Raw genomic sequence first — 44,830 nt, forward strand, 5'->3', positions numbered from 1 at the left:
CTCCCCCGCGACCCGCACCGTGTTGAAAATCCCCGACGCCATGCCCGCCCGCTCGCGCGGCACCACGCTCACGGCCAGGCCGTCCATCAGCCCCCAGGGCAGGCCGATGCCCGCGCCGATCAGCAGCAGCGGGCCCACGAGGCCGTGCAAGGGCGTGCCCGGCGCGCAGCGGGCGAGCCACACGAGCCCCGCCGCGCACACCAGCAGCCCCACGGCCGAGATCACGCCCGCAGAGAACCGGTGCGCGAGCCACGCCGCCAGCGTCGGCACGATGAGGATCGGCCCCGACAGCGCGAACATGAAACCGCCCGCCTCCAGCGCGCTGCGCCCTTCGAGCCCGATGAAGCGGATCGGCAACAGCACCAGCAGCACGACAAAGCCGTAGGCCGGCGCCGCGGCCAGCAGCTGCACGCCGACGAAGCGCGGAAAGCGGAACAGCGACAGGTCGAGCATCGGATGCGCCACGCGCTGCTCGATGGCGATGAAGGCCGCACCCATGGCCAGCGCGCCGGCCAGCGCCGCGAGCACCCACGGGCTGGCCCAACCGCTGTCGGGCGCCTGCAGCACGCCCAGCGTGAGCAGGCTCAGCGCGGCCGTGAAGCTGAGCGTGCCCGGCACGTCCAGCCCCATCGCCTGCGGGTTGCGCGACTCGCGCATGCGCGGCGCGGCCAGGCCCAGCGCGACGAGGCTCACGGCGCCGGGGCTCAGCATCACGGCGTGCCAGCCGACGGTGTCGGCCAGCCAGCCCGAGAGGATCGACCCGCACGACAGCCCCACGCCGAACGAGGTGCCGATGAGGCTGAACGCCCGCAGCCGCGCCGGCCCGTCGAACACCTGCGCCAGCGCGGCCGTGCCCGCCGCGAAGGCCGCCGCCGAGCCCAGCCCCTGCACGGCGCGCGCGAGGTCGAAGGCGACGATGCCCGGCGCCAGCGTCAGCAGCGCGCTGCTCAGCGCCACCACCGCCAGGCCCAGCAAAAAGACGCGCTTGCGCCCGTAGGCATCGGCCAGCGCGCCGGCCGCCATCAGCGTGGCGCCGAAGCTCAGCATGAAGGCGTTGGTGACCCAGTTGAGCTGCACCGGCGTGCCGCCCAGCGCGTCGCGGATCGCGGGCAGCACCACGGCCGGGCCGGTGAAGCTCAGCGGCATGCCGAGCGCGGCCAGGCAGACGGCGGCGAGCAGCCAGGCCTTGTTGGAATCGGGGGAAGACATCGGGAGGGCTTTCACGCGGGAGAAGGAAAAGGGAAATGCGTGAAGCGAAGATAAAAAGGATTCAATGAAACGAAAATGGGCCCTCAGCTCCTCACACTGCCAACCCCAGGTTGCCAATCAAGCCCATGGACAGCTTCAGCGGACTCGAATCCTTCGTGCGGGCGGCCGACCTGCAGAGCTTTGCGCGGGCGGGCCGCGACCTGGGCATCTCGGCCTCGGCCGTGGGCAAGAACGTCGCGCGGCTCGAGGCGCAGATGGGCGTGCGCCTGTTCCACCGCACCACGCGGCAGGTGCGGCTCACGGCCGAGGGCGCGATGTTCCACGAGCGCTGCCGCCGCATCCTCGACGAACTCGGCGATGCGCGCGCCATGCTGCAGGACGCCGTCGCCACGCCGCGCGGCCGCCTGCGCGTGAGCCTGCCGACCATCGGCTACCGCTTTCTGCTGCCGATCCTGCCGGCGTTCAAGGCGCGCTTCCCCGAGATCGAACTCGACCTCGACTTCAACGACCGGCTGGTCGACGTGGTGGCCGAGGGTGTCGACGTGGCCATCCGCAGCGGCGAGCTGGTCGACTCACAGCTCGTGGCGCGCCGCCTCGGCCCGTTCAGCTTCGTGCTCGCCGCCTCGCCGGCCTACCTGGCGCAACACGGCGTGCCGCAGGTGCCGACCGACCTCGCCCGCCACAGTTGCCTGCGCTACAAGTTCGTGACCGGCGGAAAGATCGAAGACTGGGACCTGCCCGGCCTGCCGCCCCAGTTGCCGCCGGGCCTGGTCTGCAACAACATGGAAGCCATGCTGGGCGCCGCCGTCGCGGGCCTGGGCATTGCGTACATGCCCGACTTCCTGGCGCGCGACGCACTGCGCCGCGGCGAGCTGCAGCGCGTGCTGGCCGCGCACCTTGTGCGGCAGGGACAGTTCTCGGCGCTGTGGCCGTCGAGCCGGCAGCTGTCGCCGAAGGTGCGGGCGTTTGTCGACTTTGCGGGTGAGCACATGTTCAGGAACGATGGCTCGGAAACATCGAAAGACTGAATTCAGACCATAATCAGTCCGATCGACAACCGCAGGTGAACCCCATGAATTTCTCCACGCAGGTCAAACCCATCAGCTATCTCAAGAGCCATGCCGCGGACATCGTGAAGACCCTCTCGGACACCCGCGAGCCTCTGGTCATCACACAGAACGGCGAGGCCAAGCTCGTGGTGATGGATGTCCGCTCCTTCGAAGAGCAGGAAGCGACCCTCGCGCTGCTGAAAGTGCTGGCACTCGGCAACCGCGAAATCGAACAGGGCCAATTCCGGTCCGCGGACGATGTGTTCGCCGATCTGGACCAAGAAGACGCCCCATGAAGGTGGTGTTCCTGCGGTCCGCCGAAGCCGACCTGAAGGACCTGAGGCGCTACCTGCTCAAGAACTTCGGCGCGGACACCTGGGCGGCGAGCTACGCAAAGATCAAGCAATCCGTCGCGATGATCGCAGCCCATCCCCAGGCAGGCCGGATTCCCGAGGAACTGGAAGACCTGAACGCGGCCCAGTACCGGCAGGTCATCTCGGGCATGAACCGCATCATCTACGAGGTGCGACTGGACACCGCCTACATCCACGTCGTCTGCGACACGCGCAGGGACCTGAAGGGCCTGCTCATGCGGCGCCTCGTGGGCGCCGTGTGAGCCCGATGCAGTACGCGGCCTGAGACGTCCGGCGTACGCCTACGCCGCCGCTTCCACCAGCTGACGCTCCGCCTGTTCGCCGACAGTCACGGCGGGTGCCTCGACAGGCGCCACGGGCTTCGCCTGGCTCAGCGCCAGCGCCACCTGCAACGGATACAGCGTGCGCACATCGCCCTCGGCCTTGTTGCTCACCGTCGTACCGGCGGCCTCGCTCATGCGGGCCGTGCGCACCGCGTCGAGCCGGTGGGTCGGCACCATGAACGGCGAGTGCGTCGTGTAGAGGATCTGGTTGGCGAAGTCGTGCTCCAGGTGCGCCAGCAGATCGGCCTGCGAATGCGCGTGCAGGTGCAGGCCGGGCTCGTCCAGCAGCAGGATCGCATCGGCCGCGCCCTTCGTGTCCGCGAAGAACGCGACGTAGAACGAGAAGAACCACTGGAAGCCGCGGCTGCGTTCGTCGAGGTTCACTTCCACCTCGTAGGCGGCGTTGGGGTCGGACACCAGCGTCTCCAGGTGCTGCCCGTCGAGGTTGAAGCGGACCTTGAGTTCGCGGTCCTTCCACACGCGGCGGATTTCCGACGTGACGACCGAGCCCGCCCGGTTCACCAACTGATTGCGCGTCGCCAGGTCGTTCTTCGCCAGCAGGTCCTGCAGCTGCTGCGGGTCGAGCCCCGCCACCTGGCACAGCTTCTCGAAATTGCGCTCGCCCGCCGTGCGCTCGCCCCAGCCCTTGCGCGTGAGGTATTCGGCGATGTTCTGGCGGCCGGGCAGCGAGGCGTAGTCCTCGACGTAGATGAAGCGCGGCAGTTTCTCCAGCACCCAGGCGCGGGCGCGGGCCAGCGCGGGCTGGTCGTTGTCGATCGTGCGGGCCAGCTCCTCGAGCTCGGTCAGCATCTGCGCCTGCTTGTCGGCGATCTCGGCGCCGGCGGTGGCCAGCGCCTGGCGCAGTGCCTGCAGTGCCAGCAGCGCACCGGCCGACCACTTGACGAAGTCGGGGCTCGGGATCATGGCAGCGTCGAAGGCGTCGGCCTCCTGTTCGAGCGGCGCCTTCAACTCGTCGGCGACCTTCTCGGCCGCGGCCTTCACGGCGGGCACGATCTTGCGCACCTTGGCCTTGATGTCGCTCACGTCGATCGACAGCGGGCCCAGGCCCTCGAAGCCGGTCGTGCGCGTGGCGCCGTAGCCGCGCCCGGCCGTGACCTGGCGCACGCCGGCCGCGCGCGGCAGGATGGCGGCGAGCGCCAGCTGTTCGGAGGCGTCGAGGTCCCAGCGCGTGTGCACCACCGGGGTGTCGTCGGTGCATTCGTCGAGGCGGCGGTGCCGCGGAAAGTCCTTGATGGGGCTGAGTGCCGTGAGCCCGTCGGTCGGGTTCAGGCTGTGCAACGCGCGCAGCAGGTTCGACTTGCCGCTGTCATTTCGGCCGAGGATCGCTGTGATCTGGGAGGAATCGATGGAGCCGCTGTCGTGGATCGAGCGATAGTTGGTGATCTGGAATGACGCCAAGCGCATGCAGGAATTTCTCTTCTGAATTGAATACGGGGCCGGGGAATGTATTGCATCCCCGGCCCCGTCCTGCCGATCGCGGAAGAAAAAAACTGTACGGGCCTGCGCAGCCCTACTCGGCCGCGCGGCGCAGCGTGTCGACCACCGGCCGGCGCAGCACATCGCGCAGGCCCCACCACCCCGCCGCCAGCGCCAGCACCGCGCCGGCCAGCGCGCCGGCCACCGGCACGAGCGGCGAGGCGGTCCAGGTGAACTCGAACACGTAGCGCGCGAGCCCCCAGCCGATCACCGAGGCCACGATGCTCGCCAGGAAGCCCGCGAGCAGGCCGACGCCGACCAGCTCGGCGCGCTGCACCTGCCGCAGCAGGCTGGCGCGTGCGCCCACGGCGCGCATCACGGCGAACTCGCGCGCACGCTCCTCGCGCGTGGCGGTGACGGCGGCGAACAGCACCACGAGCCCGGCTGCCAGCGTGAAGCCGAACAGGAATTCGACCGCGCGCACCACCTGGTCGAGCACGCGCTGCACCTGGTTGATGGTGGCGCTCATGTCGACGTTGGTCACATTGGGGAAGCTGCGCACCAGCGCGTTGTCGAAGCCGCGCGTCTCGGGCGCGCGGAAGGCGCCCATGTAGGTCACGGGCACGTCGGCCAGCGAGGCCACGGTGTACATCACGAAGAAGTTGGCGTGCAGCGAGCCCCAGTCGACCTTGCGCAGCGAGGTGATGCGCGCGTCGTTCTGCATGCCGCCGATGTCGAAGCGCAAGGTGTCGCCCAGCTTCAGGCCCAGCGTCTCGGCCAGGCCTTCTTCCACGCTCACCTCGTTCTTCGCCTCGGGCGTCCAGGCGCCGGCCGTGACGCTGTTGTGCGCGGGCGCCTCGGTGCTGTTGCTCAGGTTGAACTCGCGGTCCACCAGGCGCTTGGCGCGGTCCTCGGTGTAGTCGTCGGGCGTCACGGGCTTGTCGTTGATCGCCACCAGCCGGCCGCGGATCATCGGGTACCAGTCGAACTTGGCGACGCCCGCGTCGCGCAGCGTCTTCTGGAACGCCTCGCTCTGCTCGGGCATCACGTTGATGACGAAGCGGTTGGGCGCATCGGGCGGCGTGGCCTTGCGCCAGCTCGCCACGAGGTCGGTGCGCAGCAGCACGAGCAGCACCAGCGCCAGCAGGCCCACGGCCAGTGCGCTGACCTGCACCACGGCGTAGGCCGGGCGCGCCGAGATCTGCCGCGTGGCCAGCACCAGCCAGCGCGGCGCGGTGGTCTCGCTGACGCTGCGGCGCAGCACCTTCACGGCGAGCCAGCTCAGCAGCGCGAACACGGCCACGGCACCGGCAAAGCCGCCGACCGCAATGAGGCCCAGCTTGAGGTCGCTGCTGGCCGCCATCAGCAGCGCCGCGAAGCCCGCCACGCCGATGCCGAGCACGGCGAGCGATGCGGGCTTGAGCCCGCCCACGTCGCGCCGGATCACGCGCAGCGGCGGCACGCGCGCCAGTTGCAGCACCGGCGGCAGGCCGAAGGCGAACAGCAGCGTGAGCCCCATGCCCAGGCCGAAGGCCACGGGCCACAGCGTGGCGGCGGGCAAGGCGGTCTCGACCAGCCCGGCCAGCAGCAGCACGAAGACATAGTGCACGGCGAAGCCGATGGCCACGCCGATCGCGCTGGCCACGGTGCCGATCACGGCGAACTCGAAGGCATAGGCCGCGGCGATGGTGCGCTGGCTCTGGCCCAGCACGCGCAGCATGGCGCAGTCGTCCAGGTGGCTGGCCGCGAAGCCGCGCGCGGCCAGCGCCACGGCCACGGCCGACAGCAGCGCCGCGAGCAGCGCGACCAGGCTCAGGAATTTCTCGGCGCGGTCGAGTGTCTGACGCATCTCGGGCCGGCCGCCCTCGAAGGAGTCGAGCCGCACGCCGCGCAGCTCGCCCTTCTTGATGGTGGCGTCGGCCCATTCGGTGAAGCGCTTCACGGCGGCGTCGTCGCCCGCCACGGCGTAGCGGTAGCCCACGCGGCTGGCCGGCTGCACGAGGCCGGTGCGCGCCACGTCGGCCTGGTTGAGCATCACGCGCGGCGAAAAACTCATGAAGCCCGCGCCCCGGTCGGGCTCCAGCGTGATCACCCGGCCCACGCGCAGGCCGGTGTCGCCCAGCAGCAGCGTGTCGCCGACCTTCAGGCCCAGCGAGTCGAGCAGCGAGGCATCGACCCAGACCTCGCCCGCCGCCGGCACGTCGCGCGTCACCGCGCCCGCGCCCTCGGCCGTGGTCGCCGTCTGCAGGTTGCCGCGCAGCGGGTAGCCCGGCGTCACGGCCTTCAGGGCCACGAGCTTGCTGGCGCCGCCCTGGGCATCCTCGGCCCGCGCCATGGTGGGAAAGCCGAAGGTGCCGGTGCCCGCAAGGCCCAGCGACTTCGCCTGTGCGATGAAAGTTTCGGGCGTCGGGTTGTCGCTCACGACCACCGCGTCGCCGCCCAGCAGCTGGCGCGCGTCGCGCTGCAGCCCGCCCTGCAATCGGTCGGCGAAGAAGCCGACCGCCGTGAGCGCGGCCACGGCCAGCACCACGGCCACGATCAAGAGGCGCAGCTCGCCGGCGCGCAGGTCGCGCCAGAGCGTGCGCCAGCCAAGGCGAAGGGAAGCGTTCATGGCGCGAACGATAGCCGACGCCTACCGGCACCGGCGGACTCAAGGGTTATTGGAAAGGGCCGCGTGGTGTTGCCCGCTGCGCGGACCTGTCGCACGATACGAAAAAGAAACGAAGGAGCGCTTGTCGATGACGACCCCACCCGCCCGGCGGCGCCCCGGCTCAGGGCAGCACGACGAGACCCGGCGCACCAGCTTCCACGCGGCCGATGACCGCCGCCTGCCCGAAGCCTTCGTTGCGGAAGATCTCCAGCACCGCCTCGACCGCCTCGGGCGCGCAGCTCACGAGCAGGCCGCCCGAGGTCTGCGGGTCGGTCATGAGCGCCTGCGCGGTGGCCGGCAGGCCCTCGTGCAGTTGCACATCAGCGCCGTAACCCGCCCAGTTGCGGCCCGACGCGCCGGTGACCAGCCCGCCGCCGGCCATGGCGATCACGTTGTCGAGCAGCGGCACGCGCGACCATTCGACCACCGCCGCGAGCCCCGCGCCGCGCGCGAGCTCGAGCGCGTGGCCGGCCAGGCCGAAGCCGGTGACGTCGGTCAGCGCATGCACGCCGTCGAGCGCCGACAGCGCGATGCCAGGCGTGTTGAGCTTGGTCGTGTTCTCGATCAGCTGGCGGTAGCCGGCCTCGGACAGCTGCTGCTTCTTGAGCGCCGCCGACAGCACGCCCACGCCCAGCGGCTTGCCCAGCACCAGCACGTCGCCGGCCTGCGCATCGGCGTTGCGCCGCACGCGCTTGGGGTGCACCAGCCCCATCGCGACCAGCCCGTAGATCGGCTCGACCGAATCGATGGTGTGGCCGCCCGCAATGGGAATGCCGGCCGCGCGGCACACGTCCTGCCCGCCGCGCACGATCTCGGCGATGACTTCCACCGGCAGCTGGTTGATCGGCATGGCGACCAGCGCCAGCGCCATGATCGGGCGCCCGCCCATCGCGTAGACGTCGCTGATCGCGTTGGTCGCGGCGATGCGGCCGAACTCGTAGGGGTCGTCCACGATGGGCATGAAGAAATCGGTGGTGGCGATCAGCGCCTGCTCGTCGTTGAGCCGGTAGACTGCCGCGTCGTCGGCGGTCTCGATGCCGACCATGAGCTCGGGCGGAATCAGCCCGCCCGCATGGTTCTTGAGGATCTGCGACAGCACGCCCGGCGCGATCTTGCAGCCGCAGCCGCCCCCATGCGAGAAGCTGGTGAGCCGCAGCGGCGCCAACGGATTCAGGAGCTTGGAAGGTGCGGCTTCGATCATGGCAGCGGGTCGGTCGAATGGAACAAGCCGCGATTATCGAAGCCTGCACCGCCGTCTGCCCACGTGCCCCGACACACCCTTTTCTTTTTCCACTGAACGCGTCATCACACCATGCAAACGAAACAAACCGTGTCCCGGCTCGCCCTCGCGCTGGCCCTGTCCCTCACCGCCGTGGGCGCCTTCGCCCAGGGCGTGCTGCGCGTGTCGGCCATTCCCGACGAGGCGCCCACCGAGCTGCAGCGCAAGTTCACGCCGCTGGGCGACTACCTGAAGAAGGAAACCGGCATGGACGTGCAGTTCACGCCCGTGACCGACTACGCCGCCGTGGTCGAGGGCCTGGCGACGAACAAGATCGACCTGGCGTGGCTGGGCGGCTTCACCTTCGTGCAGGCGCGCATCCGCACCAACGGCGGCGCGGTGCCGATCGTGCAGCGCGCGGAAGACGAGGTGTTCACCAGCAAGTTCATCGTGCCGATCGACAGCCCCGCCAAGACCCTGGCCGACCTGAAGGGCAAGACCTTCGCCTTCGGCGCGCCCTCGTCCACCTCGGGCAGCCTGATGCCGCGCTACTTCCTGCTGCAGGCCGGCATCAACCCCGAGAAGGACTTCAAGACGGTCGCGTTCTCGGGCGCGCACGACGCCACCGTGGCCTTCGTGGCGGCCTCGCGCGCCGAAGCGGGCGTGCTCAACGCCTCGGTGTGGGACAAGCTGGTCGAGGCCAAGAACCCCAACGCCGCCAAGGTGCGCGTGCTGGCCACCACGCCGACCTACTACGACTACAACTGGACCGTGCGCCCGGGCCTGGACGCCGCCGTGACGAAGAAGCTGACCGACGCCTTCCTGAAGCTGGACCCGGCCAACCCGGCGCACAAGGAGATCATGGCGCTGCAGCGCGCGAGCAAGTTCATTCCCACCAAGTCGTCGAACTACGACGGCATCGAGACGGCGGGCAAGTCGGCCGGCCTCATCAAGTGAGCGGAATGCGCGGATGAGTTTTTCGCTCGACAGCGCGGGCGTGGTGCACCCCAACGGCCAGCGCGCGCTGGCCGGCGTGACGCTGGCCGCGCGCGACGGCGAGCGCATCGCCGTCATCGGGCCCTCGGGCGCGGGCAAGACCACGCTGCTGCGCGTGCTCGGCGCGGCGCTGCGGCCCGGCGAAGGCCAGGTGCAGGCGCTGGGCCAGCACCCGTGGCGGCTGCCGGCGCGTGCGCTCAAGCCGCTGCGCGCGCGCATCGGCACCGTGCACCAGGCGCCGCCGATCGCGCCGCGCCTGCGCGTGGTCACGGCCGTGCTCGCGGGCCGGCTCGGCCAGTGGTCGACGGCGCGTGCGCTGGGCTCGCTTTTCTATCCGTCCGACATCGCGGGCGCGCACGCGGCGCTCGCCCGGCTCGCGCTCGAAGACCGGCTGTTCGACCGCTGCGACCGCCTCTCGGGCGGCCAGCTGCAGCGCGTGGGCATCGCGCGCGTGCTGTACCAGCGCCCCGCGCTGCTGCTGGCGGACGAGCCGGTGTCGGCGCTCGACCCCACGCTGGCGCACGCGGCCGTGGGCCAGCTGGTGGCGCAGAGCGAATCGACCGGCGCCACGCTGGTCGCGTCGCTGCACGCGGTCGACCTGGCGCTGCGCTGGTTTCCGCGCATCGTGGGCATGCGCGACGGGCAGGTCGCCTTCGACCTGCCGGCCGCCGAGGTGACGCCGGCGCTGCTCGAGGCGCTCTATGCGAGCGAAGGCGGTGTGGCGACGCAAGGGCCGCTGCCGGTCGCACCGGTGGCCGGCACCGCCGAGCCAGCCTTCAATCGGCCGGACTGCCCGTGACGGCAACACTCGCCCGCCCCGCCCTGCGCGATCCGCACGCGGGCCGCCGGCTGGCCGGCTGGCTCGCGGCGCTGGTCATCGCGTGGCCGGTGCTCGCGCTCTCCGAATTCAAGCCCTGGGCGCTGTTCGGCAGCGGCAACCTCGCGGTCATCGGCGGCTTTCTTGCGGGCTTCTTTCCGCCCGACAGCTCGCCCGCCTTTCTCGCGCTGCTCGCCAAGGCCACGCTCGAGACGCTGGCCATGGCCACGGCCGGCACGGCCATGGCGCTGCTGATCGGCGCGCCGCTGGGCTTCGTGACCACGCGCGCGCTCTCCATCTCCCGCATCGGGCCCGGCCCCGGCCGCGTGCAGGCCGGCATCGTCCGGCAGGCGGCGCGCTGGCTGCTGATGGTGCTGCGCGCCATCCCCGAGATCGTGTGGGCGCTGCTGTTCGTGCGCGCGCTCGGGCTCGGCCCGGCGGCCGGCGTGCTGGCGCTGGCCATCACCTACGGCGGCATGCTCGGCAAGGTCTACGCCGAGATCCTCGAATCGACCGACACGCGCCCCGCGCGCGCCCTGCTCGAAAGCGGCAGCGGCCGGCTCGCGGCGCTGTGCTACGGCCTGCTGCCGCACACGGCGCAGGAGCTGGCCTCGTACACCGTGTACCGCTGGGAATGCGCGGTGCGCGCCTCGGTGGTGATGGGCTTCGTGGGCGCGGGCGGCCTCGGGCAGCTGATGGACCAGTCGATGAAGATGCTCAACGGCGGCGAGGCCAGCAGCATCCTGCTGGTGTTCCTCGCGCTCGTGCTGCTGGCCGACATGCTGAGCAACGCGCTGCGAAAGCTCCTGGCATGACGACGCTGCCGCCGCGCCCTCCTTTGTGCCTGCGCTGCTGGCTCGCCGTGGCGCTGATCGCCGCGGCCGTGGTCGCGAGCTTCGTCTACCTGGGCATCGACTACGGCGCGCTGGGCTCGGCCGAATCGCTCCGGCTCATGGGCAAGTTCATCGCCGAGTTCTTCCCGCCCGACGTGTCGCCCGAGTTCCTCGCCAAGGTCGGCCACGGCGCGCTGCAGACGCTGGCCGTGTCGGCGCTGGGCACCGTGCTGGCCGCCGTGGCGGGCGCCGTGCTCGCGCTGCCGGCGTCGGGGCGCATCGGCGGGCCGCTGCGCCATGGCGCGCGCTTCGTGCTCAACTTCCTGCGCAGCGTGCCCGAGCTGGTCTGGGCCGCGCTGATGGTGCTGGCCGCCGGCATCGGGCCGTTCGCGGGTGCGCTGGCGCTGTCGCTGCACACGACCGGCGTGCTCGGCCGTCTCTTTGCCGAAGCGCTGGAGAACGCACCACGCGAGCCCGAGCAGGCGCTGGCGCTCTCGGGCGCCGGTCCGGTCACCGCCTTCAGCTACGCCAGCCTGCCGATCGTGCTGCCGCAGTGGGTGGCCTACACGCTCTACCGCTGGGAAATGAACATCCGCATGGCGGCCGTGCTGGGCTTCGTGGGCGGCGGCGGGCTGGGGCAGCTGCTGTACTTCCACCTGTCGATCTTCCAGCAGCAGCAGGCGATGACGGTGCTGATCGCGATGTTCGTGCTGGTCACCTTTGTCGACTTGGCGAGCGCTCGCTTGCGAAAAGGCCTAGGTCCCGCCTACGCCTGAGTGGCCGACAATGGCGGCATGAGGTCCCTTCAGCCATGAGTCATCGCCAGCCCGTCCGGGTGGCGGACCGCCACGCCTTCGATTCGATCATCGACGCCCGCTCGCCCGCCGAGTTCGCGCTCGACCACATCCCCGGCGCCATCAACTGCCCCGTGCTCAACGACGAAGAGCGCCACATCGTCGGCACGGTCTACGTGCAGACCGGCGCCTTCGAGGCCCGCCGCATCGGCGGTGCGATGGTGGCGGCCAACATCGCGACGCACCTGCGCGACACGCTGGCCGACCGGCCCGAGAAGTGGAAGCCGCTGGTCTACTGCTGGCGCGGTGGCATGCGCAGCGGCTCGATGGTCACGTGGCTGCGGCTCGTGGGCTGGGACGCGCAGCAGCTCGCGGGCGGCTACAAGAGCTTTCGCCGGCACGTGATCTCGCAGCTCGACGCGCTGACGCCGCAACTCGACCTGCGCGTGGTCTGCGGCGCCACCGGCAGCGCCAAGACGCGCGTGCTGCTCGCGCTGGCCGAACGCGGCGCGCAGGTGCTCGACCTGGAGGCCTTCGCCAACCACAAGGGCTCGCTGCTCGGCGCGCTGCCGGGCGTGGCGCAGCCTTCGCAAAAACACTTCGAGACGCGCATCGCGACCGTGCTCGAAGCCATCGACCTCTCGCGCCCGCTGTATGTCGAGGGCGAGAGCGTGCGCATCGGGCGGCTGTCGCTGCCGCTGTCGCTCGTGGCGCAGATGCGCGCCGCGCCGTGCATCGAGGTGGAGGCCACGCCCGAGGCGCGGCTGGCCTACCTGCTGCGCGACTACGCCTACCTGGGCGACGACCGCGCGGCGCTCGCCGAGAAGATGGGCGTGCTCAAGGAACTGCAGGGCAAGGAAACGGTGACGCGCTGGCAGCAGTGGGCCCACGAGGCCGACCTGCCGCATCTGTTCGCCGAACTCATGTCCTTGCACTACGACCCGCACTACCAGAAGTCGCAGGAGACGCACTTTCGCGCGTGGGCAAAACGCCAGCGCGTGGGCGCGACCGACCTCTCGGATCAGGGCATCGAGGCCGTGGCCGACGCGGTGCTGGCGCTCGGCGCACCGAGCCCGTCGGCGTAAAGCACGCCGCGCGGCGCGCGGCACAGCCCCCAGAAGCGCAGGCCGCTGAGCTCGGCCATGCGCACGCCCATCGCGGTCGGCGCCGAGATGGTCGCCATCGCCGCAATGCCCAGGCGCGCGCACTTGCGCACCAGCTCGTGGCTGCCGCGGCTGGACATCAGCACGAAGCCGGGCTCCTGCAGCCGATTCGCACGCGCCAGCGCGCCGAGCAGCTTGTCGAGCGCGTTGTGGCGACCCACGTCTTCCATCAGGTCGGTGAGTTCGCCGTCCACCGTGGCCCAGGCCGCTGCGTGGATCGCACCGGCTTCGGCGTTGAGCACCTGGCGCGGCGGCATGGCGGCGAAGGCGCGCAGCACGGTGGCGAGGTCGATGCGTTCGATCCAGTCGCGCGGCGGCACGCGCTGCGGCGACAGGTCGAGCCCCGCGAAGCTTTCGACGCCGCACACGCCGCAGCCGGTGCGGCCCGCGAGGCTGCGGCGCCGGTCCTTCAGGCGTTCGAAGCTGCGCGTGGACACTTCGAGCTGCACCTCGATGCCGGGCATGCCCTCGGGCAGGCCCGCATCGAGGGCCTCGACCGTTCGCACGTCGATGCCGCGGCAATCGGCGGCGCTGTCGAGGATGCCTTCGCTGAGCGCAAAGCCCAGCGCGAAGGCTTCGAGGTCTTGCGGCGTGGCCATCATCACCGCGTGCGAGACGCCGTTGAACACCAGCGCCACCGGCACCTCGGCGGCCAGCGTGTCGTCGCGCACCACGCCTTCGGGCGCGAGGCCGCGCTCGCCGAAGACGTGCACGGCATGCCGTGCGAGGGGCGGCAGGGCGTCGGGTTCGGGGGTGTCTGTCATGGCCGCGGCCATTGTCCGCTCAGCCGCGGTTTTCGTCAGCCGGCAGGCTGTCGACCACCGCACGTCCGGCGTCCGTGAGGTGCGCGACCCAGCGATCGTCCAGCTGCACCACGCGCACCCAGCCCGGTCCGCGCACGCCGCCCAGCGCGGCATCGCCCATCAGCGTGAGCTGGCGCATGACCACGCTCGCGCCCTGCCCCAGCCGCTTGCCCAGGCGCGGCAGCGACATGCCGCCCTCGCCCGGGGCTTCGGCGAGCGCGCGCAGGATCGCAATGGAGAAAGCGTCGGCGTCGAACCCGGAATCGCTCATGCCGCCACGGCGTCGGCCTCCGCCGCGACCGGCGCCACATGCAGCGACAGCACCACGGGGATCGACTTGGAGGTCGGCGTGCCCGCGTTCTCGGCCACCGACGACAGCGGCACCAACGGGTTCGTCTCGGGGTAGTAGGCCGCGAGGTTGCCGCGCGGGATGTCGTAGGCCACCAGCTTGAAGCGATCCGCACGCCGCTCCTGCCCGTCGCTCCACACCGTCTGGATGTCGACCCAGTCGCCGTCCTTCATGCCGAGCTGGCGGATGTCGTCGGTGTGGATGAACACCACGCGGCGCTGGCCGAACACGCCGCGGTAGCGGTCGTCCATGCCGTAGATGGTGGTGTTGTACTGGTCGTGCGAACGCGTGGTGAGCAGCGTGAACACCAGCGTGTCGCGCTGCGACGCAAAGCGCGCGCGGGCCCGATGCGCGTGCGTGTCCAGCGGCACGGCGTGCGTGAAGAACACGGCCTTCTTCGACGCGGTGGCCCACACGCGCTCGCTCGCCGTGTTGCGCAGGCGGAAGCCACCCGGATGCGCCACGCGCGCATTGAAGTCCTTGAAGTCGTCGAACACGGCTTCGATCTTGTCGCGGATGCGGGCGTAGTCTTCGACAAGCCAGAGCCACGGCGTCTTGCTGCGCGCGCCGATGGTGGCTGCAGCCAGGCGCGCCACGATGGCCGGCTCGGACAACAAGAGTTCCGACGCGGGCGGGTTGATGCCCATCGAGATGTGGACCATGCTCATCGAGTCTTCGACCGTCACGCCCTGCGGGCCGTTCGCCTGCATGTCGATCTCGGTGCGGCCCAGGCACGGCAGGATGAGCGCCTCGCGCCCGTGGATGATGTGGCTGCGGTTGAGCTTGGTGGTCACGTGCACCGTGAGGTCGCACTGCTGCAGCGCCTTCCAGGTCTGGTAGGTGTCGGGCGTGGCGGCCGCGAAGTTGCCGCCCAGCGCGAAGAACACCTTGCCCTTGCCGTCGAGCATGAGCTGGATCGCCTCGACCGTGTCCACGCCGTTCTGGCGCGGCGGCTCGAAGCCGAACACCTGCTGCAGCCGGTCGAGCAGCGCGGCCGGCGGCTTTTCCCAGATGCCCATGGTGCGGTCGCCCTGCACGTTGCTGTGGCCGCGCACCGGGCAGGCGCCCGCGCCTTCGCGGCCCATGTGGCCGCACAGCATGAGCCAGTTGCCGATCATCTGGATCGTGGCCACCGAATGCTGGTGCTGCGTGATGCCCATGCCCCAGCAGGCGATGACGCGCTTCGCGCCCAGGTACACGTCGGCCGCCGCGCGCATCTGCGCTTCGCTCAGGCCCGACTCCTGCGCCAGCAGCGGCCACGATTCGGCGCGCAGGTCACCGGCCAGCGCCTCGAAACCCTGGGTGTGCTCGGCGATGAATGCGTGGTCGAGCACCGGAGGCTCGCCGCGCGCCACCGCCGCGTCTTCGCGTTCGATGACGTGCTTCATCATCCCCTTCACCGCCGCGAAGTCGCCGCCCACGCGCAGCTGGAAGTAGTGCGTGCTGATCGGCGTGGAGCCCAGCGTGGCCATCTCCAGCTTGTCCTGCGGATCGGCAAAGCGCTCCAGCCCGCGCTCGCGCAGCGGGTTGAAGCTCACGATGCGCGCGCCGCGCTTGGAGGCCGCGCGCAGCTCGCCGAGCATGCGCGGGTGGTTGGTGCCCGGGTTCTGGCCGAAGATGAAGATCGCGTCGGCCTTCTCGAAGTCTTCCAGCGTGACCGTGCCCTTGCCCACGCCCAGTTGCGGGCGCATGCCGCTGCCGCTGGGCTCGTGGCACATGTTCGAGCAGTCGGGAAAGTTGTTGGTGCCGTACTCGCGCACGAACAGCTGGTACAGGAAGGCCGCCTCGTTGCTCGCGCGGCCCGAGGTGTAGAAGATGGCCTGGTTCGGGTCGGGCAGCGCGTTCAGGTGCTGCGCAATGCGCGCGAAGGCGTCATCCCAGTCGATGGGCACGTACCTGTCGCTGGCCGCGTCGTAGGCCATGGGGTGCGTGAGGCGGCCCTGGTCTTCGAGCCAGAAGTCGCTTTGCTGGGCCAGCTCGGCCACGGTGTGTTTGGCAAACAGTTCCGGGCCCGCGCGGCGCGCGGTGGCCTCGGCGGCCACGGCCTTCACGCCGTTCTCGCAGAACTCGAAGGTCGAGGCATGGTTGCGGTCGGGCCAGGCGCAGCCGGGGCAGTCGAAGCCGTCGGGCTGGTTGGCCGAGAGCAGCGTCTTCGCGCCCTTGACCGGAATGTCCTGCCGCAGCAGCGCATTCGTCACGCTGCGCAACGCGCCCCAGCCACCGGCGGGGCCCTTGTAAAACTCGATCTTCTGCTCGCTCATGGCGGCAGTGTTGGCCTGCGGGGGCGTGGCGTCAAATTGAATCGGGACATGCGGCGATTCAAAATGAAAATGACGGGGGAGGAAAGGCGCTCAGGCCTCGCGCGCACCGCCCATCAGCAAACCCCTCAGCTTGCTGCGCAGCGGCGTCTCCTCCACCTCCTGCACCCCGGCAATCTCCCGCAGCGCAAAGTCGCGGCTGTCGGCGTTGTGCAGGTCGATCTCGCGCACCACCTGCCCGTCCTTGTAGACAAAAGCCACGTCGGCCAGGGCGAGCACGTCCTCGATGTCGTGCGTGATCATCAGGACCGGAATTCCCCATTGCTTGCGCACCTGCGCCAGCTCGTTGCGCAGCTCGGCGCGCAGCATGGGGTTGAGCGCGGCAAAGGGTTCGTCGAGCAGCAGCACCTGCGGTTCGCAAGCCAGCGCGCGCGCCAGGGCCACGCGCTGCTGCTGGCCGCCCGAGAGTTTCTGCGGCCGGCTGTCGGCCAGCGCGGCGAGGCCGAAGCTGGCCAGCAGCGCCTGCACGCGCTCGGCGTCGCGGGCCGGCAGCGTGCGGCGGTGCCACGCGGTGAGCCCGAACGCCACGTTCTCGCGCACCGTGAGGTGCGGGAACAGCGCGTAGTTCTGGAACAGGTAGCCGATGCGGCGCGCCGGCGCGGGCACGTCGATGCGCTGCGCCGCGTCGTACAGCGTGCGGCCATCGAGCCGCACATGGCCCGCCGACGGATGCAGCAGGCCGGCGATGGCCTGCAGGGTGAGCGACTTGCCGGCCCCCGAGGGGCCGTAGAGCGCGGCGAAGGGAACGTCGGTCTGGAAGCGCACGGCGAGGTCGAAGCGCCGGGCCCCGTCCTTCACCGTGAGCTGCAGATCGACATCGATCATGGCTTGCCGAAGCCGTAGCGCGCGAGCACTTCCTGGGCCGCAGGCGTCGACAGGAAGGCGATGAAGTCGCCGGCCAGCGCCTTCTGCTTGCTCTCGGCCACGACGGCGATGGGGTAGGTCACGGGCGTGTGGCCGGTGGGCGTGAAGGCGACCTTGACCTTGTCGCCGGCCACGGCCGCGTCGGTGCGGTAGACAAAGCCGGCCTCGACCTCGCCACGGCTCACGTAGTCGAGCACCTGGCGCACGCTGTCGGCCTGCACGAACTTGGGTTCGAGCGCGGTCCAGAGCTTGGCGTTGTCCAGCACCTGCTTGGTGTAGCGGCCGACCGGCACGGTGGCGGTCTTGCCGACGGCGATCTTCTTCACGTTCGCACCGCTCAGGTCCTGCAGCGACTTCAGGCCGACGGCGCCCTGCGCGGGTTCGACCAGCACGAGGCTGTTGGTGACGAAGTCCTTGCGGGTGGCGGTGTCGATGAGCTTCTGGTCGTTGCCGCGGTTCATGGTTTCCTGGTCGGCGCTGGCGAACACGTCGACCGGCGCGCCCTGCCCGATCTGCTGCAGCAGCACGCCCGAGGCGGCGAAGTTGAAGCGCACGGTGCTGCCCGCCTTGGCGGCTTCGAACTTGGGACCGATTTCCTTGAACGCGTCGGTCAGGCTCGCGGCGGCGGACACGGTGATCTGCTGCGCAGCGGCCGCAAGCGGCAGGGCCAGGGCGAGCACGACGGACAAAAGACGCAACGGACGCATGGGCACAGTCTCCTGGAAAAAGGGGGAATCAACGAAGCGAAAAGAAACGGTTCGACACGACCAGCACGGCAATCGACAGCACCGACGTGACGACCACCAGCAGCAGCGCCAGGTCGTCGTGGCCGGCCTGCACGGCGTCGTAGATGGCCATCGACAGGGTCTGGGTCTGCTTGGGAATGGAGCCGGCCACCATCAGCGAGGCGCCGAACTCGCCCATGGCGCGCGCGAACGCGAGCAGCGTGCCGGCCAGGATGCCGGGCCAGGCCAGCGGCAGCGTGACGCGCAAGAACACCGAGAACGGCGACTGGCGCAAGGTGCTCGCAGCGGCTTCGAGCGAGCGATCGACGTTCGAGAAGGCCGCGCTGGCCGACTTGAGCACCAGCGGCAGCGCCACCACGGCCGATGCCACCACGGCGCCGTGCCAGCTGAAGATGATGGTGTAGTCGAAGTGCTCGCGCAGCCAGGCGCCGAGCGGGCTGCGGCGCCCCGCCGCCACCAGGATGGCGTAGCCGATCACCGTGGGCGGCAGCACCAGCGGCAGCATGAACACGGCCTCGAGCACGCCCGAGCCGACGAACTGCTTGCGCGCGAACACCCAGCCCAGCGCCACGCCCGCGACCAGCGCCAACAGCGTCGCAACCGCCGCGACCTGCAGCGACAGGACCAGCGGAGACCAGTCGGTGGTGGCGATGAGCGAAGCAGTCGTCGTGTTCATTTGAATACGGCGAGATTGTTACACGCGCCGTCCTTTTCATTCATACGGGGATGCGCGAATGCGCCTGTCTTCATATACTGGCGAATACAGCGTTGGAGAATTTTCCCATCCGCCCATGCGTCCTTCCATTCACGACACCGTTGTCCGCTCGACCTCCGGCAGGCCCGAGCTTCGCCATGTGACGCAGGTGCACGAATGGCGCATCGAGCGCACGCTGGACGCCGGCGGCTTGGTGCTATCGATCATCGCGCCAGGCGGCGAGAGCCAGTCGTTCCTGGTGGCGCCGGGCGACGCGCAGGACATCGGCGAGGTGCTGCGCCGCAGCGCCGCATGGACCGAGCGGCGCGGGCAATGACAGCGATGTGGCGCCACATGACGGGTGCGGAACGCATCCTCGAAGTCCTGCTGACGCGGCGCTCGGTGTCGCCGCGGCGGCTGCAATCGCCCGGCCCGAACCCCGACGAACTCGACGCCATCCTTCAGGCCGGCCTGCGCGCGCCCGACCACGGCGGGCTGCATCCGTGGCGCGTGATCGAGTTCCGCCCGCAGAACCGCGAGGCGCTGGCCTGGTGCTTCGAACAGGAAAAGCTGCGCCGCGATCCGCTCGCCAGCCCCACCGACCTGCGGCGCGCCCGCGAGCACGCCACGCGCCCGCCGCTGCTGCTGGGCTTCGTGGTGTCGCCGCGCGAGCGCAGCAAGATTCCCGCGCGCGAGCAGTGGCTGGGCGCCGGCGCGGCGCTGGGCAACCTGCTTGCGGCCGCGCACCAGCTGGGCTACGGCGCCATCGTGCTGAGCGGCGAACGCTGCTTCGACGAGACGCTGGTGCGCCAGGTCGGCGTGCAGCCGGGCGAGTACCTGGCGGGTTTCATCAGCATGGGCACGATCCGCGAGGCGCCGCCGCAGGCGCGCGAGACGCTGTCGCAGGACGTGTGGTCGTGCTGGCAGGGCGACCTGCTGCCGGGCGCGGCCGGCGATGCGTCAGGCGATGGCGATCAATCCATCCGGCCGTCGGAGCGCGTGCGCGGCAGCTGATCGAGCCGCGCGCCGAACCAGCCCACGCGCTCGGTCTCGCGCACGTCGAAGCGCGGCACGTAGGGCTTGATGTCCAGCACGGGCGTGCCGTCGATCATGTCGTTGCCGCTGAAATGCAGCGTCGTGCCCTCCACCGCCGTGAGCCGCACGATCGACAGGCCCAGCCGGTTCGGCCGCGCGGGCGCGCGCGTGGCGAACACGCCGTGCGTGGCATCGTCGAGAAAGGGCACCACCTCGAGCCGTTCGTGCGCGCAGCGGTGCAGGTGCGTCACGAGGATCAGGTAGTCGAAGCCTTCGATGTCGCGCAGCCCCGGCGCGAACTCGGCGAATACCTCGAGGTGCCCCACTTCGTCGGGCGCGCCGGCCGTCTGGATGGGCATGCCCGAGGTCTCCGTGAAGCGGCTGCGCACGATGCCGACCGGGCGGCAGACGACAGGGTCGATGTCGGCGGCGTTCATGGCGCGAGCAGCCGTGTGAGCGCCCGGACGTCGGCCGCCGTCGCGAGGCGCGCGGCGTTCTCGATGGCGCGGTAGCGCTTCACGATGTCCTCGCCCACGGGCGTGAGCGCCGTGCCGCCGCCGCGCGAGCCGCCGGCGGCGGTGTTCACTGCGGGCGAGGCCAGCGTCTGGTTCATCTCGTCGATCAGCATCCACGCGCGGCGGTACGACATGCCGAGCAGGCGGGCCGCCGCCGAGATCGAACCGGTCTCGGCCACGGCTTCGAGCACGGCGATCTTGCCGGGGCCGATGGCGATGGTGTCGTCCCGGTAGATGCGCAGGCGGAACTGGGCTTTGGATTTCATGGTGGCGCGAAGGGTAAACCATCCAGGTGCCGTCGGCACCCGTGGGCCGGGGCTACGCGGCGTCGAGCGCGCCGCTGTGCTGACGCGCCTGCGCCTGCCACTCGGGCGTCTGCAGGAAGGCCAGCGCCGCATCGAGCGCCCGCGCGGGCCGCACGCCCTCCTGCGTCATGAAGCCGATGGGCGTGCGCACCTCGGGCGCCACCAGCGGCAGCGCCTCCAGTTCACGGTGGCTGCGCACGGCCGCGACCATGGCGCCGGGCAGCACGCTGCTGACGGTGCCCGCGCTCACGGCCAGCGCGAGCGTGAGCACCGAGTTGGTCTCGATGGCCGGCGCCACCGCGGCCACGCCAGCCTCGCGCAGGGCCTGGTCGATGATGGCGCGGTTGTGCATGTCGGGCGTGAGCAGGCACAGCGGCAGCGTGCCGGCCTCGGCCCAGGCGATGGGACGACCGATGCGCAGCCGGTCGGCCGAGGGTTTCTTCGCGCGCCGCAGCAGGAAGTAGTGCTCGATGCTCTGCGGCCAGGCCTTGAGCTTGACGCCCGGCAGGTGCATGCGCTCGGTGTAGCCCAGCGCGAGGTCGACCGAGAGGTTTTCCAGGCCCGTTTCCAGCTCCTGCGAACTCATGGAAAGCACGGCCGGCACGATGCCCGGATGGCGCTGCTGCAGCATCGCGGCAAAGCGCGACAGCATCGGGATCGCGGTGGGCACGGCGGCCATGCGCAGCCTTCCGCGCGGGTCGCCGGCCTCGCTGCGCAGTTCCTGCAGCAGCACCTCGTTGTCGCGCAGCATGCGCTGCGCCGTGGCCAGCACGCGCTCGCCTTCGTGCGTGAGGCCCACGTACACGCGGGAGCGCTTGACGATGACGACGCCGAACTCGCCTTCCAGCGCGCGCAGCGCATTGGACAAGGCCGGCTGCGTGATGTGGCAGGCCTGCGCGGCGCGGCCGAAATGCTTGTGCTCGCTGAGTGCGACGAGGTAGCGCATCGAGGCGAGCAGGTTCATTGCGTGCGTCCTTTTTCTTCTTGCGGGCTCGCGTCCGGGGCGCCTGCACAGGCCCTCGCCCTGCCCCGCCTGTGCCTCAGGTGTTCTTGCTGATCGAGATCGTCGGGAACTTCGCCGAGAAGTCCTTCGCCTTCTCCGCGATCCCCACCGCCACGCTGCGCGCCACGGCCTTGTAGAGCCCGGCCACCTCGCCGTCGGGGTCGGACACCACCGTGGGCGCCCCGCTGTCCGCCTGCAGGCGGATGTTGATGTCCAGCGGCAGCGCGCCCAGGTAGGCCATCTGGTACTCGGCCGCCATCTTCTTGCCGCCGTCGGCGCCGAAGATGTGCTCGGCATGGCCGCAGTTGGAGCAGATGTGCACCGCCATGTTCTCCACGATGCCCAGGATCGGCACGCCGACCTTCTCGAACATCTGGATGCCCTTGCGCGCGTCGAGCAGCGCAATGTCCTGCGGCGTGGTGACGATCACCGCGCCCGTCATCGGCACGCGCTGGCTCAGCGTGAGCTGGATGTCGCCGGTGCCCGGCGGCATGTCGACGATCAGGTAGTCGAGGTCTTTCCAGTTGGTCTGGCGCAGCAGCTGCTCGAGCGCCTGCGTGGCCATGGGGCCGCGCCAGATCATGGCCTGGTCGGCGTCGACCAGGAAGCCGATCGACATCACCTGCACGCCATGGCGCTCCTTGGGCTCCATGTTCTTGCCGTCGATGCTCTCGGGGCGCCCGTCCAGGCCCATCATCATGGGCTGGCTCGGGCCGTAGATGTCGGCGTCGAGCAGGCCCACGCTGGCGCCCTCGGCGGCCAGCGCCAGCGCCAGGTTGGCGGCCGTGGTGCTCTTGCCCACGCCACCCTTGCCCGAGGCCACGGCCACGATGTTGCGCACGTTGGGCATCAGCTGCACGCCGCGCTGCACCGCATGGCTGATGACCTTGGTGACGATGTTGACCGACACGTTCTCCACGCCCGGCACGGCCTTGGCCGCGGCCACCAGCGACTTGCGGATGGCCGCGTGCTGGCTCTTGGCGGGGTAGCCGAGTTCGAGGTCGAACGAGACATCGCCCTCGGCGATCTGCAGGTTTTTGAGCGAGCGGGTCGCTGCGAATTCTTTGCCGGTGTTAGGGTCCGTGACGCTCTTGAGTGCGTCCATGAGCCCGTCGGGGGTGAGTGCCATTGATCAAACTCCTGAATGGCGGGTAGTCTATTCCGCCCGCCAAGCCCGTACCGGGACGCGCTCATTTCCCGTCCGAAAAACGCCGAAGAAGAAAAGACACCGACGCAATGCCCGAGACAAGCCCCGCCACCGGCCTGCTGCTGACAGGCGGCGGCGCCCGCGCCGCCTACCAGGTCGGCGTGCTCGAAGCCATCGCCGAGATCCGGCGCGACGCCGTGGCGGCGGGTGCGGCCATCGGCGGCGGCAACCCGTTCCAGATCATCACCGGCACCTCGGCCGGCGCCATCAACGCCGCGGCGCTGGCCTGCGGCGCCGACGACTTCGACCGCGTGGTCGCGCACATCGCGCAGGTCTGGGGCGAGTTCCGCGCCGAGCAGATCTACCGCGCCGACTCGCTCTCGGTGCTCGGCAGCGGCGCGCGCTGGCGCATGCTGCTCGGCCTGGGGCGCTTCGCGGCCAACTGGATGCGCATCAAGCCCAAGTCGCTGCTCGACAACACGCCGCTGGCCGGCCTGCTGCAACGCCTGGTGCCGCTGGACCGCCTACCGACGCTCATGCAGCAGGGCCACGTGCAGGCGCTGGCGGTCACGGCCTCGAGCTACAGCTCGGGCGAGCACGTGACCTTCTTCGAGGCGGCCGTGCCGATGGAGCCCTGGGTGCGCTCGCAGCGCCTGTCGGTGCGCGACCGCATCACGCACGCGCACCTGATGGCCTCGTCGGCCATTCCCTTCGTGTTCCCGGCCACCGCGCTGCCGATGCCGCCGGGCCACACCGAGTACTTCGGCGACGGCTCGATGCGCCAGTCGGCGCCCATCGCGGCGGCGATCCACCTGGGCGCACAGCGCATCGTGGTGATCGGCGCGGGCCGCATGCACGAGCCGCGCGACGAGGATGCGCCCAACACCCACAGCGGCTACCCGACCATGGCGCAGATCGCGGGCCATGCGCTGTCGAGCATCTTTCTGGATGCGCTGGCGGTCGACATCGAGCGCCTGCGCCGCATCAACCACACGCTGGGCCTCATTCCCGAAGAGGCGCGCGCAGCCAGCACGCTGCGCCCGCTCGACCTGCTGGTGATCTCGCCGTCGGAGCGCATCGACATGATCGCGGCGCGCCACGTCGACGCGCTGCCGGGCGCCGTGCGGCACCTGCTGGGCGGCTCGAAGGTCGCGGCCGACGTGAAGGGCGGCGCGCTCGCCAGCTACCTGCTGTTCGAGTCGGCCTACACGCGCGAGCTCATGGCGCTGGGGCGCGCGGACGCGATGCGCCAGCGCGACGAGGTGCTGCGGTTCTTCGGGTGGGTGCCGAAGTGACAGCGCACGCGGTCGGCTGAGCTCCTGCCCCTCAGTCCGCCTCGTCCAGCAGCCCCAGCACCACGTCCAGCAGCACGTTCGCGCCGTGCGCCAGGTCGGCGCTCGCCGTGTGCTCCTTCGGGTTGTGGCTGATGCCGCGCACGCTCGGCACGAAGATCATCGCGGCGGGCGCGATGCGCGCCATCATCTGCGCGTCGTGGCCCGCGCCCGAGGTCATGCGGCGGTGGCTCAGGCCGCGGGCGTGCGCGCTGGCCTCGACGAGGCGCACCAGCCGTTCGTCGAACTGCACCGGCTCGAAGCGCGCCAGCGTGCGGGCTTCGATGGTCACGCCTTCGGTTGTTTCGAGCTGCCGCAGATAGTCCGCCAACTCGCCCTCGGCGTCCTTCAGCGTCGCCTCGTCGGTGTGGCGCAGGTCGACCGTGAGCGTGGCACGCGCCGCGATCACGTTGATGAGGTTCGGGTGCAGGTCGATGGCACCGACGGTCGCGACCTGGCTGCCGCCGTAACGGCGCGCCAGCTCGCGCACGAACACCGCGATGGCCGCGGCGCAGTAGCCGGCGTCGTGGCGCAGGTGCATGGGCGTGGTGCCCGCGTGGTTCGACTGGCCGGTGACGACGATCTCCTGCCACGAGATGCCCTGCAGGTCGGCCACAGCGCCGATGGTGACGCCCTCGGCCTCCAGCACCGGGCCCTGCTCGATGTGCAGTTCGACGAACGCGTGCGGCACCAGCGCGCCGCAGGCCATGTCGCCCGCGTAGCCGATGCGCGCGAGCTCGTCGCCCAGCCGTGCGCCGTCGGTGGCGGCAGTGTCGAGCGCCGCCTCGAGCGCCAGGCCGCCCGCGTGCACCAGCGAGCCCATCATGTCGGGCATGAAGCGCACGCCCTCCTCGTTGGTGAACGCGGCGACCACGAAGGGGCGCAGCGTCTGGCGCTGGCGTTCGTTGAGCCAGCGCACCACCTCCAGGCCGGCCAGCACGCCGTAGTTGCCGTCGTAGCGCCCACCCGTGGCGACGGTGTCGATGTGGGAGCCGGTCATCACGGGCTTCGCATCGGGCAGCTGGCCGGGGCGGATGCCGAAGATGTTGCCGATGCGGTCGATGCGCACGGTGAGGCCCAGGTCACGCATCCATTGCACGAGCCGGTCGCGGCCCGCGCGGTCGGCGTCGGTGAGCGCGATGCGGCAGACGCCGCCTTGCGTCGTCGCGCCGATGGCGGCGTGCGCGTCGATGCGCGCCATCAGCGCGGCTTCGACGATGCCTTCGCGCTGCAGCCATTGCGCCTGCGCCGCCACGACTTCTTCGCCCGAGCATCCGGTCAGCGCGCGGTACACGCCGGGCGCGGTCGCGCCTTCTGTGCTGAACAGCAGCACGCGCGAGCTGGCGTCGAGGCCGGCGGCGCGCGCCAGTTCGGGATCGGCCGCGAGCACCTGCAGCGCGGCGAGGCCGGCCGCGCCGGATTCGCCGACCAGCACCGGCAGGTCGCCCGCCTCGCCGGCGGCGAAGGTGCGCATCGCGTGCTCGGCGTCGGCATCGGCGACGGTCATGAAGAGATCGACCGAGGGCTGCAGGAAGCGCCACGCGAGCGGCGAGGTCTCGCCGCAAGCCAACCCCGCCATCACCGAATCGACACTGCCGGTGGCGCGGTCGGGGCGACCGCTTCGCGCGCTCTGCAGCAGGCAGTCGGCCTGCTCGGGCTCGACGACGATCAGCGTCGGCCGCGCGGCGCCGTAGCGCTCCCAGAAATGGCTGGCCACGCCGGCCGCGAGCCCCCCGACGCCGCCCTGCACGATGACGTGGGTGAAGGGGCACGGCGCGCCGGGCGCGGTGTTCTCGAGCAGCTCGTCGACGAGGATGCCGTAGCCCTGCATCACGTCGCGCGGAATCTCTTCGTAGCCTTCGTAGGAGGTGTCGGAGACCACCTCCCAGCCGTTCACCCGGGCCAGGCGCGCGGCCTCCTCGACCGAGGCGTCGTAGTTGCCGGCGATGCGCACGATCTCGGCGCCGAGCGCGGCGATGGGCGCCTCGCGCTCCTCGCTGACCAGCGCGTGCAGCACGATCACGCAGCGGCAGCCCATGCTCTGCGCAGCAGCGGCCAATGCGCGGCCGTGGTTGCCATCGGTCGCGCTGATGACGACGAAGTCGCGCAACGCCTCGGCGTGCCGGCCCGCGAACAGGTCGGCCGGCGTCCAGCCCCGGTCGGGCCAGCGGCGCAGCACGAGGCGCAGCAAGGCCACGGGCGCGCCGAGCACCTTGAAGCTGCCGAGTGCGGAGCGGCGCGATTCATCCTTCACGACGACCTGCGCGATGCCCAGTTGTGCGGCGAGCCGGGGCAGCGGCCAGGCCGGCGTCGGCTGCGGCGAGAGCCGGTCCCAGGTGGACAGCCACTGGCGGCTCTCGCGGCCGCGTGCGATGTTCATGACGGCCTGCAGGGCCGCGTCGTAGCCGCGCCGTTGCGCGTGAGGGTTGGCGAAGAGCATGGGAAGAAAACCGGAAAAGAAGAATGGATCAGGCCGCGGTGCGCACGGGAAGCTGCTGGCGCACGATTTCCGCGAAGTAGCGCGCGCCCGTGGTCAGCACCGCGTCGTTGAAGTCGTAGCGGCCGTTGTGCAGCGGCGTGCCGCCGGGCTCGCCCTCGGCGCCGTTGCCCAGGAAGACGAAGGCGCCCGGCACGGCGCGCAGGAAGGCGCCGAAGTCTTCCGAGATCATCATCGGCGCGACGTTGGCGTCGACCTTCCCGGCGCCCACCACGGCCGTCGCGGCGGCCACCGCGGTCGGCACGCATTCGGCCCAGTTCACGGTGGGCGCGAACTCGTGCGTGTAGCTGAACGTGCACTCCGCGCCGTGCATGCGGCAGATGCCTTCGCTGATCTCGCGCATGCGCGCCTCGAGCATGCGCTGCACGGCCGGGTCGTAGCTGCGCGTGTCGCCCTTGATGACCACGTTCGACGGAATGGCGTTGCGGATGCCGTCGGTGATGAACTCGGTGCACGACACCACGGCCTGCGCGCCGGGGTCGAGCGTGCGCGACACGATGGTCTGCAGCGCCAGCACGATCTGCGCGCCGATCACGATCGGGTCAATGCCCATGTGCGGCCGCGCCGCATGCGTGCCCCGGCCGTGGATGTGGATGACGAAGTTGTCCTCGCTCGCCATCAGGCCGCCCGCGCGCGTGGCGAAGGTGCCGGCGGGCAGGCCGGGCATGTTGTGCAGGCCGTAGATCTCGTCGACCGGGAAGCGTTCGAACAGGCCGTCGTCCATCATGGCGCGGGCGCCGCGGCCATGCTCTTCGGCGGGCTGGAAGATGAAGCGCACGGTGCCGTCGAAATCGCGCCGCTCGCGCAGCAGCTGCGCGGCGCCAAGCACCATCGCCATGTGGCCGTCGTGGCCGCAGGCGTGCATGCGCCCGGGCGTGCCGGAGGCGTAGGGCCGCTCGGTCGCCAGCTCGGTGATGGCCAGCGCGTCCATCTCGGCGCGCAGGCCGATCACGCCGGAGCCGCTGCCGACCGTGAGGCTGGCGACCAGCCCGGTGCCGCCGATGCCGGTGTGCACCTCGAGCCCCAGCGCCCGCAGCGCGTTGGCAATGAAGGCCGCGGTCTTCGCCTCCTCGAAGCCGGTTTCGGGCATCGCATGCAGCTGGTGCCGCCAGCCGGCCAGCTGGTCGCGCAGGGGTTCGTCTGGAAACTTCATGGCGAGATGCTATTGACAACGCAGCGGGACAGGTGCGCAAAATAAGCCGCTGCCACGCAACGTTTTTGCGTGAAGCCCGCCCTTTCTCATGACCCCCCTCGACGCCCTCGACCTGCACCTGCTCGAACTGATCCAGGCCGACAGCCGCCTCTCGCAGGGCGAACTCGGCGAGCGCATCCACCTGTCGACGGCGGCGGTGAACCGCCGGCTCAAGCGCCTGCGCGACGAGGGCGTGATCCAGCGCCACGGCGCCGTGCTGTCGCCGGCCGCGCTCGGGCACCCGCTCACCATCGTGGTCGAGGTCGAGGCCGAAAGCGAGCAGATCGAGCGGCTCGACGCCATGAAGCAAAGCTTTCGCGACTGCCCGCAGGTGCAGCAGTGCTACTACGTGACGGGTGAGTGGGACTTCATCCTCGTGTGCGTGGTGCGCGACATGGCGCAGTACACCGCGCTCACCCGCCAGCTGTTTTTCCAGAGCAACAACGTCAAGCGCTTTCGCACGCTGGTGACGATGGACCCGGTGAAGGTCAGCCTGGATGTGCCGGTGTCGGCGGGGGCGTGAGCGCGCGGGCGCTCGGCGTCACGAGCTCAGACCGAACAGCGCCAGGAGGCCCAGCACGAACCAGCCGGCCTTCTTGGCGCTGTCTGCGCTTTCCTTCGAGATCGGCCACAGCTTGGCGCGGCGCCAGGCCCTGAAGTTGTTGGCCACCGCCAGGCCCACGCCGACCAGCAGCAGCGGCGGCATGTTCCACACGGCAGCGCCGATACCCGACAGCACGATGATCAACAGGCCCGCCGTCCAGATGCCGTTCGAGGTGCTGGCCAGCACATGCGAGAGCTTGCCGCAGCGCCCGCACGCCGCCGGCGAACCGCGGCTGGACAGGCGCTTGGCCATGGCGGCGATGCCCGGCTGGCGGCAATGGGGACAGGCGTAGGTCATGCGGCTCCCGCGAACGACGTGGAAGCCGACGATAGCCGATGCGCTCAGCGTGCCGACAACATCGACCGCAGCATCAGCAGCACCGCACCGACGATCGGCGCCAGCGCCAGCAGTCGACCGGGTTCGAAGGCCAGCCCGGCGACCGCGCCGAGCAGGCAGCCGGCCTTGACCCACATCGGCACCGCGCCCCAGCCACGCCCATGGGTCACGGCAAGCGCGACCAGCGCGCTCCACCCGACCGCGCCGCCAAAAACAGACAGCGTCCAGCTCAGCAGGTAGAACGCCGAGTCGGCGTCGCGGAACGCGAGCGCGGTGCCCAGGCCGCGCCAAGTGTGCCACCAGCCGTCGAACAGCAGGAAGCCGGTGGCCGAGGCGGCCCACCAGAAGAAGGCGTAGAGGCTGGCAACGCCGGCCAGGGCGGCCAGCCCGCCCAGCAGGCGCCGGGTGATGTCGTCGAAGGGCGTGTGGTCGCGCCAGGCGGCTGTTTGTCCGTGGTCCATGCTCGGAGCTCCATTGGTTCGCAATGGGTCCGACGGTAGGCGGCGAATGTGCGGGCTGGATGAAGCCTGTGTGAAGCGGGGGGATCAGGCCTCGGGTGCTTGTTGCACTTCTGGTGCGTCAGCGGAAATGCCCAGTTCCGCGCACACGCGCCCCAGCAGCGCCTTCAGCGAGGCCACCTCGGCTTCGAGCCGCGCCACGTTGGCCTTGAGCGCCGCGACCTCACCGAGCGAGTCGCCGTGCGTGGCAAAGGCGCCGTCGCCCGATGCGCCCGGCCCCGCCACCTCTTCCGCCGGCGGGCCGCTCAGCAGGTGCGCCCAGCGGCTTTCGCGCGCGCCCGGCAGGCGCGCCAGCTTCACCACCAGCGCGCCGGCCGGCCGTTCGGCGAGTTCGTTGAGGAAGCCCTCGACCGACGAGATGTCGGCGAAGTTGTGCATGCGGTCGCAGGCGATGCGCAGCTCGCCGGCCGTTTGCGGGCCGCGCAGCATCAGCACCGTGAGCAGGATCACCGACTGCGACGGAATGCGCAGCACGCGGTCGATGTTGTGCTCGTAACGGAAGGCGCGCCCGCCACTGGTCTCGGCCACGAGGCTGTAGCCCTTCAGGCTGTCGATGGCGGCCTGCACCTGCGACTCGCTGAGTTCGAGCACCGGGTTGCGGCTGGTCTTCTGGTTGCAGCCCGACACCAGCGAGTTGAGCGTGAGCGGGTAGCTGTCGGGCACGGTGCGCTGCTTTTCGGCCAACACGCCGAGGACGCGGGTTTCGAGGAGGGACAGGACAGGCAGCGGTGTGGACATGGCGCAGGAAGAAGAGACTGGGACAGAAAGGAAAAAGGCAGCCGGGCCTCAGGGCGCCACCACGGCCAGCATCGGCCCGAGGTCGCGCACGAAGTCGTTGCGCTGCAGTGTCTTCGAATAGATCGCCGACACGGTGCCGTCGAGGTACAGCGCGTCGCGGCAATGCAGCACGTCGCGCAAGTACAGCGCGAAGTCGTAGAAATTCACCGGCGTCTCGGCAAGGACGAAGACCGCGGTGGTGCCCGACACGCACACGCCGTTGCGCGTCTTGCGCGAATCCGAATTCGGAATGAGCGCCGGGTGCACCGCGCCGTGGCGCAGCAGCAGCGGGCCCGACTGGGTCGCCAGCTGCACGCCACCTTTCGCGGCGATCGCCGGGTATTCCGAGGCCTCGACGATGCGCGGCCCGTCGGCCGTCACCAGGAACACGCCATTGGGCTTGCGAAAGAAATTGCCGACGCCGTCGGCCAGGTTCAAAGGTGCTTCCTCGCGGCTTTCGCGCACCAGCAGCCCGACGGGTGCGAAGTCGGCGTGGTACATGCCGGCGTTCGCCGCGAACAGCAATTGCTTGTTGCGCGCCTTCAGCCAGGCCTCGAGCCGGTCGAAGCGCTTGAAGGCGGCGCCGGTGTCGTCGTTCAGGAACAGCGCGAGCTTGTCGGTGCGCAGGTCGACCTTGACGACGGTGTAGCGCGGCGGCGCGTCCACGGCGCCGGCGGCGGACCACGCCAGGCCGGCGAGCAGGAAGACCAGCGCAGGCAGCAGCAGTTTTTTCATGCGACCTGCACTGTCTGCTTTTCTCAGCCGCCGTTGATGCGCGCGACCAGCGCCTTGGTGAAGGCCGCCGTGCCGGCGCTGCCGCCGAGGTCACCGGTGCGCACGTTGTCCAGGTTGAGCGTCTGGTCGATGGCGGTGCGCAGGCGCGTGGCCAGCTCGGGCCGCTTGACGTGGTCGAGCATGAGCGCGGCCGCCAGCAGCAGCGCGGTCGGGTTGGCGATGCCCTTGCCGGCGATGTCGGGGGCCGAACCGTGCACGGCCTCGAAGATCGCGGCGTTGGTGCCGATGTTGGCGCCGGGCGCCATGCCCAGGCCGCCGACCAGGCCGGCCACGAGGTCCGAGAGGATGTCGCCGAACAGGTTGGTGGTCACCAGCATGTCGAACTGCCAGGGGTTGAGCACCAGCTTCATCGCGCAGGCGTCGATGATCACGGTGTCGAGCTCGAACTGGCCCTTGTACTTCTCTTCGTACAGGTCCAGGCCGGTCTCCAGGAAGATGCCGGTGAGCGCCTTCATGATATTGGCCTTGTGCACCAGCGTGACCTTCTTGCGGCCAGTGGCCACGGCGGTGTCGAACGCGTATTCGAGGATGCGGCGGCTGCCCTTGCGGGTGTTGACGCCGGTGGCCATGGCCACGGCGTGCGGGTCGCCGTCGATGGGCACGTAGTGCTCGTGGCCGATGTACAGGCCCTCGAGGTTCTCGCGCACCACGGTCAGGTCGATGTTGTCGTAGCGCCCGCCCGGGATGATGGTGCGCGCAGGGCGCAGGTTGGCGTACAGCTGGAACTCCTCGCGCAGGCACACGTTCGACGAGCGGTAGCCCCCGCCCGAGGGGGTTTCGAGCGGGCCCTTGAGCGCCAGGCGGGTGCTGCGGATGCTGTCCAGCGTGGCCTTGGGCAGCGGGTCGCCCGAGGCCTTGACGCCGCCCAGGCCGGCGATCTGGGTGTCCCACACGAAAGGCGCCTTCAGCGCGTCGAGCGCCGCCAGGGTCGCGTCGACGATCTCGGGGCCGATGCCGTCGCCGGGGATGAGGGTTGCGGGGATCGAGGTGGTCATCGGCGGCGGCTCACTTTCAGTAAAGAGGCTGCGAGCATACGTCGCACGGGCGACACCCCCGTGGGCTCAGGGGTCACTCCGGGTACCCCGCCGGCGGGGTGAGCAGCCCCATGGCGGCGGCCCCGGGACGGGCCGCCTAAAATGCCCGGTTCCCGGACGCGGCCCCTGGCCGCCTCCACGGGCCCCGCGCCCCTTCCGTTCGTCACTCCCGAAAGCGCCCTCCCCGATGTCCGCCCCGCGCAAGCTCTTCGTCACCACCGCCCTGCCGTATGCCAACGGCAAGTTCCACATCGGCCACATGATGGAATACATCCAGGCCGACATCTGGGTGCGGAACCAGCGAATGAATGGCGCCGACGTCAACTTCGTGTGCGCCGACGACGCGCACGGCGCGGCCATCACCATCGCGGCCGACAAGGCTGGCGTGACGCCGCAGGCCTTCGTGGCCGAGATCGCCGCGGGCCGCAAGCCCTACCTCGATGGCTACCACATCGCCTTCGACAACTGGCACTCGACCGACGCGCCCGAGAACCACCAGCTGGCGCAGGACATCTACCGCGACCTGCGCGCCAACGGCCTCATCGAGACCAAGAGCGTCGAGCAGTTCTACGACCCGGCCAAGGGCATGTTCCTGGCCGACCGCTTCATCAAGGGCGAGTGCCCCAACTGCCACTCGAAGGACCAGTACGGCGACAACTGCGAGGTGTGCGGCGCGGTGTACGCGCCCACCGAGCTGATCAACCCGTACTCGGCGCTGTCGGGCGCCAAGCCCGAGCTGCGCAGCTCGGAGCACTTCTTCTTCAAGCTGTCGGACCCGCGCTGCGAGGCCTACCTGAAGGAATGGACCGCCGCCCCCGGCCACGTGCAGCCCGAGGTGCAGAACAAGATCCGCGAGTGGCTCTACAAGGACGACGAAGGCAAGGGCGGCCTGGGCGACTGGGACATCAGCCGCGACGCGCCCTACTTCGGCATCGAGATCCCCGATGCGCCGGGCAAGTACTTCTACGTGTGGCTCGACGCGCCCGTGGGCTACCTGGCCTCACTGAAGAACCTGCTGGACAAGCGCTGCATCGAGCTGGGCGGCGACGGCATCTCGTACACCGAGTACATGGCCGACCCCGAGCTGGAGCAGGTGCACTTCATCGGCAAGGACATCATCACCTTCCACACGCTGTTCTGGCCCGCGATGCTGCATTTCAGCGGCCGCAAGGCGCCCAACGCCGTGTACGTGCACGGCCACCTGACGGTGAGCGGCGAGAAGATGAGCAAGAGCCGCGGCACCGGCATCGACCCGCTCAAGTACCTGTCGATCGGACTCGACCCCGAATGGCTGCGCTACTACATCGCCGCCAAGCTCAACGGCCGCAACGAGGACATCGACTTCAATCCCGACGACTTCGTGGCGCGCGTCAACAGCGACCTCGTGGGCAAGTACATCAACATCGCCAGCCGCGCGGCCGGCTTCATCGGCAAGCGCTTCGGCGGCCAGCTGGGCGCGGTGTCGGCCGACGGCGAAACGCTGCTGTCCACGCTGCGCGCTGCTGCCACGCAGGTGCAGTCGCTGTACGACGGCCGCGACTACGCCCGCGCGCTGCGCGAGGTGATGGCGCTGGCCGACAAGGTGAACGAGTACGTCGACCAGAACAAGCCCTGGGAACTGGCCAAGAAGGAAGGCGCCGAGGCGCGCCTGCACGACGTGTGCACGGTGTGTATCGAGGCCTTCCGCCTGCTCACGCTGTACCTCAAGCCCGTGCTGCCGGCGCTGGCCGTGAACGTCGAGGCCTTCCTGAAGATCGCGCCGCTGACCTGGGCCGACGCCGCGCAGGCCCTGCCGGCCGGCCACGCCATCGGCGACTACAAGCACCTGATGCAGCGCGCCGACCCCAAGCAGGTCGACAAGCTGTTCGACGTGCCCGAAGCGGCAGCCGCCGCGCCTGTGGCCACGGAAGCACAAGAACTGCCGGGCGGCGAAGCCATCGCGCCGACCATCACCATCGACGACTTCGCGAAGATCGACCTGCGCATCGCAAAGATCGTGGCCTGCGAGAAGGTCGAGGGCTCGACCAAGCTGCTGCGCCTGACGCTCGACGCAGGCGAAGGCAAGACGCGCAACGTGTTCAGCGGCATCGCCTCGGCCTACCAGCCCGAGCAGCTCGTGGGCAAGCTCACCGTGCTGGTCGCCAACCTCGCGCCGCGCAAGATGAAGTTCGGCGTCAGCGAAGGCATGGTGCTGGCCGCGAGCCACGGCGACGAAAAGGCCCACCCGGGCATCCACGTGCTCGAGCCCTGGGCGGGCGCGACGCCGGGCATGCGCGTGCGCTGACCCGACGACGCAAAGAAGAACTAGCCGAACTTGTTGTTCAACACGAGGTCGGCGAACACCTTGCCGCCCACCGAGATGTGGTCGCGCATCGCCTCCGCGGCGTTGTCCGCGTGGCCTTTCAGAATCCACTCGACCACCCGTTCGTGCTCCCGCTGTGAAGCGGCGAGCCGGCCGGGCTTCTCGAACATCCGCCCGCGGTAGGCCGAGATGCGCAGGCGCACGGTCTGCGCCTGCTCCACGATGAAGGGGTTGCCGCTGGCGCGGTAGATCACGTCGTGCAGCGCGGCGTTGGCCTGCTGGTAGGCCTCGGCGTCGTCCGCCTGCGCCTGCGCGGCGGTGCCGGCCAGGGCGCGCAGCAGCTCCTCGCGCAGCGCCGGGCCGATGCGCAGCGCGGCCAGCCGCGCCAGCACGCCCTCGAGCTCGCCGAGCGCTTCCATCATCGCCACCAGTTCGTTCGCCCGCAGCTGGCGCACGTAGATGCCGGTGCGCGGAACGATGTCGACCAGCCCGCGCGCGCTGAGCAGCAGCAGCGCCTCGCGCACCGGCGTGCGCGAGGTGTTGAAGCTCAGGGCCAGGGCCTTTTCGTCGATGGCCATGCCGGGCGACAGCACGCCGCCCAGGATGTCTTGTTCGAGCCGGGCGCGGATGCGGTCCTGCAGGCTGTGGGTGTCGAGGGTTTTCGCGGGTTGCATGGCGATCTGGATATTAGCTAACCTTACAGATATATCAATTCATCTGTTTGGTACATCAATGTCTCCCACCCTCGCGATCGACGGCCACGTGGCCTATCTGACGCTGCACCGTCCCCAGGCCGCCAACAAGCTCACGCCGGACGATCTTCCCGTGCTGATCCAGCATGTGGACACAGTGAACCGCACGCCCGAGGTGCTGGTGCTGGTCCTGCGCGCCGAGGGCAAGTACTTCTGCAGCGGATTTGATATATCAGAGGTGGCCGCCCAGAGCCAGACCGAGGGCCGCAGCTTCGGCGAGATGGTCGATGTGTTCGAAAACTGCCGCGCCGTCACCATCGCGGCGGTGCACGGCGGCGTCTACGGCGGCGCGACCGACCTCGTGCTGGCCTGTGACTTCCGCGTGGGCGCCCGCAGCGCCGAGATGTTCATGCCCGCCGCCCGGCTCGGCCTGCACTACTACCAGAGCGGCATGGAGCGCTACGTGTCGCGGCTGGGGCTGGACACGGCCAAGCGCCTCTTTCTCACCGCCGAGAAGCTCGACGGCGCCGCCATGCGCGACTGCGGCTTTCTCACGCAGCTGGTCGACGACGCCGCCGCGCTCGACGCCGAGGTGCAGCGCCTGCGCACTGTGCTCGCGGGCATGGCGCCGCTGGCGCTGCTGGGCATGAAGAAGCACCTGAACCAGATCGCGCGCGGCACCGCCGACGCGGCCGCGATCTCGCGCGAGGTGCAGCGCACCGTCGCCTCCGAAGACCTCGCCGAGGGCGGCCGGGCCTGGCGCGAGAAGCGCACGCCGGTGTTCCAGGGCCGCTGAGCGCGCCCGCCCTTCCCTACACAAGACCCAGGAGACAAACCATGAAGCAAGAACTGCGAGCCCTCTCGTTCGCCGCCGCCGCGCTGCTGGCCTCGGCTGGCGCACTGGCCGACACCTACCCCTCGCGCCCGATCACGCTGCTGGTGGGCTTCCCCGCCGGCGGCGGCGCCGACACGGTGGCGCGCATCGTCGGCGACAAGCTGGGCAAGCTGCTCGGCCAGCCGATCGTCATCGACAACAAGCCGGGCGCCGGCACCACCATCGCGTCCGACCAGGTCGCGCGCGCCGCGCCCGACGGCTACACGCTGCTGCTGGGCAGCGCCAACCTCTACGGCAGCGACAAGCTGCTCTACAAAAGCGTGAAGTACGACGGCGCCAAAAGCTTCGTGCCGATCTCGCGCTGGAGCTCGGCGCCGATGCTGCTCGCGGTGAACAAGGACGTGAGCGCCAAGACCGTGCAGGCGCTGATCGCCGAGGCGCGGCAGAACCCCGGCAAGCTGGCGTACTCGTCCTCGGGCGCCGGCGTGGTGACGCACCTGGCGGGCCTGTCGTTCGAGAAGGCGGCCGGCGTGCAGATGCTGCACGTGCCGTACAAGGGCGGCGCGCCGTCGATCCAGGCCGTGGCCGCGGGCGACGTGCAGCTCACCTTCGGCACGCCGCCCTCGGTGCTGCCGATGGCGCAGGGGCAGAAGCTGCGCGTGCTGGCCGTCACCTCGGGCCAGCGCTCGCCGCTCTTTCCCGACGTGCCCAGCGTGGCCGAGGCCGGCGTGAAGGGCTACGACTACACCTTCTGGTTCGGCCTCTTCGGCCCGGCCGGCCTGCCGCCGGAGGTGGCGCAGAAGCTGTTCGACGCCAGCGTGGCGGCGCTGAACGATCCCGAGGTCAAGGCGCGGATGGAGAAGTCGGGCAACGAGTCGGCGCCCTCGAAGTCGCTGGCCGAATTCCGCGCCTGGGCCCTGGCCGAAGGCGCGAAGTCGAAGGAACTCACCGAGCGCTCGGGCGCGAGCGTCGAATGAGCACGCACGCACCCAAGGCAGGCCCGCTGCAGGGCTTCACCGTCATCGACCTCACGCGCGTGCTCGCGGGCCCGTACTGCACGCTGCTGCTCGCCGACCTGGGCGCGCGCGTCATCAAGGTGGAGCAACCCGGCCTGGGCGACGACGCGCGGCAGATCGGCCCCTTCGTCGAGGGCGACTCGGCCTACTTCATGTCGGTCAACCGCAACAAGGAGTCGATCGCGCTCGACCTGAAGGCACCGGCCGACCGCGCGGTCTTCGAGCAGCTGCTGGCCACGGCCGACGTGCTGGTCGAGAACTTCCGGCCCGGCACGATGGAAAAGCTGGGCTACGACTGGCCGACGCTGCACGCGCGCTTTCCGAAACTCGTGTTCACCTCGGTCTCCGGCTTCGGCCAGACCGGCCCCTACAGCAGGCGCCCCGCCTACGACATGGTGGTGCAGGCGATGGGCGGCATCATGAGCCTCACCGGCCACCCGGGCGCGCCGCCGACGCGCGTGGGCGTGTCGATCGGCGACCTCGGTGCCGGGCTGTACGCGGCCGTCGGCACGCAGGCCGCGCTGCTGCAGCGCGGGCGCACGGGCGTAGGCGACCGGGTCGACGTGGCCATGCTCGACTGCCAGGTTGCACTGCTCGAGAACGCGATCTCGCGCATGGAGGCCGAGGGCCGCGCGCCAGGACCGATCGGTTCGCGGCACCCGTCGATCACGCCCTTCGACGTGTTCCGCGCGGCCGACGGCTGGTTCGTGATCGCGGCGGGCAACGACGCGCTGTTCCAGCGCCTGTGCACCGCGCTCGAGCTGCCCGCGCTCGCCGGGGATGCGCGCTTTGCCACCAACCCGGCGCGCTGCCAGCACCACGAGGCGCTCAAGCAGTTGCTCGAAGAGCGCCTGTCGACCGCGCCCTGCGCGCACTGGCAGGCGCTGCTGATGCAGCACAACATTCCCACCGGCGACTACAACGACGTGGCCGCGGTGGTGAACGACCCGCAGGTGCAGGCGCGCGAGATGCTGGTGCAGGTGCGCACGCAGGGCGGCCAGCCGCTCACGGTGGCGGGCAACCCGGTGCACGTCGGCGGGCTGCGCACGCAGGTGCGACGGCAACCGCCGCGGCTGGACCAGGACCGCGAGGCGATCCTGGCGTCGCTCGCCCGATCCAGCGCTGCGGGTGCAGAATCCGCCCATGCAACGCAGTGACCGCCTCCGCCCCTTCGTCCTTTCCGCGCTCGGCCTCGCGGGTGCGCTGCTGCTGAGCGGCTGCGCGGTGGTCAGCGTCGCGAGCACGGCCGTGAGCGTGGGCGCCGGCGCAGTCGGCCTCGCGGCCGATGCCGCCATCGGCACCGCGCGCATCACCGGCAAGGCCGTGGGCGCGGCGGCCGACGCGGTGATTCCCGACAGCAAGGACTGACGGCCGTTCAGCGCGGCAGACCCAGCGCCGCGAGGTGCGCGGGCGTGTGCTGCGCCTTTTCCTTGCGCACGAAGGCCGAACGCAGTGCCGCGTGCGGCTCGGCAGGATCGAAGAAATTGCGCCGCATGTGCGCCAGCTCCTCGTCGCGATAGGCCTGCAGCGGCTTGGCTGCTTCATCGCGGGCACGCGCCGCCTGCTTGTCCGCCAGGCGCGCGGCCAGGTCCGGCGATGCCGCCAGTTGCGCGGCCAGCCGGCCGACCTCGTCACCCAGTTCTTCCGGTGCGGCCTGCAGCACGCGCTGCGCCAGGCCCAGCGCCACCGCGCGCTTGGCGCTCACGGGCAGCGCCGACTGCGTGAGCCGCGCGGCCTCGTCGGCGCCCACGCGGCGCGGCAGGCTGTAGGTCCAGTATTCGGAGCCGTGCAGGCCCATGAGCTTGTAGTGCGGGTTGAGCACCACGCCGTCACGGCACCACACCTCGTCGGCCGCGAGCGCGAGCATCACGCCGCCGGCCGCGGCATTGCCGCCCAGCGCGGCCACCGTGAGGCGGTCGGTGGTCGTGAGCACGGCCTCGACCAGGTCGTTCATCGCGTGGATGTTGGCCCACGATTCTTCCGCCGGATCGGCCGCCGCCTCGATCACGTTCAGGTGGATGCCGTTGGAGAAGAAGTCGCGCAGCCCGCCGAGCACCAGCACCGAGGTCGGCCGGGTGCAGGCGAAGCGGTAGGCCGCCAGCAGACGCCGGCATTGCGCGGTGCTCATGGCCCCGCCCGCGAAAGAGAAGTTCAGCACACCGACAGCGCCGTGCTCGCTGTAACGCATGTCGGTCCAGGTGCGGCGGCCAGCGGGCAACTCGAGCGGCGCGGCCACCTCGGGCAGGCCGGCGGGCAGCCGCGCGCCCAGCGCCTCGACAGCCGGCAGCTTGTAGCTCGGCAAACCGGAGCCCGGCTCGCGCCAGGGCCGCAGCTGGGTGAGCCAGACCGCGCCGTCGACGGTGGCGCGGCAGACGGCGCCGGCGCGGGTGGCGATCATTTCGCCGGGCGTGCCGCGCAGTTCGTCCTCGGCATGGCCGCCGTGCAGGTACCACGATGCGCCCAGCAGCTCGTCAAGCACGCCGGGCTGCGAATCGGCCGCGCGCAGCTGCCGCAGCACCGATTCCGTGGTCTGCGTGGCCCAGTCGATGCGGCGCTCGGCCTGCTTCATGAAGGGCCGCCAGCCGGCGGCGAGGTCGGCCGCCTTCTGCCGCTTCGGCTTGTAGGTGCCCGAGGCGAAACGCTCGACGGCCAGCAGCACGGCGTCGACGGCGGCATCGGCCACCTCGCCGCGGTACAGGTCGCTCTTGCCGGCCTGCGGCGGCACCTTCAGCGGCGACCAGGCCCAGACATCGCCCGCGTCCATCTCGGCCACGGCCTCGAGCACGGTGACGCCCCAGCTGTCGACGCCGCCCTGCAGCGTCCGGTCGAGCGAGGACGGGCCGCGGTCGCCAGGCGGGCCCGGATGCACGATGAGGCAGGTGTGGGCGCGCCAGACGTCCTCGGGAATCGCGGTGGTCAGCATCGGCGCGACGATAAGTGCCGGCGCGTGCTGGCGCACCGCTTCACGCAGCGCCTCGTCATCGCCGAGCGCCAGCACGACGCCCGCGGTGTGGCCCCGGTCCTGGAGCTCGGCCAGCACGCGCTGCGTGAGGCTGTTGAACGCGCTCGCGACGAGCAGGATGTGCATGGGCGACCTCATTGACGTTTGTTTCAAAACGTCAAAAATGTATCTGCCAGCCTCGCCGCCGATAAGCTGACTGAAAGTACTCACCGCCGGGAAATCGCCGGGCCGCCGCGACGGCCGGGCCACAATGACCGCACATGTCGTCGCCGCTGAACCTCACCCGCTTTCGCCCCCGCCTGCTGGACACGATGGCCGGCTACGACCGGGGGCGGTTCCTGGGAGACCTCGGCGCGGGCGCCACGGTAGGCATCGTCGCGCTGCCGCTGGCCATGGCCTTCGCCATCGCCTCGGGGCTCAAGCCCGAGGCCGGCATCTGGACGGCGATCATCGCGGGCTTCCTGATCTCGCTGCTGGGCGGCTCGGCCGTGCAGATCGGCGGGCCGGCGGGCGCGTTCATCGTGATCGTCTACGGCATCGTCGAGCGCTACGGCGTGGCCAACCTGCTGATCGCCACCGCCTGCGCGGGCGTGCTGCTGTTCATGGCGGGGCTGTTCGGGCTCGGGCGACTGGTGCGCTTCGTGCCGCTGTCGATCGTGGTGGGCTTCACCAACGGCATCGCGGTGCTGATCCTGCTGTCGCAGCTCAAGGACTTGCTCGGCCTCACGGTGGAGCGCATGCCGGCCGACGTGTTCTCGCAGCTGCACGCGATGGCGCTGAGGCTGGACACCTTCAACCCGCACGCCTTCGCGCTCGGCCTGGCCTGCGTGCTCGGGCTGCTGGCGTGGTCGCGGCTGTTTCGCGGCGACTCGGCGCTGGCGCGCGCGGTGCAGCGCGTGGGCGGACGCTGGGTGCAGACGCGCCCGGTGCAGATCGTCGGGCGCATCCCGGGGCCGATCGTCGCGCTGGTGTCGCTCACGCTGGTGTCCTGGGGCTTCGCGCTGCCGGTGGAAACCATCGGCACGCGCTTCGGCGGCATTCCCGAGGGCGTGCCGGCCTTCGCGCTGCCCGATTTCTCGTGGGAGACCGTCAAGCAGCTGGTGACGCCGACGCTGACCATCGCGCTGCTCGGCGCCATCGAGTCGCTGCTGTGCGCGCGCGTGGCCGACCAGGTCAGCGGCCAGCCGCGCCACGACCCGAACCAGGAGCTCATGGCGCAGGGCATCGCCAACCTGGTCACGCCCTTCTTCGGCGGCATGCCGGCCACGGGCACCATCGCGCGCACCGTGACCAACATCCGCTCCGGCGGCAGCTCGCCCATTGCAGGCATCGTGCATGCGGTCACGCTGCTGGTCGTGGTGCTGCTGGCGGCGCCGCTGGCGCGCCATGTGCCGCTCGCGGTGCTGGCGGGCATCCTGGTGTTCGTCGGGCTGAACATGGGCGAATGGCGCGAGTTCACGCCCGGCCAGCTGCGCCACTTCAGCCGCCACTACCGGCTGCTGATGCTCGGCACCTTCTTCCTCACGGTGGTGTTCGACCTCACGGTGGCGGTGCAGGTGGGCATCGTGCTGGCATGCGCGCTCTTCATCCGGCGCATGAGCGGGCTGTTCAGCGTCGAGCTGGTGACGCTGCAGCCGCCGGTGCTCACCTACCGGCTGTACGGCGCCATGTTCTTCGGCGCGGCGGCCAAGCTCGACGAAGCAGTGAACGCCGCGGAACGCGCGCCGCGCGGCATGACGCTGGTGCTCGACGCCACGCACCTGATCTACATCGATGCCACCGGCGTCGATGCGCTGCGGCAGTTGCACCGGGCGGTGCTGGCGCGCGACGGATTGCTGCGCATCGAGTCGCTGCAGCCGCAGCCGCTCGAGGTGCTGGAGCGTTCAGGCTTTGCCGAGGAGTTGACGACGGGCCAGCCCGGCGCGTCGCACGGCGCGTAGCTGTTACGGTGCTTCGGTGCCCCGGTCGGGCGACGAGCCGCTGCGCACCACGCGCTGGTCGTCGTTCAGCGTAGCGGTGAAGACCATCGACGAATTCGGTGGCTGCACCCAGCGCCATTCCCATTCGGTCTCGCGCTTGAGCGCATAGGGCGTGACCTTGGCCGGCTTGCCCAGCAGCTTGCGCAGGTCTTCCATCATCATGCCGGGCTGCACCTTGGCGAAGTTCTCGGGCGTGAGCACCTGGCGCAGCGCGCTCATCTTGCCGTCGGCGCCGATGGTGATCATGTAGTTCTTCTGGCCCTGCGGCTGGCGGTTGAACTCCAGCACGCGGCCGTTGGGCACGTCCCAGACGTTCTCGGGTTCGCCGAAACGCGCGCGCACGTCGGCCTCGGTCGAGACGCCCTCTTCGAGCTCGCTGATGCGCTGCGGATCGCAGCCCGCGAGCCCGATCAGCGCCGCCAGCAGTCCTGCCACGAGGCCGATCCGGCCCTTCTGAAATCGTTGCATGCCGTCCCCGGTAAAATTCGAGCGATAAAGGTCCAGTCTATGTCCATCTTCCGCCGCCCCCACTACACCTCCGAGATCACGAACTTCATCGAGGAGATGAAGCAAAAGAAGCCGACGCTGGAATCCGAACAGCGCGCCGGCCGCGCCCTGCTGTGGGACAAGCACCTCGACCGCAGCCTGCTCGAGGAGTACAGCGAAGCGCGCGTGCCGATGCAGCCGTACGTCTACCAGACCCAACCCAAGTGAATGGTGCCCACCCGGCATCCCGCCGCCCAGCCTGCGCACACAGCTATTAAGTTGATAGCAACTTCCTCATGAGCGCAGACGAGGACAACGGCACGATCGTGGCCAGCATGCCCGAGGTCGTCGACCAGGTCGCCCTGGCCCGGCTCTACGGCGAGCCGCTGTTCGCGATGCCGAAGGACCTGTACATCCCGCCCGAGGCGCTGCAGGTTTTCCTGGAGGCCTTCGAGGGCCCGCTCGACCTGTTGCTGTACCTGATCCGCAAGCAGAACTTCAACATCCTCGACATCCCGATGGCGGGCCTGACGCGGCAGTACCTGAGCTACGTTGACGAGATCCGCCAGACCAACCTCGAGCTCGCGGCCGAGTACCTGCTGATGGCCGCGATGCTGATCGAGATCAAGTCGCGCATGCTGCTGCCGCCCAAGAAGGTGGCCGACGGCGAAGAGGCCGAAGACCCGCGCGCCGAGCTGGTTCGCCGGCTCATGGAGTACGAGCAGACCAAGCTCCAGGCCGCCGCCATCAGCGCGCTGCCGACCTACGGGCGCGACTTCTGGAAGGCGCAGGTCTACATCGAGCAGTCGATCAAGCCGCGCTTTCCCGACGTCGACGTGGTCGAGCTGCGCGACGCCTGGGCCGACATCATGAAGCGCGCCAAGCTCGTGCAGCACCACAAGATCTCGCGCGAAGAGCTCAACGTGCGCGAGCACATGAGCATCGTGCTGCGCCACCTGCAGGGCCAGCGCTTCGTCGAGTTCGAGAAGCTCTTCGACGTCTCGCGCGGCGTGCCGGTGCTGATCGTCACCTTCATCGCGATGCTCGAGCTCGCGAAAGAGACGCTGATCGACATCACGCAGGCCGAAGCCTTTGCCCCCATTTACGTCAGATTGGCCTACTCGCCCGCCTGACCCAACCGGTTCCATTCCCCGTGACTTCTGCCGTACGCGACTTCGACGTCCTCATCGTCGGCAGCGGCCTTGCCGGCCTCTCCGCCGCGCTGCACCTGGCCCCCACGCACCGCGTGGCCGTGCTCACCAAGCGCGCGCTGAACGACGGCTCCAGCGCCTGGGCCCAGGGCGGCATCGCGGCCGTGCTGGCGGCGGGCGACAGCTTCGACGCCCACGTGGAAGACACGCTGGTGGCCGGCGCTGGCCTGTGCGACCCCGAGGCCACGCGCCTCGTGGTCGAGGGCGCGCCGCAAGCCATCGGCTGGCTGCGCGAACTCGGCGTGCCCTTCTCGGAAGAAGGCGGCGACCTGCACCTGACGCGCGAAGGCGGCCACAGCCAGCGCCGCATCGTGCACGTGACCGACGCCACCGGCGCGGCCGTGCAGCAGGTGCTCATCGAGCGCGTGCGCCGCACGCCCAACATCACGCTGTTCGAGCACCACACGCTGGTCGACCTGGTCACCGGCACCAAGCTCGGGCTGGCCGACCCGTCCTGCCAGGGCCTGTACGCGCTGGACGACGAGACCGACGAGGTGCTGGCCTTCCGCGCGCCGCACACCATCCTGGCGACCGGCGGCGCGGGCAAGGTGTACCTGTACACCACCAACCCCGACACCGCCACCGGCGACGGCATTGCCGCCGCCTGGCGCGCGGGCTGCCGGGTGTCGAACCTGGAGTTCATCCAGTTCCACCCGACCTGCCTGTACCACCCGCACGCCAAGTCGTTCCTGATCAGCGAGGCGGTGCGCGGCGAAGGCGGGCTGCTCAAGTTGCCCGACGGCACACGCTTCATGCCCACGCACGACGAGCGCGCCGAACTGGCGCCGCGCGACGTGGTGGCCCGCGCCATCGACTTCGAGATGAAGAAGCACGGCCTGGACTGCGTGTACCTCGACATCTCGCACCAGCCGCCCGCGTTCCTGAAGGAACACTTCCCCAACATCCTGGCGCGCTGCCTGGAGCTGGGCATCGACATCACGCGCGAGCCGATTCCCGTGGTGCCCGCCGCGCACTACACCTGCGGCGGCGTGCTCAGCGACTTGGCCGGTCGCACCGACATCCCGGGCCTGTACGCCATCGGCGAAACCGCCTGCACCGGCCTGCACGGCGCCAACCGGCTGGCCAGCAACTCGCTGGTCGAGTGCATGGTGTTCGCACGCGCCGCGGCCGACGCCATTGCGCAGGCCCCGTCGCGCGAACGCGCCGCGCTGCCCGCCTGGGACGAAAGCCGCGTCACCGACGCCGACGAAGCCGTGGTCATCTCGCACAACTGGGACGAGCTGCGCCGCTTCATGTGGGACTACGTCGGCATCGTGCGCACCAACAAGCGCCTGGAGCGTGCGAGCCATCGCATCGCGCTGCTGCAGGCCGAGATTCAGGAGTTCTACGCGAACTTCCACGTCACGCGCGACCTGCTCGAACTGCGCAACCTGGTGCAGGTGGCCGAGCTGATCGTGCGTTCCGCGCAGGCCCGCCACGAGAGCCGTGGCCTGCATTTCAGTCGCGATTACCCTTCGCTGGCCGAGCCCACCGCACCCACCGTGCTGGTGCCGCCGGTCGACTGAGCCCACCCTTCGTCACCTTTCGATCACCCTCAGGATGCCCGGCCACCGACGCCCGCAGGGAGAAAGCCAACCATGTCGAACACCCCTACCCCAC

At 70.1% G+C, this 44,830-nt stretch carries 45 protein-coding genes and 1 pseudogene; 21 read left to right on the forward strand and 25 right to left on the reverse strand.

The features are described 5' to 3' along the window. Positions 1-1,209: MFS transporter (locus tag AC07XP_RS25285; RefSeq protein WP_495266226.1), on the reverse strand; the 1,209-nt coding region annotated here is incomplete at its 3' end. 125 nt (positions 1,210-1,334) lie between these two features. Between AC07XP_RS25285 and AC07XP_RS25290 the strand changes: the two genes are divergently transcribed. The 3 genes from AC07XP_RS25290 to AC07XP_RS25300 are packed head-to-tail and all read left to right on the forward strand — an operon-like array spanning position 1,335 to position 2,874. Further along, on the forward strand, positions 1,335-2,237 hold the full coding sequence (locus AC07XP_RS25290) for a LysR family transcriptional regulator (protein ID WP_495266245.1): 903 nt from the start codon (positions 1,335-1,337) through the stop codon (positions 2,235-2,237). 44 nt (positions 2,238-2,281) lie between these two features. Then, complete coding sequence (locus AC07XP_RS25295) at positions 2,282-2,554, forward strand: type II toxin-antitoxin system Phd/YefM family antitoxin (RefSeq protein WP_070061494.1); 273 nt, start codon at positions 2,282-2,284, stop codon at positions 2,552-2,554. Further along, positions 2,551-2,874 (forward strand): type II toxin-antitoxin system RelE/ParE family toxin, encoded by a 324-nt coding sequence (locus tag AC07XP_RS25300; protein WP_070061493.1) that lies wholly within the window; start codon positions 2,551-2,553, stop codon positions 2,872-2,874. The genes AC07XP_RS25295 and AC07XP_RS25300 overlap by 4 nt, the downstream gene beginning before the upstream one ends. Positions 2,875-2,913: 39 nt before the next feature. Here the strand turns inward: AC07XP_RS25300 and AC07XP_RS25305 are convergent, their stop codons facing one another. From AC07XP_RS25305 to selD, 3 genes are all read right to left on the reverse strand, one after another. Further along, on the reverse strand, positions 2,914-4,380 hold the full coding sequence (locus tag AC07XP_RS25305) for an AAA family ATPase (protein ID WP_159274914.1): 1,467 nt from the start codon (positions 4,378-4,380) through the stop codon (positions 2,914-2,916). 106 nt (positions 4,381-4,486) lie between these two features. Next, the gene (locus AC07XP_RS25310; RefSeq protein ID WP_095743969.1) at positions 4,487-7,003 is read right to left on the reverse strand and encodes an ABC transporter permease; all 2,517 of its coding nucleotides are present in this window, start codon (positions 7,001-7,003) and stop codon (positions 4,487-4,489) included. 160 nt (positions 7,004-7,163) lie between these two features. Beyond that, on the reverse strand, positions 7,164-8,243 hold the full coding sequence (gene selD / locus AC07XP_RS25315) for a selenide, water dikinase SelD (protein WP_062469051.1): 1,080 nt from the start codon (positions 8,241-8,243) through the stop codon (positions 7,164-7,166). A gap of 111 nt (positions 8,244-8,354) precedes the next feature. Between selD and AC07XP_RS25320 the strand changes: the two genes are divergently transcribed. The 5 genes from AC07XP_RS25320 to mnmH are packed head-to-tail and all read left to right on the forward strand — an operon-like array spanning position 8,355 to position 12,786. Next, the gene (locus AC07XP_RS25320; protein ID WP_062469048.1) at positions 8,355-9,218 is read left to right on the forward strand and encodes a putative selenate ABC transporter substrate-binding protein; all 864 of its coding nucleotides are present in this window, start codon (positions 8,355-8,357) and stop codon (positions 9,216-9,218) included. 13 nt (positions 9,219-9,231) lie between these two features. Continuing rightward, positions 9,232-10,056 carry a phosphonate ABC transporter ATP-binding protein gene (locus tag AC07XP_RS25325; RefSeq protein WP_495266227.1) on the forward strand — a complete coding sequence of 275 codons (825 nt, stop codon included), beginning with the start codon at positions 9,232-9,234 and terminating at the stop codon, positions 10,054-10,056. Then, positions 10,053-10,889 carry a PhnE/PtxC family ABC transporter permease gene (locus tag AC07XP_RS25330; protein ID WP_495266228.1) on the forward strand — a complete coding sequence of 279 codons (837 nt, stop codon included), beginning with the start codon at positions 10,053-10,055 and terminating at the stop codon, positions 10,887-10,889. The genes AC07XP_RS25325 and AC07XP_RS25330 overlap by 4 nt, the downstream gene beginning before the upstream one ends. Next, entirely contained in the window at positions 10,886-11,683 is a 798-nt protein-coding gene (phnE, locus tag AC07XP_RS25335; RefSeq protein ID WP_495266229.1) for a phosphonate ABC transporter, permease protein PhnE, read from the forward strand. Before AC07XP_RS25330 ends, phnE begins: the two co-directional genes overlap by 4 nt. Before the next feature lie 35 nt (positions 11,684-11,718). After that, complete coding sequence (gene mnmH, locus AC07XP_RS25340) at positions 11,719-12,786, forward strand: tRNA 2-selenouridine(34) synthase MnmH (protein ID WP_495266230.1); 1,068 nt, start codon at positions 11,719-11,721, stop codon at positions 12,784-12,786. Here the strand turns inward: mnmH and fdhD are convergent. From fdhD to modB, 6 genes are all read right to left on the reverse strand, one after another. Next, positions 12,723-13,628: a formate dehydrogenase accessory sulfurtransferase FdhD gene (gene fdhD / locus AC07XP_RS25345; RefSeq protein ID WP_492677318.1), complete on the reverse strand. Its 906-nt coding sequence runs from the start codon at positions 13,626-13,628 to the stop codon at positions 12,723-12,725. The genes mnmH and fdhD overlap by 64 nt on opposite strands. Before the next feature lie 19 nt (positions 13,629-13,647). Continuing rightward, a complete protein-coding gene (locus tag AC07XP_RS25350; protein ID WP_139700239.1) occupies positions 13,648-13,938 on the reverse strand; it encodes a hypothetical protein in 291 nt (96 codons plus the stop codon). Further along, positions 13,935-16,277: an FdhF/YdeP family oxidoreductase gene (locus tag AC07XP_RS25355; RefSeq protein ID WP_495266231.1), complete on the reverse strand. Its 2,343-nt coding sequence runs from the start codon at positions 16,275-16,277 to the stop codon at positions 13,935-13,937. The genes AC07XP_RS25350 and AC07XP_RS25355 overlap by 4 nt, the downstream gene beginning before the upstream one ends. Positions 16,278-16,367: 90 nt before the next feature. Continuing rightward, positions 16,368-17,159: an ABC transporter ATP-binding protein gene (locus AC07XP_RS25360; RefSeq protein ID WP_095949325.1), complete on the reverse strand. Its 792-nt coding sequence runs from the start codon at positions 17,157-17,159 to the stop codon at positions 16,368-16,370. Next, positions 17,156-17,905, reverse strand: a complete 750-nt coding sequence (gene modA, locus AC07XP_RS25365; RefSeq protein ID WP_369644451.1) for a molybdate ABC transporter substrate-binding protein — start codon at positions 17,903-17,905, stop codon at positions 17,156-17,158. The genes AC07XP_RS25360 and modA overlap by 4 nt, the downstream gene beginning before the upstream one ends. Before the next feature lie 28 nt (positions 17,906-17,933). Next, positions 17,934-18,620, reverse strand: coding sequence for a molybdate ABC transporter permease subunit (modB, locus tag AC07XP_RS25370; protein WP_495266232.1), 687 nt, complete (start codon positions 18,618-18,620; stop codon positions 17,934-17,936). Between the two features lie 115 nt (positions 18,621-18,735). Between modB and AC07XP_RS25375 the strand changes: the two genes are divergently transcribed. Together AC07XP_RS25375 and AC07XP_RS25380 are read left to right on the forward strand one after the other, a co-directional pair. Next, on the forward strand, positions 18,736-18,975 hold the full coding sequence (locus tag AC07XP_RS25375; protein WP_495266233.1) for a hypothetical protein: 240 nt from the start codon (positions 18,736-18,738) through the stop codon (positions 18,973-18,975). Continuing rightward, positions 18,972-19,652, forward strand: coding sequence for a nitroreductase family protein (locus AC07XP_RS25380; RefSeq protein ID WP_139700232.1), 681 nt, complete (start codon positions 18,972-18,974; stop codon positions 19,650-19,652). Before AC07XP_RS25375 ends, AC07XP_RS25380 begins: the two co-directional genes overlap by 4 nt. On the opposite strand, the gene tsaA is transcribed toward AC07XP_RS25380, so the two are convergent. The 4 genes from tsaA to apbC form a co-directional block, all read right to left on the reverse strand. Next, positions 19,613-20,110 carry a tRNA (N6-threonylcarbamoyladenosine(37)-N6)-methyltransferase TrmO gene (gene tsaA / locus AC07XP_RS25385; RefSeq protein WP_495266234.1) on the reverse strand — a complete coding sequence of 166 codons (498 nt, stop codon included), beginning with the start codon at positions 20,108-20,110 and terminating at the stop codon, positions 19,613-19,615. The two genes, AC07XP_RS25380 and tsaA, sit on opposite strands and share 40 nt — an antisense overlap. After that, complete coding sequence (locus AC07XP_RS25390) at positions 20,107-20,454, reverse strand: winged helix-turn-helix domain-containing protein (protein WP_062478989.1); 348 nt, start codon at positions 20,452-20,454, stop codon at positions 20,107-20,109. Before AC07XP_RS25390 ends, tsaA begins: the two co-directional genes overlap by 4 nt. A gap of 52 nt (positions 20,455-20,506) precedes the next feature. After that, complete coding sequence (locus AC07XP_RS25395) at positions 20,507-21,457, reverse strand: LysR family transcriptional regulator (RefSeq protein WP_062478987.1); 951 nt, start codon at positions 21,455-21,457, stop codon at positions 20,507-20,509. Between the two features lie 76 nt (positions 21,458-21,533). Continuing rightward, entirely contained in the window at positions 21,534-22,625 is a 1,092-nt protein-coding gene (gene apbC, locus AC07XP_RS25400; protein ID WP_062478984.1) for an iron-sulfur cluster carrier protein ApbC, read from the reverse strand. A 107-nt stretch (positions 22,626-22,732) separates the two neighbouring features. On the opposite strand from apbC, the gene AC07XP_RS25405 reads away from it, so the two are divergent. Beyond that, the gene (locus AC07XP_RS25405) at positions 22,733-23,938 is read left to right on the forward strand and encodes a patatin-like phospholipase family protein (protein WP_495266235.1); all 1,206 of its coding nucleotides are present in this window, start codon (positions 22,733-22,735) and stop codon (positions 23,936-23,938) included. 31 nt (positions 23,939-23,969) lie between these two features. Here AC07XP_RS25405 and AC07XP_RS25410 read toward each other — a convergent pair whose 3' ends face one another. From AC07XP_RS25410 to AC07XP_RS25420, 3 genes and pseudogenes are all read right to left on the reverse strand, one after another. Next, a complete protein-coding gene (locus AC07XP_RS25410) occupies positions 23,970-25,175 on the reverse strand; it encodes a M20 family metallo-hydrolase (protein WP_495266246.1) in 1,206 nt (401 codons plus the stop codon). Positions 25,176-25,214: 39 nt separating this feature from the next. Next, positions 25,215-26,414, reverse strand: a pseudogene (locus tag AC07XP_RS25415) (diaminopropionate ammonia-lyase); the annotation flags it as partial. A gap of 28 nt (positions 26,415-26,442) precedes the next feature. Beyond that, entirely contained in the window at positions 26,443-27,624 is a 1,182-nt protein-coding gene (locus AC07XP_RS25420; RefSeq protein WP_495266236.1) for a M20 aminoacylase family protein, read from the reverse strand. Between the two features lie 88 nt (positions 27,625-27,712). Between AC07XP_RS25420 and AC07XP_RS25425 the strand changes: the two genes are divergently transcribed. Next, entirely contained in the window at positions 27,713-28,186 is a 474-nt protein-coding gene (locus tag AC07XP_RS25425) for an Lrp/AsnC family transcriptional regulator (protein WP_095743953.1), read from the forward strand. A gap of 18 nt (positions 28,187-28,204) precedes the next feature. Here AC07XP_RS25425 and AC07XP_RS25430 read toward each other — a convergent pair whose 3' ends face one another. The 5 genes from AC07XP_RS25430 to AC07XP_RS25450 all read right to left on the reverse strand — a co-directional run bounded on the left by AC07XP_RS25430 (position 28,205) and on the right by AC07XP_RS25450 (position 31,688). After that, complete coding sequence (locus AC07XP_RS25430) at positions 28,205-28,564, reverse strand: hypothetical protein (RefSeq protein WP_495266237.1); 360 nt, start codon at positions 28,562-28,564, stop codon at positions 28,205-28,207. A gap of 44 nt (positions 28,565-28,608) precedes the next feature. Next, positions 28,609-29,064: a hypothetical protein gene (locus tag AC07XP_RS25435; RefSeq protein ID WP_495266238.1), complete on the reverse strand. Its 456-nt coding sequence runs from the start codon at positions 29,062-29,064 to the stop codon at positions 28,609-28,611. An 84-nt stretch (positions 29,065-29,148) separates the two neighbouring features. Then, on the reverse strand, positions 29,149-29,859 hold the full coding sequence (locus AC07XP_RS25440; protein ID WP_495266239.1) for a YceH family protein: 711 nt from the start codon (positions 29,857-29,859) through the stop codon (positions 29,149-29,151). 48 nt (positions 29,860-29,907) lie between these two features. Next, entirely contained in the window at positions 29,908-30,633 is a 726-nt protein-coding gene (locus AC07XP_RS25445) for a phosphodiester glycosidase family protein (RefSeq protein ID WP_495266240.1), read from the reverse strand. Between the two features lie 23 nt (positions 30,634-30,656). Then, entirely contained in the window at positions 30,657-31,688 is a 1,032-nt protein-coding gene (locus tag AC07XP_RS25450; protein ID WP_495266241.1) for an isocitrate/isopropylmalate dehydrogenase family protein, read from the reverse strand. 226 nt (positions 31,689-31,914) lie between these two features. On the opposite strand from AC07XP_RS25450, the gene metG reads away from it, so the two are divergent. Further along, positions 31,915-34,011 (forward strand): methionine--tRNA ligase, encoded by a 2,097-nt coding sequence (gene metG / locus AC07XP_RS25455; protein WP_354343040.1) that lies wholly within the window; start codon positions 31,915-31,917, stop codon positions 34,009-34,011. 20 nt (positions 34,012-34,031) lie between these two features. On the opposite strand, the gene AC07XP_RS25460 is transcribed toward metG, so the two are convergent. Then, positions 34,032-34,703 carry a GntR family transcriptional regulator gene (locus AC07XP_RS25460; protein WP_062478945.1) on the reverse strand — a complete coding sequence of 224 codons (672 nt, stop codon included), beginning with the start codon at positions 34,701-34,703 and terminating at the stop codon, positions 34,032-34,034. Positions 34,704-34,761: 58 nt separating this feature from the next. Here AC07XP_RS25460 and AC07XP_RS25465 point away from each other — a divergent pair, with 58 nt between their 5' ends. Genes AC07XP_RS25465 through AC07XP_RS25480 form a run of 4 tightly spaced genes read left to right on the forward strand, consistent with a single transcriptional unit; the run spans position 34,762 to position 37,940 of the window. Next, entirely contained in the window at positions 34,762-35,517 is a 756-nt protein-coding gene (locus tag AC07XP_RS25465) for an enoyl-CoA hydratase/isomerase family protein (protein WP_139700202.1), read from the forward strand. Positions 35,518-35,558: 41 nt separating this feature from the next. Beyond that, positions 35,559-36,533: a Bug family tripartite tricarboxylate transporter substrate binding protein gene (locus AC07XP_RS25470; RefSeq protein WP_062478940.1), complete on the forward strand. Its 975-nt coding sequence runs from the start codon at positions 35,559-35,561 to the stop codon at positions 36,531-36,533. After that, positions 36,530-37,729, forward strand: coding sequence for a CaiB/BaiF CoA transferase family protein (locus AC07XP_RS25475; RefSeq protein WP_495266242.1), 1,200 nt, complete (start codon positions 36,530-36,532; stop codon positions 37,727-37,729). The genes AC07XP_RS25470 and AC07XP_RS25475 overlap by 4 nt, the downstream gene beginning before the upstream one ends. After that, entirely contained in the window at positions 37,716-37,940 is a 225-nt protein-coding gene (locus AC07XP_RS25480; protein ID WP_390346101.1) for a hypothetical protein, read from the forward strand. Before AC07XP_RS25475 ends, AC07XP_RS25480 begins: the two co-directional genes overlap by 14 nt. A 7-nt stretch (positions 37,941-37,947) precedes the next feature. Here the strand turns inward: AC07XP_RS25480 and AC07XP_RS25485 are convergent, their stop codons facing one another. Next, positions 37,948-39,660, reverse strand: coding sequence for an enoyl-CoA hydratase-related protein (locus tag AC07XP_RS25485; RefSeq protein WP_495266243.1), 1,713 nt, complete (start codon positions 39,658-39,660; stop codon positions 37,948-37,950). A gap of 134 nt (positions 39,661-39,794) precedes the next feature. On the opposite strand from AC07XP_RS25485, the gene AC07XP_RS25490 reads away from it, so the two are divergent. Next, the gene (locus AC07XP_RS25490) at positions 39,795-41,474 is read left to right on the forward strand and encodes a SulP family inorganic anion transporter (RefSeq protein ID WP_062477119.1); all 1,680 of its coding nucleotides are present in this window, start codon (positions 39,795-39,797) and stop codon (positions 41,472-41,474) included. A gap of 3 nt (positions 41,475-41,477) precedes the next feature. Here AC07XP_RS25490 and AC07XP_RS25495 read toward each other — a convergent pair whose 3' ends face one another. Beyond that, a complete protein-coding gene (locus AC07XP_RS25495; RefSeq protein WP_062477116.1) occupies positions 41,478-41,981 on the reverse strand; it encodes a hypothetical protein in 504 nt (167 codons plus the stop codon). Positions 41,982-42,020: 39 nt separating this feature from the next. On the opposite strand from AC07XP_RS25495, the gene AC07XP_RS25500 reads away from it, so the two are divergent. From AC07XP_RS25500 to nadB, 3 genes are all read left to right on the forward strand, one after another. Next, a complete protein-coding gene (locus AC07XP_RS25500) occupies positions 42,021-42,227 on the forward strand; it encodes a DUF3460 family protein (RefSeq protein ID WP_070061458.1) in 207 nt (68 codons plus the stop codon). Between the two features lie 68 nt (positions 42,228-42,295). Then, a complete protein-coding gene (locus tag AC07XP_RS25505) occupies positions 42,296-43,132 on the forward strand; it encodes a segregation and condensation protein A (protein ID WP_056578351.1) in 837 nt (278 codons plus the stop codon). 20 nt (positions 43,133-43,152) lie between these two features. Next, complete coding sequence (gene nadB / locus AC07XP_RS25510) at positions 43,153-44,736, forward strand: L-aspartate oxidase (protein WP_495266244.1); 1,584 nt, start codon at positions 43,153-43,155, stop codon at positions 44,734-44,736. Positions 44,737-44,830 lie beyond the last annotated feature (94 nt).

Source organism: Variovorax sp. GW531-E2 (assembly GCF_059423125.1).

Bases quoted from the DNA above. Each gene is read 5' to 3' on its own strand.
- AC07XP_RS25495 (WP_062477116.1), bottom strand. From the start codon at position 41,981: ATGCAACGATTTCAGAAGGGCCGGATCGGCCTCGTGGCAGGACTGCTG.
- AC07XP_RS25380 (WP_139700232.1), top strand. From the start codon at position 18,972: ATGACAGCGATGTGGCGCCACATGACGGGTGCGGAACGCATCCTCGAA.
- AC07XP_RS25375 (WP_495266233.1), top strand. From the start codon at position 18,736: ATGCGTCCTTCCATTCACGACACCGTTGTCCGCTCGACCTCCGGCAGG.
- fdhD (WP_492677318.1), bottom strand. From the start codon at position 13,628: ATGACAGACACCCCCGAACCCGACGCCCTGCCGCCCCTCGCACGGCAT.
- AC07XP_RS25445 (WP_495266240.1), bottom strand. From the start codon at position 30,633: ATGAAAAAACTGCTGCTGCCTGCGCTGGTCTTCCTGCTCGCCGGCCTG.
- AC07XP_RS25485 (WP_495266243.1), bottom strand. From the start codon at position 39,660: ATGCACATCCTGCTCGTCGCGAGCGCGTTCAACAGCCTCACGCAGCGC.
- AC07XP_RS25360 (WP_095949325.1), bottom strand. From the start codon at position 17,159: ATGATCGATGTCGATCTGCAGCTCACGGTGAAGGACGGGGCCCGGCGC.
- AC07XP_RS25325 (WP_495266227.1), top strand. From the start codon at position 9,232: ATGAGTTTTTCGCTCGACAGCGCGGGCGTGGTGCACCCCAACGGCCAG.
- AC07XP_RS25395 (WP_062478987.1), bottom strand. From the start codon at position 21,457: ATGAACCTGCTCGCCTCGATGCGCTACCTCGTCGCACTCAGCGAGCAC.
- AC07XP_RS25405 (WP_495266235.1), top strand. From the start codon at position 22,733: ATGCCCGAGACAAGCCCCGCCACCGGCCTGCTGCTGACAGGCGGCGGC.
- mnmH (WP_495266230.1), top strand. From the start codon at position 11,719: ATGAGTCATCGCCAGCCCGTCCGGGTGGCGGACCGCCACGCCTTCGAT.
- AC07XP_RS25350 (WP_139700239.1), bottom strand. From the start codon at position 13,938: ATGAGCGATTCCGGGTTCGACGCCGACGCTTTCTCCATTGCGATCCTG.
- metG (WP_354343040.1), top strand. From the start codon at position 31,915: ATGTCCGCCCCGCGCAAGCTCTTCGTCACCACCGCCCTGCCGTATGCC.
- AC07XP_RS25290 (WP_495266245.1), top strand. From the start codon at position 1,335: ATGGACAGCTTCAGCGGACTCGAATCCTTCGTGCGGGCGGCCGACCTG.
- AC07XP_RS25300 (WP_070061493.1), top strand. From the start codon at position 2,551: ATGAAGGTGGTGTTCCTGCGGTCCGCCGAAGCCGACCTGAAGGACCTG.
- AC07XP_RS25305 (WP_159274914.1), bottom strand. From the start codon at position 4,380: ATGCGCTTGGCGTCATTCCAGATCACCAACTATCGCTCGATCCACGAC.
- AC07XP_RS25435 (WP_495266238.1), bottom strand. From the start codon at position 29,064: ATGGACCACGGACAAACAGCCGCCTGGCGCGACCACACGCCCTTCGAC.
- AC07XP_RS25470 (WP_062478940.1), top strand. From the start codon at position 35,559: ATGAAGCAAGAACTGCGAGCCCTCTCGTTCGCCGCCGCCGCGCTGCTG.
- modA (WP_369644451.1), bottom strand. From the start codon at position 17,905: ATGCGTCCGTTGCGTCTTTTGTCCGTCGTGCTCGCCCTGGCCCTGCCG.
- tsaA (WP_495266234.1), bottom strand. From the start codon at position 20,110: ATGAACGCCGCCGACATCGACCCTGTCGTCTGCCGCCCGGTCGGCATC.
- AC07XP_RS25320 (WP_062469048.1), top strand. From the start codon at position 8,355: ATGCAAACGAAACAAACCGTGTCCCGGCTCGCCCTCGCGCTGGCCCTG.
- AC07XP_RS25505 (WP_056578351.1), top strand. From the start codon at position 42,296: ATGAGCGCAGACGAGGACAACGGCACGATCGTGGCCAGCATGCCCGAG.
- AC07XP_RS25500 (WP_070061458.1), top strand. From the start codon at position 42,021: ATGTCCATCTTCCGCCGCCCCCACTACACCTCCGAGATCACGAACTTC.
- AC07XP_RS25430 (WP_495266237.1), bottom strand. From the start codon at position 28,564: ATGACCTACGCCTGTCCCCATTGCCGCCAGCCGGGCATCGCCGCCATG.
- AC07XP_RS25450 (WP_495266241.1), bottom strand. From the start codon at position 31,688: ATGACCACCTCGATCCCCGCAACCCTCATCCCCGGCGACGGCATCGGC.
- AC07XP_RS25425 (WP_095743953.1), top strand. From the start codon at position 27,713: ATGACCCCCCTCGACGCCCTCGACCTGCACCTGCTCGAACTGATCCAG.
- AC07XP_RS25295 (WP_070061494.1), top strand. From the start codon at position 2,282: ATGAATTTCTCCACGCAGGTCAAACCCATCAGCTATCTCAAGAGCCAT.
- AC07XP_RS25460 (WP_062478945.1), bottom strand. From the start codon at position 34,703: ATGCAACCCGCGAAAACCCTCGACACCCACAGCCTGCAGGACCGCATC.
- selD (WP_062469051.1), bottom strand. From the start codon at position 8,243: ATGATCGAAGCCGCACCTTCCAAGCTCCTGAATCCGTTGGCGCCGCTG.
- apbC (WP_062478984.1), bottom strand. From the start codon at position 22,625: ATGGCACTCACCCCCGACGGGCTCATGGACGCACTCAAGAGCGTCACG.
- AC07XP_RS25440 (WP_495266239.1), bottom strand. From the start codon at position 29,859: ATGTCCACACCGCTGCCTGTCCTGTCCCTCCTCGAAACCCGCGTCCTC.
- modB (WP_495266232.1), bottom strand. From the start codon at position 18,620: ATGAACACGACGACTGCTTCGCTCATCGCCACCACCGACTGGTCTCCG.
- phnE (WP_495266229.1), top strand. From the start codon at position 10,886: ATGACGACGCTGCCGCCGCGCCCTCCTTTGTGCCTGCGCTGCTGGCTC.
- AC07XP_RS25355 (WP_495266231.1), bottom strand. From the start codon at position 16,277: ATGAGCGAGCAGAAGATCGAGTTTTACAAGGGCCCCGCCGGTGGCTGG.
- AC07XP_RS25465 (WP_139700202.1), top strand. From the start codon at position 34,762: ATGTCTCCCACCCTCGCGATCGACGGCCACGTGGCCTATCTGACGCTG.
- AC07XP_RS25420 (WP_495266236.1), bottom strand. From the start codon at position 27,624: ATGAAGTTTCCAGACGAACCCCTGCGCGACCAGCTGGCCGGCTGGCGG.
- AC07XP_RS25490 (WP_062477119.1), top strand. From the start codon at position 39,795: ATGTCGTCGCCGCTGAACCTCACCCGCTTTCGCCCCCGCCTGCTGGAC.
- AC07XP_RS25410 (WP_495266246.1), bottom strand. From the start codon at position 25,175: ATGGCGCGCATCGACGCGCACGCCGCCATCGGCGCGACGACGCAAGGC.
- AC07XP_RS25310 (WP_095743969.1), bottom strand. From the start codon at position 7,003: ATGAACGCTTCCCTTCGCCTTGGCTGGCGCACGCTCTGGCGCGACCTG.
- AC07XP_RS25390 (WP_062478989.1), bottom strand. From the start codon at position 20,454: ATGAAATCCAAAGCCCAGTTCCGCCTGCGCATCTACCGGGACGACACC.
- AC07XP_RS25475 (WP_495266242.1), top strand. From the start codon at position 36,530: ATGAGCACGCACGCACCCAAGGCAGGCCCGCTGCAGGGCTTCACCGTC.
- AC07XP_RS25480 (WP_390346101.1), top strand. From the start codon at position 37,716: ATGCAACGCAGTGACCGCCTCCGCCCCTTCGTCCTTTCCGCGCTCGGC.